Origin of the sequence: Rhodococcus sp. ARP2 (assembly GCF_001029585.1) — a bacterium.
Taxonomy (GTDB): domain Bacteria; phylum Actinomycetota; class Actinomycetes; order Mycobacteriales; family Mycobacteriaceae; genus Rhodococcus_F; species Rhodococcus_F erythropolis.
The window spans coordinates 173,015-229,480 of record NZ_LEKE01000024.1; the positions used below are offsets into that span (position 1 = coordinate 173,015).

Genomic DNA, 56,466 nt, shown 5'->3' on the forward strand with positions numbered 1-56,466 from the left:
GCAGATCACTGTTCCGATTCCGCCGGCCCGGTATGCGTCGAACGCGGTCGACGGGTGTTCCAGATAGTCATCGGATTGGGCGCTCGCGCAGGGCGCCATGGTCGGCGGTAGGTACCGCAGCCATTGCGGCGCGACCGCGAATCGGCTCATCACTTCCAAGGCGCCGGCAGCGTTGTCGGTGCGAACGGACACTCGACCGCGTAGTTCGGTGTCGACGCCTGTCGTTTCGAGGACGTCGGCGAGATCGAGCACATCCGGATCACGAGTCGGCGGTGCCAGCGGTACCACCGGCTCGTACCAAACCTGCTCCGCCGGAACCGACACGATCTCTCGTTCCGGGTATCGAAGAGCGGTGAGGGATCCACCGAAGACGCACCCGGTGTCGAGGCACGCGGTGTTGTTGATCCATTCCACCTCGTGCACCGGAGTGTGACCGTAGAGGACCATGGCTGATCCTCGGTAGTCCTGCGCCCACGGGTATCGAACGGGCAGGCCGAATTCGTCCGTCTCACCGGTTGTTTCACCGTAGAGCGCAAAGCTTCGCACTCGGCCGGACGCCCTGTTGTGGTAGTCCTCCTTGAGACCGGCGTGCGCGACAACGAGTTTGCCGTCGTCCAGGACGAGGTGCGCGACGAGACCGTCACAGAAGTCGACGACGCTTTCGCGGAACTCCGCCGACTCGGTGGCCATCTGCTCGAGGGTCTCGGCGAGTCCGTGACTCGGCGTGACCTTCTTACCGCGCAGCGCCTTGACGAGTTTGTTCTCGTGGTTACCCGGAACCGCTATCGCATGTCCCGCCGCGACCATCCCCATGACCAGACGCAGCACACCGACCGAATCCGGACCTCGATCCACGTAGTCACCGAGGAAGACGGCAGTTCGCCCGTCCGGCGGCACCGCATCGACAGCTCTGCCATCCGTCCCGAAGTCGACGGTGTAGCCGAGTTTCACGAGGAGCGTCTCGAGCTCACTTCGACATCCGTGGATGTCACCGATGACGTCGAACGGACCACGCTCGACACGCAGATCGCTGCGGAGCGGGTGGCGCAAGAATGTGGCTTCGGAAACCGCGTCCTCACCTCTGAGGATGTGAACCGAACGGAAACCTTCCTTACCCAACCCGCGGAGCGAGCGAGTCAACTGTTGGTGCTGGCGGCGAATCACGTCGCGTCCGAACGTCCGGTCAGAGCGAGCGTCGTTTCGTGCAGAGCAGACCGATTCCGGAACATCGAGCACGACTGCCACCGGCAGTATGTCGTGCTCGCGAGCCAACGCAACGAGTCGCTTGCGCGCAGCGGGCTGGACGTTGGTCGCGTCGACCACCGTGAGGCGTCCGCGTCGCAAACGCTTGGCCGCGACGAACTCCAGCACTTCGAAAGCATCGGACGTCGACTCCTGTGAGTTCGGATCGTCACTGACCCACCCTCTGAATGTGTCACTCGAGAGGGTTTCGTACTCACCGAAGTGGCGCGCCGCAAAGGTCGACTTTCCCGAGCCACTGACGCCGATGAGTACTACCAGGGCGAGATCTGGAATCTCGTACACCGTCATGACGTTCGTGCCTCCTTCGTGAAGATTGCCATCTGTGTCGGCCCGCCGAGGACCGGATCAATTGCTCCGATAAATTCGAACTCCACGCAATAGCCGTGGACTCGGGCGGTTTCGGTTGCCCAGTCGTCGAATTGGGTCCGGGAGAACTCGAACCTGTGATCGGGGTGCCTGAACTCTCCCGCGGCCAATGCCGGATACAGCACGTTGTAGTCGGCATTCGGAGTAGTCAGCAGCACATACTGCGGTGCTGCGTCCACGAAGACCGATCTGACCAGCGCCGGCAGGCGCGCCGTGTCTACGTGCTCGACCACCTCCATCAGCACGGCTGCGTCGAAGCCTTTCAAGCGTGCGTCGCGGTACGTCGCGGACGACTGCATCAAAGACACACGTTCACGCTGGACGTCGGACATTTCGGTGAACTTCAATCTGCGTTGCGCCCGGGTCAGTTCGCGCGCGCTCACATCGACGCCGACAAGTTTGTCGAATCGAGCGTGCGGCATCAGCGCCTCGAGCAATTTACCTTCGCCACAACCGATGTCGACAATTGTTCTCACGTGCAGTCGCTGAAGCGTCGCCAAAACTGCGTCGACGCGAAGGCGTGCCAGCGGCGGATCCGGTCTCGGTGCTTCGATCTGCGCCTCAGCTTGTTCGGGAATCAGTCGATCGACCACCGATTCGACCAGGTCGCGTCGACGAGCCAGGTAGCGGCACATGATCAGCGCGGAATCCGGATGCGACGCCAACCACTCTCCAGCGACGCGGATCAATTTGTCTGCCTCGTCAGGTCCCACCCAGTAGTGCTTCACATCGTCGAGGACGGGCAACAGCACGTAGAGGTGCCGTAGGGCACTCTGCACCGTGTGTTCCCCGGTCAGTGTCAGCGACACGAAGTCGGAGTTTCCCCACGTCGGTAGGTGCGGATCAAGCTGCACCGGTATCGCGGTCACGTCCCAGCCCAGCGGCTCGAACAGCCGACGAGGCAATTCCGCATCGCCGCCACACGGAACCACCGGAATCGAGACGGTCAACGCGAGTTCGGCTCCGACGAGTTCCGGGTGCGACTTGCACGTTCCCGTCAACGCGGTGCGAAACAGCTTCGATAGAGCAACCGAGAGTATGGACGACGCCGCATACGGCCGATCGTTGACGTACTCCCCCAGCGAAAAGTTGTCGCCACTCTTGCCGCGTCGATACCTACTCTGCACAAGTTCGATGGGGTCGACGTCCACAATCACTGCCACCGTGGTCTTTTCGGCCGTGGCCTCCGGGTACAGAACCGTGGCGGTGCCGATCGCCAAGTCGAAGCTTTGCACGCGGTCGGGATGTTTGTGCAGCAGGTAGCTCAACGCGGTCGCATCAGGAGTCTGCGGGGTCGGGGTGGACGTCAGTGTGAGTAGCACCAGGCGAATGTAGCCCGGCAAACGTCCGGGGCGCCTCTGATTTACGCGCCCGCGGCCGTCAGAACAAAGTGAGAGCTGCTCCCGCACCCACCAGTTCCCGAGGCGCCTCACGCGGTTCACTGCCAGCCGCACTGACGTCTCGATGCTCCGAACGACCACCCAACCCATGACGCTCGACCAATGGCTCGACACGGCTTGCGAGCCAACGCTTGTATTCGGGAGTGACATACGCACCCCGCCCGTACAGCTCGCGGTAGCGACGGATGAGTGCCGGATGTTCCTGAGCAAGCCAATTCATGAACCAACCCCGAGTACTCCCCCGTAGGTGCATCGGGAAGACCGTCACACTCGTCGCACCGGCTTCGGACAGTGCCTCGAACAGACCGTCGAGGTGACTGGTGGAATCGGTGAGGAACGGAATGACCGGCGCCACCATGACATTGCACGAGAATCCCGCGTCGGTGATGGCCCGGATCATCTCGAGACGCGCCCGCGGTGACGGGGTACCAGGCTCGATCTGCTTCTGAAGTGCAGCGTCGTTGATCGCCAATGACACTCCGATTCCGACGTCGACCTGCGCCGCCGCCATTTTCAACAGCGGCAGGTCCCGTCGGAGCAGAGTTCCCTTCGTCAAGATCGAGAAAGGAGTTCCGGATTCGGTCAACGCGCGAATAATGCCGGGCATCAAGCGGTATCGGCCCTCCGCTCGCTGATAAGGATCAGTGTTGGTACCCAGTGCCACTGCCTCCCGTTTCCAGGACTTTCGCGCCAATTCCTTGCGGAGCACCGCGGCAATGTTCGTCTTCACGACCACTTGGGAATCGAAATCCGCGCCGGCGTCGAGGTCGAGGTACTCGTGACTCGGTCTCGCGAAGCAATATCGGCATGCGTGCGAGCAACCACGAAAAGCGTTGACGGTGAAGCTGAACGGCAACGTCGACTCTTCGGGCATCTTGTTGAGCGCGCTCTTGCAGAGCACCTCGTGAAACGTGATTCCCTCGAACTCGGGAGTCTGCACGGAGCGAACCAACCCGGCCCGTTCGAGTCCGGGTAGCGCTCCGTCATCTGCATCCAATGCCTGACCCGACCACCTCATGGCCCCAAGTCGAACACTTGTTCTAAGGTATGTCAAGATGGAGCGAATACCCGACCGTGCCTCACCACGGCCGGGAAGTTGTTGGCAGAATTCGGGGCATGTCGAACAGAATCAACATTTCGTCCGGTTCCGAATGGGAACCCAAGATCGGTTACTCACGCGCTGTGCGCATCGGTAACCAGGTCGCAGTCTCTGGTACTACCGCTCCTGGTGAGACCCTCACAGATCAGACCCGCGCAGCGCTCGAAACAATCAAGGCAGCACTTGCCGAGGCCGGCGCCTCGCTCGACGACGTCATCCGCACTCGCATGTACCTGCGCGACATGACGCAGTGGGAGCAGGCCGCTCTCGCGCACGGTGAAGTGTTCGGCGAGATTCGTCCCGCCACGACCATCCTCGAGGTCAGCTCGCTGATCGACCCCGCTCTGCTCATCGAGATCGAGGCCGACGCGGTTCTCAGCTGATCGTCAATCCGGACATTTGTGAAAGTGGCGCCTAGTCTGAGCCGATGAAACCGATGCGGCTGTATCCGTTGACGCTCGCGCTCGGCATCACCGCCGCTTTCCTCTCGCCCGGTTCTGCACTCGCAGATCCGGGCGAGAGTCTTTCGACGGCTTGCGGTAGCCCTCTGAGCAATGCCGAGGTGGGCCGGATTGCCGAACTCAGCGACGTCACGACGCTGACCGGCACTGGACTACCTCGGCTCGAGACCGCTGTAGAACGTCATCGTGAGATCACGTCGATCCTCGTCTCACACCACGATTGGCGAGGCTTGTTCTCCATCGGCCTCGACGCTGTCGAACACGAGGCGGTGATGCCGCTGCAGCGAGACCCTGCAGCCTTCGCCGATGACGAGTGGGCCCATTCCGTCAGCTTCGAATTGCTGCGCAGGTACCTGGTGAACGTCCATGCGGAGTTCACCGGTACTCCCACCGATCCGGCGTGGAGCAACTACTTCGCCCTGACACGTCAGTGCGACGCCAGTCCAGCACGGGTCGCCATGGCCGGCTACAACGCGCATCTCACCGTCGACCTCGCTCACGCCGTCGCCACGTCCGGAACCACTGCGGAGGATGTCACCGATTTTTACAAGATCGTCGATTCCATTGCCGTCAAGGGTGGTTCGATCGTGACCCTCACCAAGGCCGAGTACGACGCCGATCTGGGGCCGCTCTGGCGGTTCTACTTCGTCGGCGAAGGACTCGACCGATTGGCCGGAAACTCGCAGCCCTCGGAACTGTTGCTCCGCGCCGCCGACAGCGGATACAACACCATCACACTGGCCAACGGATTCGCCCTCCAGAATCCGCAGACACGTCCCGGCGCAGAACAGGAGATCGACGCACTCTGGCGTACTACAGATTCCGCTCTCGACGTACTCTCGCGACTCGGCGGTCTCTGACATCTCACCCTCCGCTGCCTGAAACGGACACACCTGCGACAATGACCCCATGACGGGGCACTCGGCGGGGCAAGGCATCCAGAGTCCCGCCATGCGCCGGGTGCGAGACCTGTTGCGCGGGCCCGCAATTGTCTGCGACGGCCAGGCAACCATCCGCGAGGCCGCGAAGTTGATGACCGATGCGGGCCGCCGTGCTGTTGTGATCCCGACGGAGACAAGCGGTTTCGGAATCTTCACCGAAGGTGACCTACGCGCTCGCGTGGTAGTCGGTGGTATCGACAGCAATCAGCCGGTATCAACAGTGATGACGCCGTCAGCAGTGACAGTCGATCCGGATCGATTGGGCGCCGACGCCGTGACCGACATGCTCGAGTACGGATTGCGCCATCTCCCGGTCGTGACCGAGGCAGGCGCACTGATGGGTGTGCTCGAACTCAGCGACCTCCTGACTTCGGCCACCAATCAGGGTTTCGAACTGCGCGCAGCGCTCGCCACAGCACAGGACGACGCCCACCTCGTCGAAACAGCCCGCGCGGTCCCTGTTCTGGTGACGGAATTGGTGGCGTCACGGGTCTCACCGCTCGACATCGGCGCGACGCTGGCCGTGCTGATCGACGTGACGGTCAGGCGAGCCATCGAATTGGTGGTGGGCGGAGACGAGCGACCGGATTTCGCGTGGCTGTCACTCGGCAGCGTCGCCAGACGTGAAGCGCTCCCCTCTTCGGATATCGACAGTGCGCTGGTGTGGGGCGGCGAATCTCATCACGAGGGAGCCGACGCCGCGAAGACCATCCACGACATCCTCGATCTCTGCGGGTTCCCTCGCGACACCAAGAACGCCGTCGCGACCCAGGCCAGGTTTGCTCGGACGCTCCCACAATGGCGCACTGCGCTGCGGAAATGGGTATCCAATCCGTACCAGGACCAAGCCCTGGTCATGTTGTCGATGCTGGCGGATGCCCGCGTCGTCGCAGGCGATCCGGCGTTGGATCCTCGCCCTGCGGCGTTGGATCAACTGCGACTGCACCCGGCCGTCATGCGACTGCTCCTTCGCGAAGCGGTCGGCGACAAGGCAAAGCTCCATTCGTTCAAGGACGTGATGACGCGTCGGACCGGAACCGTCGACCTCAAAGCCAGCGCCGTCCAACCGATCGTGAACATCGCTCGATGGGCGGGGATTTCCGTGGGCGCCCGCACGAGTTCGACACTCGAACGCCTCAAGGCTGCGGCGGGAAGCGGTTTCCTACTCGACGACGACGCCCAGGTACTGATCGAATCTTTCGAGGTGTTGCAGCAGATTCGTGTCCGCCACCAGACCGATCAGTTCGCGGCAGGTCGGCCACCGACCGACGAAGTCGTGATCTCCGAACTCACTCCGCTCTCGCGGAGCTTGCTGAGCAATGCAGTGCGCGAGGTCGCAGGTGTGCAACGACGACTCGAATATGCCGCGTCCGCGTCGGCGCTACCCGACATCGACCCGTGAATCGCACTGCGCTCGAACAGGTTCTGGCGGCGGAGCGCCTCGAAGGCTGGGATCCGAGTAACGAGCAGATCGCGGAACTCGAGGCCGTCATGATCGGGATGCTTTCTCGGCGTGAGTATTTCGAGCAGGAATTAGCGCGAGCCGTCGGCCTGTCGTCAGCAATTCCCCCGCGGATCCGCTGGCGAAGATCAGCGCCGTACGTCTATCGCGGTACATCGGTGCTCGAGAACAATTTCGACGTGCGAGATCCCGCCGCACTGCAATCACTCGAGTTCGCGGCGACCGCGCTTCGTCTGGGTGAGGCGCATCTCGGCAGCGACCTCGTACCGCACACGCGAGACACAGCCGAACTTCTCCTACTTCACCAGCACGTTTTCCAAGATCTGTACCAGTGGGCCGGACACATCAGAACCGTCGACATCAGGAAAGGTGCGGCAACGTTTGCTCCGGTCTCGGCGATTCGGAACTACCTGTCCGAGGTGGAAGAGATCATCGCCGCCGTCGATTGGGTAGCGCTCGATCACGGCGCTGCGTCGTTCGCGCTCGCATCGGTGTACTCGACGCTCAATCATGCCCACCCGTTTCGGGAAGGAAACGGGCGAACCGGAACACTCTTCCTGCACCGACTCGCCGCCGACACCCGATATCAGCTCGACTTGTCGCGGGTGAGCAGAACCGAGTGGGTATCCGCGTCGAGGGATTCTGCGCCTTTCCGGCCCACCGGGACCCCGTCGCCTCGCCCGTTCATCGATCTGTTCAATCGCGCGCTGACTCGCTGACGCAAACATCTGCTGCCCGTTCCAGGCGGACTGAACACCGTTACTGCTGAGTGAGCACCACTTCCGACACTCTGGAAGCGGTGCTCACTCTAAGACGACTGTGCTCACTCGACCATCAACCGGGCAGCGCGAACTCTCCTGCGTCGGACCAGCGCTGACGCTCGGCTCCGAAAGCGACGGACTGCATCGCGCGGAACTCCTCGATCGAGCGCGAGTTCGACGCAAGGAACTCCTGATGCTCGGCCAGCGAGAAGCTGCCGTCCTCGATCTCGACTCCCCCGCCGCGGCCGGCCGCAGTGTCCGCGCGCAGATCCATCAGCTCTTCCGGCTCGACGAGGTACCAGGAGATCCGGTCGAAGAATCGCAGCAACCACGGAGTGCCCTCCTCGAACGGGCCCGACTTCGCGGGGTGACGGTGATTCCACACCTGCGTCGTACGTCCGACGAACTGGTACCCACCTGGGCCTTCCATGCCGTAGATGCAGAGGTAAGCCCCACCGATCCCGACGGCGTTTTCGGGGGTCCAGGTGCGGGCGGGGTTGTACTTGGTCGTGACAAGGCGATGACGTGGGTCGAGCGGCGTCGCGACCGGAGCTCCGAGGTAGACGTCGCCGAGCCCGAGCACCATGTATTCGGCGCCGAAAACGGTGTCGAACACGTCGTTCACGGATTCGAGACCGTTCATCCGGCGGATGAACTCGATATTCCACGGGCACCACGGCGCGTCCGCACGCACTCCGTGCATGTACCGCTGGATCGCTTCGCGCGTAGCCGGGTCGTCCCACGACAGTGGCATCCGCACAGTGCGACTGGGCACCACGAGTTCGTTGGCCGCAGGCAAGGTGTCCTCCGCCTCGGCGAGCATTCCCATCAGTTTGCCGACGGGCAGCACGTCTGGGTCGACGCAGACCTGCAGGCTACGGATTCCCGGGGTGAGATCGAGTAGTCCGGCCGGCTTCTCGGCTTCGAGTCGCTGATGCAGTGCATGTGCACGCGCACGTAACGCCAGGTCGAGATTCATGTCGCCGTATTCGACCAACACATTGTCATCGCCTGAGCGCCGGTACGTGACCGCGGTGTCGCCGTCACGGCGAGCTATGACGCCGTCGTCGCCGTCACCACCGGAGGAATGAACAACCGAATTGGACGCTCGACGCGATACTCCGAGGTCACGCCGGGAGGCTGCCCGTTCGGCGCGGACCGGCACGAAGCGAATCTTGTTCCCGGGAGCCAACTGTCCAAGCTTCCAGCGATCAGCAGACACCACCGTGATCGGGCAGACGAAGCCGCCGAGGCTCGGTCCGTCGGGCCCGAGGAGGATGGGCGTGTCGCCGGTGAAGTCGAGTGCACCGATCGAATACGCGTTGTCGTGGATGTTCGAAGGGTGAAGTCCCGCTTCGCCGCCGGTGGTTCTGGCCCAGTCAGGTTTCGGACCGATCAACCGGACTCCGGTGCGGTCGGAGTTGAAGTGGACCTCGTACTCGGTCGCGTACAGCGTGTCGATGTCGGAGCGGGTGAAGAACTCCGGCGCCCCGTGCGGGCCCTCGGTCACCGCAAGTTCCCAGCACGTGTGTATCGCCGGAACATGCTCGGCGGGAACACCTCCCGCTGCGCCGGTCGCCTGTCCGAGTTTGAGAACGTCCCCCGCCCGCAAAGTCCTACCTTCGTGTCCACCGAACCTGCCCAGGGTGAAGGTCGACGCACTGCCGAGATAGTCGTCGGTCTCGATTCCGCCCTGTATGAGTACGTAGATGCGCAGTCCTGGGCCGCTGAGCGTCCCGACGTCGAGCACCGCTCCAGCGGGGACGAAAACAGGACGCCACTGACCGTGGGCGATGCCGTCGACGGTCACAGACACCGGAGCGCCCGTGACGCACACCGTGGTGTCCTCGTCGAACGTCATCGCAGGTCCGGCCATCGCGCATTCGATGCCGGGTGCGCCTTCGGGATTTCCGAGTGCGGTGTTTCCCAACCGAAACGACAGGTCGTCCATCGGGCCCGACGGTGGGACACCGATCTGCCAGTACCCGACGCGCCCTGGATAGTCCTGAACCGTCGTCAACATCCCGGGACGCACGATGGTCAGTTTTGCGTTCATTCGTCTGCCTCCGGCCGTGTGACGATCATGCGGACGGCCGTCGGATCGAAGCCGTTGCACGGGTTGTTGATCTGCGGGCAGTTGGACACGAGGACGATCGCGTCGCGTTCGGCACGCAACGCGAGCCGCTTGCCTGGCGCAGACAGTCCGTCGACGATTCCGAGTGTGCCGTCGGGGTCGACCGGGACGTTCATGAAGAAGTTGATGTTGGACACCAGGTCCCGCTTACCGAGCCCCCATTTTGCGCCCTCGACGAGGAAGTTCTCGACGCACGCGTGCTGATGCTTGGTGTGGTGGCCGTATCGCAGGGTGTTCGATTCCTGTGAGCACGCTCCGCCGACGGTGTCGTGGTTTCCGACCTCGTCCGCGACCAGGGTCATGAGTGGAGTTCCGTCGTCACTGCGGAGCACGGATCCTGTGGTCAGAAACAGATTCTGCTGCGCTGTGACCGTCGCTGCTGCCGAGTACCGAACGCTGTGATCGTCACTGGCGTAGACGAGTGTGTCGACGGCTTGATTTCCGTGCAGATCGACGATGGTCAGGACGTCGCCGGCGCGTACAACTGCGGACCACGGCCCGAACGCTTCAGTAATCTCGTCGAGGATCACCGTTCCGGGAACGAGGGCGGGGACATCCAAGGTGGTGGTCATGCGATCTCCTCCAGGTTCGAAGCCGTCCAGGCGTCTTCGGTATTGAGCACTGCGCGTTGGTATTCCGGCCCGAGATCGTCAAGGCTGCCGAGTTCGTCGGCCGCGTTCCACGCGAGCACTTCGAGGGACGTGGTGGGAAACTCCAGCGCCGGATCGAGTGGGTGCGCGGTGTTGGCGATCATCACGATGACCGGCAGGTGGATCAGAAGGTCGACCGTCGCGCCGGCGCCGGCGGAACCCGTACTGGTGAGAGCGCCGTCCGCCTCGACGCGGACACCATGGAAGAAGGACAACGGTGGCGCTATGTCCTGCGGCCCGAGTCCGTTCTTCGCGGCAGCGACGGTGAACAGTTCACGACCGGCGGGTGAGGCACTGTGCAGCGAACCCTGCCCGTACTTCGCCTCGTTGGTAGCGCGTGACGTCGTTCCACAGAACGCGTCGTGGTGCCCCGACGTGTCGGCGACCACCGTCGCGAGGACTCGCCCCTGATCGGAGAGCAACGGGTGCCCGACACCGAGATAGGCCTGCCATGGCACCTTGACGGTATCGGCGACGTTGAGACGCTCCCAGGGGGCGTCGGCGCGGTATAGCAAGATGTTTGCACAGGCGCTGCCGACGATGTCGCGAAGTCGCAATCGGGTTCCTCGGGCGAGAACCTTGGTCGTGTATCGCCCACCCGGCACTGTTTCAGCCCAGGTCAGACGTTCGGGAGCGACGTCGTCGGGCGGGTTCGGCCAGCGGGTGGCCGGCAACACCGGCATGGAGTCTGTGATTGTTCCGGCCTGGGACCGGGCATGCTCGCGCGCTCCGGCGGTGGTCTGAGTACTCATGGTCAGGCTCCGATCGTGACGGGATTCGGGGTGGCGCGGCCACGTGGGAAGCAAGCGACTCCCAGCCCCACGACCAGCGCTACCGTGATGGGCGCGGCCCACTGCAGAATGGGGTACTCCCCGGTGGGGTTGAAGATCTCGGCTCGTGGCCAGGACAGGTTGATCACCATCAGCGCGCCGTACACAACCGCGGCGATGTTGACCGGAACTCCCCAGATGCCCAGGGAGAAAAGCTTTTTGCCTTCGGCGTCGAACTTGGGGCCGACTGCCGTGCGAGGCCATCCCTTGAGACGCTGAACCAGCAGCGGCACGGTCACCATGAGGTAGGCCAAGTAGATCAAGATGATGCATACGCTGGACAGGGTTGCGAAAATTGCCGAGTTGCCTACGTTGACGGCCAGGACGGCAATGCAGACCAGACCGATGAGGACGGACGGCGCGATAGGTGTTCCGGTGCGGGGGTTGACCTTTGCCAGTACCTGCGAGGCAGGAAGCCGCCCGTCGCGGGCCATGGAGAACATCAGCCGTGAAGCAGCAGTCTGAATGGCCAAGGTGCACACGAACACTGCGATCGAGACGTCGATCAACAAGACCGTGCCCCACGGCGAACTCAGAATAGAGGTCAGTACGTATGGCAAACCTTCCGTGGCCAGGCGTCCGTCGGTGAGTGAGGGCGCTGCCATCAACGCGCCGAGGATCATCAAGCCGCCGCCGAGTGCGGAAGCGGAGAGTGCAAGACGGATCGTACGAGGTGCGACGCGTCGGGGGTTGCGGGTCTCCTCGGCCAGTTCGCCTGCCGAACCGAAGCCGACCATGACGTAGGCAGCCATCAGTCCGGACATGATCCACGCCCAGGCGTATCCCGGCTGACCGCCGGCACTGCCGGTGTCGAAGACGACGTCCGGTCCGCGCTGAGCGTGGGTGAAGAACATCCCGATCACCGCGATGACACCGACGATTTCGCAGGTCACGCCTATGTTGTTGATACGCGACATCCAGTTGACGCCCATGCAGTTGATGAAGGTGGTCAGAACCAGAAGTACCGATCCGAGCAGCACGGCATTGGCAGCACCGCTCGAGGAGGTGAGTGCACTGTCCTCACCGATGATCTGGAACCCGCTCCACACATTCGGGAGCACGACCTGCAAGGCGATCGCGGCGGCCGACGCGGTGACGATCTGAGCGAGAATCATGAACCAACCCGCGAACCAGCCGACGATTTCACCACCCATCCGCCGCGACCACTGGTAGATGGCACCCGAAATCGGATATCTGGCAGCAAGTTCCGCAAAGTTGAGGGCCACCATGAACTGACCGATGAATACGACGGGCCAGGTCCAGAAGAACGCCGGACCCGCGAAACCGAAACCGAGGCCGAACAATTGAAAGATCGTGGTCAGGATGGAAACGAAGGAGAAGCCCGCGGCGAACGACGCGAACTTTCCCAGCGATCGATGCAGCTGCTGCTCGTAGCCGAACTCCGCGAGGTCACCGTCGTCGTGAGGCGAAGAGGCGAGTGCGGATGCGGTGGTGGGCTGCGCAGCCGGGGTGGTTGCACTCAACGGCGTACTCCTTCGGCGAAGCGATTCAGAGGCGAATAACTGTCGATTGATAGTTTTCGCGAAATCCACTCGCCGCAGGTGACGCCCGCGTATACGATTCGCCTGATTCTGTAACAGGCTCGTTGAGTACGTTTCGAGCACGTGACCGAATGCTCACAGCGACGGCCACCCCGCATGTAAGGCCAGAGCCTGCCACTATGGAAGGCGTGACCAACGCCGGCCCCGGACGACCCCGCCTGACCGCTCGCCGACGCCCGGGTGGGACTGCCCGGGCGGAGATCTTGGATGCAGCCGCTGAACTGTTCACCACCCGAGGCTTCGCCGCGACGTCGACACGCCACATCGCCGAAGCAGTCGGAATGCGTCAGGCGTCGCTGTACAACCATTTCGCCACCAAGGACGACATCCTGGTTGCACTGCTCGCCGACACCGTGACTCCGGCGCTCGACTTCGCGGAGAATCTCAGGCCACTCGGCACCTCACCCGAGGTGAAGCTGTACGCGCTTTCGTACATCGACGCGGCCCAACTGATCACCGGACGGTGGAACCTCGGTGTCCTCTATCTCTTGCCGGAACTGAGAAGCGACAGGTTCATGTCGTTCCGAGCCGATCGCGATCGGCTTCGCGAGCAATACCGGGCCCTCGCCCAGACAGTGCTCGACGCGATTGACGATCCAGCATCAACTCACCTGGCCGAGCTTCCGTTTCGCCTGGTGGAAAGCGTGATCAGCGCGCGAGCCGACGCACTCGAAGGCACCCCGATCCCCGACGCCGCCGTCATCGCCGGGTCGGCACTGCACATTCTGGGGTGGCGCCAGGATCTTGATCCCATCCACACGGAAGCAGCAGAGCTCATTGCGAACGCAGAAACGTCGAAATTGTCCGGGGCTGCATCAGCTCCGGACAATTTCGACGCAATGAGGACCTAAACGGCCACGAGACTAGACCGAGAGGGACTGTCCCGGGAAGATCAGGTTGATGTTCGGGACCTGGCTGGCGAGGTTCTCGAGCGAGATGCCGTGTGCAGCAGCGATCTTCGACAGGGTGTCGCCTGCCTTGACCACGTAGTTGCCGCTTCCGGTGCTTGCTGCCGGAGCCGACTCGACGGAAGCCTCAGCGGTGACGGGGGCTGCTGCGGCCTCGTAGTTGCCTGCGGTGGTGCCGGTGGTCAGGTACTGACCGCAGACGGGCCATGCGCCGACGCCCTGGCCTGCGAGAACGTTCTCGGCGACACGGATCTGCTCAGACTGGCTGGCGTTGGCAGCGTTGCCCGATCCACCGAATGCGTTCCAGGTGCTCTGCGTGAACTGCAGTCCGCCGTAGAAGCCGTTTCCGGTGTTGGCGGCCCAGTTACCGGAGGACTCGCAGTTTGCGACTCCGGACCAGTCGTGGCCGGCTGCCGAAGCGGTGCCGGTGCTCATGGCGAGCGGGATTGCGACGACTGCGCCTGCGGTTGCAACTGCGCCGAGGGCGCGCTTGAAGGTGATGCTGGTCATTGGGTAAATCCTCTCCGCTACCGCGGACGAGGTCGGCCCGGACGCTTTCACGTCTCGTCGATCGACTCGTCTTTTTCACTCCTGCCCCGCGAAGGTTTCGGGAGTACCGGACCCGCGGGGCAGAAGCACGCAGTTGCGGGTCGGTGTTTGCCCGGTAGTTTCGGGCTGTCAACGACCGTAGGCGATGGTCACGGATTGGTCACGGGGCAGTTTTCCGGCACTGCCGTACCAGATTCAGTCGAGATTCAAGAAATAACCACAGGTCAACTAGTTGATTCGAGCTTCAACCATACCGATCGTTATCCGTCCGTTATGTGGCAACCGTCACTGCAATTTTGTGACCCACCGCACCGAAACAGGCCGTGTCGGAACGCAAAACAGCCCCATTCAGATGTTAAGAGAGTCCTGGCAACGAGCAAAAACCAACCGCCCCAATCATTATGGAGAATGAACTGGTGATCGTCGCAGTAGAAGGACCCAGCGCCGCCGGCAAGACCACCTGGTGCCGAACCCAACTCGGTGGACAAACGGCAGCGGAAGGATTCGTCGCCGAGTATCAGCCCACGGGGCGCGAGCCGGACGGCACGGATCTCGACGTCCAGGCAAGTTACTGGGCAACCGTCAATTCGAAGCGATGGTCGCAAGCGGAAGAACTCGAATCGAGAACCGGGATCGCGCTCTGCGACAGCGACCCGCTGAAACTGCACTACAGCTGGTGTCTCGCCGCGGTGGGCGCCGCACCTCGGGAGCGATTCGAGTACGAGCTCGAGGCAGTCGAGACGGCTTTTACGCGCCTCGAACTGGGTCTCGCGGATCTGACCGTCATCTCGATACCGTCACCGAAGCAACTTCGACTGCAGCGCGAAGGAGACCCCAGCCGCCGACGACGGCATTTCGAGCTTCACGCGGCGCTCGCCGAGCCGCTCACCCACTGGTACTCGGCGGTGGACAGGGTGGATCCAGGTCGCGTTCTGTGGGGCTTCCCGACACTGCTCGATCTTTCGCGCTGTCCCCCACCTCGATCGGATCGCAGCGATCCGGGCCTCCTGCGCGCGATGATCAACGAGTTGCCGCCACTCCCCAGGTAGCAAGCGGCTGCTCGATCTCAGCGCGCTCGTTCGACCCTGGCCTCGTCCCACACCGGAGACTCGCTCTCGTACACGTTCCCGTCCGATCCGAATACCAGGAACCTGTCGAACCCGCGCGCGAACCAACGATCGTGGGTTACCGAGATGACGGTGCCGGCAAACTGTGCGATGCCCTGTTCGAGCGCGTCAGCCGAATGAAGGTCGAGGTTGTCGGTCGGCTCGTCGAGCAGCAACATCGTGGCGCCGGAAAGCTCGAGGAGCAGAATCTGCAGGCGCGCCTGCTGTCCGCCGGACAGGTCGTCGTACTTCTGTTCGGCTGCTTGGGACAATCCGTATCGGTCGAGCGCGCGGCTCGCCGCTTCACGCCCCATTCCGTTTCGGTGTTCGTCGCCCATGTGCAGGATCTCGAGCAGCGTGTTCCCGGTCAGATCAGGCCTGGAATGGGTCTGCGCAAACAATCCGGGACGTACCCGGGCACCCAGCGTCGCAGTACCCCCGTGCTCGACCGGGGCGATGTCGAGCGCCTCGACGGGCAGATGCTCGGTCCCCGGATCGGTCCCACCACCCGCCAAGAGACGAAGGAAATGTGACTTCCCGGATCCATTGGAGCCCAGCACGGCAACCCGATCTCCGTACCAGATCTCGGTGTCGAAAGGCTTCATCAATCCGGTCAGCTCGAGATCCTGACATACCAACGCGCGCTTGGCGGTTCGCCCGCCCGCCAGCCGAACTGTCACCTTCTGCTGAAGTGGAATCGCTTCGGGTGGCCCTGCCTCCTCGAACTTCGCCAACCTGGTTTGCGAGGCGTGATACCGCGCAGCGACGCCGTCGTTGAACTTGGCCTTTTCACGCAATCGCAGAACCAGGGCACGCAGTTTCGCGTGCTCCTCGTCCCAGCGTCGACGCAGTTCTTCGAATCGAGCGTTGCGATCCTCGCGGGCCTGGTGGTAGCTGGCCAGCCCAGCGCCGTGGGTCCACGACGTTGCGCCGCTGATTCCGGGCTCGAGCGTCACGATGTGGGTGGCCGCGTTGGCGATCAGTTCGCGGTCGTGGCTGACGAACAAAACCACTTTCGACGATTCCGAGATCGTCTTTTCCAGCCATCGCTTGCCCGGAACATCGAGGTAGTTGTCCGGCTCGTCCAGCAGGAGTGCGTCGTCGGGCCCAGCGAACAGTGCTTCGAGAACCAACCGTTTCTGCTCGCCACCGCTGAGCGAGTTGGCCGCGCGCCACTTCGCACGGTCATAAGGAACACCGAGAGCCGCAGTAGTGACCTTGTCCCAGAAGTCTTCGGTCTCGTAGCCGCCCACATCGGCCCAATCGGCCAGCGCGTGCGAATATTTCATTTGAGTTGATTCCTCGTCGCGCTCGATCATCGCGTTTTCTGCCGTATCGAGCGCCAGTGCTGCATCCCGGATCCTCGCCGGAGAGACGGACAACAAAAGATCGCGCACGGTGGACTCGTCGCGAACCTGGCCGACGAATTGCCGCATCACGCCCAGTGTTCCGGATCGAGTGACAGCTCCCTCGTCAGCGACGGCGTCTCCGGCGACAATGCGAAGCAATGTCGTCTTACCAGTCCCGTTGGGCCCGATCAGTGCAGTTTTTGCACCGTTTCCGACCCGAAAGCTGACACCGCTGAGCAGTTGTCGACCATCAGGAAGGAAGTAATCGACGTCGGCGATGTTGAGGTGGGTCACGCTCTCAAGGGAACCCTACCCACGGCGATCTGCCAAACCATTATTCCTGCCTTCGGTGTCGAGTTCACGACCGTCATGGGATCGTCCGACCGCATCGAGCGCGGCCAGATATCCGAAAACCATTGCGGGACCGATAGTTGCACCTGGACCGGCATAGGTATGACCCATGACCGGCGAGCTGGTATTACCTGCTGCGTAGAGCCCGTCGATGACCGAAGCGTCGGCGCGCAACGCTCGCGCGCGAGCGTCCGTGTTGATGCCGCCCTTGGTCCCCAGGTCTCCGGGCACCATCTTCGCGGCATAGAACGGACCCTTCGTGAGTTCTCCGAGGCTGGGGTTGGGCTTGTTGGTGCAGTCGCCGTAGTAGTGGTCGTATCTGCTTGTCCCACGGCCGAAGTCGCGATCGACTCCGTCGCGCGCGTGACTGTTGAATCGTGTGATGGTCGCGGACAGCGCATCGCCCGGCACTCCGATCTCGGCAGCGAGTTCGGCAATCGATCCAGCTCGCACGATCGCACCCGATTCGATCCACGACCGAGGTATCGGCCTGCGCGCCGGCACTCCCGCGAACAGATAACGGTCACGGTACGTCTGATCGAAGATCAGCCAAGCCGGGATGTTTTCAGCGGGTCCTTCACCTCGGCCGTACTTTCCGCCGAACATGGCGTGCGCGGCTTCGACGTAGGGAAGCGACTCGTTCATGAAGCGCTGACCGCTGGCGTTGACCATCAGGCTTCGAGGCAACGAGCGTTCCGCCAAGGCGAACCACGGGCCTTTGGGCAGCGGAATCGACGGGGCCCACCACGCGTCGTCCATGTACGAAATTGCCGCGTCGACGCGTAGAGCTGCACGGATACCGTCTCCGGTATTGGTCGGTGCCCCGAGAGTCCACTGCGCACTACTCGGCCGGCGCTGGTACTCGCCTCGCATGTCGTCGTTGTTGTCGAACCCGCCGCACGCGAGGATTACACCGCATCGAGCGTGCATGGTTCTCTGCACTCCCCCGGACTCGAGTCGCGCACCCACGACACGATCATTGTCGGTAACCAAATCCACAAGCCTCGTCCCGAGCTCGACCGTCACTCCGGCGTCCCGAACTCCGAGCATCAGTTCCGCCATGAGCGCCGGCCCGAGCCCGATCAGCTTCTTCTTCCGAGCCTTCGCGACCAGGGATCTCATTCCCACCCGAAGCATTCGCACCGGCCCCCGCCAATGCCGAACCCCCGTGCTCAGCCAACGGTAATCAGATTGTTGGACAACCATGTTGAGCGGCACCTTCATGTACGGCGGATGAAGGGTCGCGAGATCGTCGCCCAGAGCTCGCGCGTCGAACGGGCGCGGCTCGCACGAGCGGCCGCTTGCAAGTCCGCCAGGTGCCTCGGGAAAGTAGTCGGAGTAACCCTTCACCCATTCGAGCTCGAGTGCAGAGTGCCGAATCAGGAAATCGAGGGCTTCCGGGCCTCGATCGATATACGTGTCGATACGGTCGCTGTCTGCATCCTCTCCGACAATGCTCTTCAGATATGTTCGCGCAGAGTCGATATCATCCGCCGGCGCCTCGCGGCGAAGTATCGAGTTTCCCGGAATCCACACTCCGCCCCCGGACCGGGACGACGAACCGCCCCAGTACTCCGACTTCTCCACGAGAATTGTCGAGAGTCCGTTGCGGGCTGCAGTGATGGCTGCGGACATGCCGGCAGCCCCCGATCCCACAACGATCACATCCACCGCTGGTACATCCACTACCGAGAGCTCGGAGTTTCGAGAGTTCTCGTTCATCACTGGTCACGACCTTTCGTGTCATCGACATCCTGCGTGCGCCACCGGGATCCCTGAACCGCGTCGAGTGCCCCCTCGACGCACACGGGAAGTGATGCCCCACGCTTCTGGGGGTTACGTATCCATTGCCGATAGCCGAACTCCGCCGCCGCCAACATCAAGTGAACGAGTAGTCCTGGTCGGCTGTCATTTTCAGGATCGAGTTGCATTCGTTGTGCCACCAACTCCACCAACCGATCACGATGCTCGGGCGCGATCAGCGCGACTCGATCCATCAGGTGCGGCGCGGTGCGGAACGCTGCTCGCCACTGATCGATCTCCGCGGACTCGAAAGCATTGGAACGCTCGAGGATTGCCCGCGAGATCGCAAGATCAGCCGACTCAGATGCCGGGCGATCCTCGAGCAGTGTCACGATTCCGGCACCGCCCTGCCTGACCGGGTCCAACAGCAGATCCTCTTTGTTACGAACGTGCCGGAAGTACGTACTCGCCGACACCCCCGCTGCTGCCGCAATCTGCTCGGTGGTCACATCCTCGAAACCGTCACGCGCGAACAGATCGAATGCCGCACGTTGAATGTCTGCTCGCACCTGCAACCGTTGTCTCTCCCGTAGTGACATCAGCAACGTCCTCCCGCCTCGGCCGAGATCCGGCCATTCTCGATAATGCGAGTCTCACCTATTGTGACAGTCACTGTCAATATCCAATTCTCTGTCAGATATCAGCGGACCCCGGCATTTCGTTGACAGGGCATTCGATGCCACGACAAGCTTCGAAGATGAAACGATGGTTCGCGGCGGGCTTCGGAACGGCGATCGTCTCGCGATCACTTCTGCGCAAAGCACTCATCTTCAAGTTCCGACGCGACGTCCGTGCACTCAATTCCGGCAACTACCGGCCGCTGTTGAATTCCTATCACCACCACGCGGTGCTCAGATTCGCCGAGGGTGATCATCGGTGGGCAGGAGTGCATGCCGGACGGGACCAAATCGAGACGTTTCTCCAGGAATTTGTCGACGCGGGGCTTCAAGGCGCGGTGACCGAAGCGTATTTCGGTGGTCCGCTCTGGCGCATGACACTGCTCGTCCGATTCGACGACCGAGCCCTAGGCCCGGACGGCGCCGTCATCTATCAAAATCGAACAGTGCTTCTCGTTCGAACCAAGTGGGGAAGAATCGTCGAGCAGGAGGACTACTACGAGGACACCGCCAGAATCGGTGACTTCGACAGACGGCTCCGCGAAATCGAAGCCGGACGAGCCTGTGGCACAGTCGCGGAATGACGGACGTCAGGATTGACCGCCACCGGAAACTATCAGCATTCCTGTCTTCCCAGAACGATGTCGAACTGGCCCGACTGGTCGACACCGCTCGAGTCTCGAGCGTAGGCGTGGGCGGCGCCGCAGGACTCGTCGGTGTCTGCGAAAACGGGTTCGACAGCGTTCCGGTATTCACCAAACGCATCCCACTGACCGAACAGGAACTCGCCGACGTGGGCTCTACTTCCAACCATTTCGACTTGCCGACGTTCTGCCAGTACGGCATTGGGGGCCCGAGCTTCAACGCCTGGCGAGAGCTGGCCGCGAACGTCATGGTCACCGAGGCCGTTCTGGCCGGCGAAACACAGTCGTTCCCAATGCTTTACCACTGGCGGGTGCTGCCCGGTCGATCGCCGGTTGCACCCGAACACGCCGACATCGCTTCCGTTCCCACCGCCTGCGCCAGTAGTGAAGCGCGGGTCCGCCTCGAAGCACTCGCCACTGCGCCGTGCAGCCTCGTACTGTTCTGCGAGTACGTCGCACACCCGATCTCGGATTGGCTGCATGACAACCCGGCCGCCAAAGCTGCCGAAGTCGAGCGACAGTTTTCGGAGATCGTGGCGTTCTTACGCGATCGACAGTTGCTGCACATGGACGGACATTTCGGCAACATGCGCACAGATATGGAGCGGATCTATCTCACCGACTTCGGACTAGCCACATCCCCACACTTCGACCTGTCGACTACCGAACATGACTTCGTCCGGCGCCATGCCACCCATGACGCCGACTACGCCGCCATGCTTCTGGTCAACTGGCTGGTCACCGAGGTCTGCGGAGTGCCGAGACCGAAACACGGCGGACCAGTCGCCCGCAACCAGTACGTACGACGATGCGCCACAGGTCATGTCCCAGGTGATGTGGCACCGGAGGTGGCCGCGATCTTGACCCGGCACGCGCCCGCCGCTGCGAGAATGAACGACTTCTACTGGCGATTGTTCGACGGCGACTTCGACGCGCCCTACCCTCATGCCGCGGCAGTTCCGACTTCCGGTCGAGGACAGGGTTTTCCCTGAACTGCCGTCTCCACATCTCAGGGTCCATGTCATCCTCCGGACCGATGTGCTGGTCAGCGCCGTAGGGCACAGTTCTCCTCATGATTGAACTGAGGGGATTGACCAAGGTTTACGGACCGACGAAAGCGGTGGACGATTTGTCGTTCACCGTCAAGCCGGGCATCGTGACGGGCTTTCTGGGCCCCAACGGTGCGGGTAAGTCGACGACGATGCGGATGATCCTGGGTTTGGATCAGCCGACGTCGGGTGCGGCGTTGATCGACGGCAAGCCGTACCGCGAGCTCAAGACGCCATTGCGGACTGTCGGCGCGTTGTTGGATGCGAAGTGGGTACACCCCAATCGCAGTGCGCGGGCGCATCTGCAGTGGATGGCCGCTTCGAACGGGATCCCGAAGTCCCGCGTCGACGAGGTACTCGGGTTGGTCGGATTGTCCGAGGTGGCGGGCAAGAAGGCAGGCGGGTTCTCGCTCGGTATGTCGCAGCGTCTCGGGTTGGCGGGTGCGTTGTTGGGTGATCCGAAGGTGCTGTTGTTCGACGAGCCGGTCAACGGTCTCGATCCGGAGGGCATCGTCTGGATTCGTAAGTTCATGCAGCGGTTGGCGGCCGAGGGCCGCACGGTGTTGGTGTCGAGTCACCTTCTCTCGGAGATGGCGTTGACGGCGGAGCAGTTGGTGGTGATCGGTCGGGGTCGGTTGATTTCGGATTCGACGGTGGCGGAGTTCGTGGATCGTTCGTCGGAGTCGACGGTGCGCGTGCGCAGCCCACAATTGGACGCTCTCCATGCCGCATTGACTGCCCACGGACTGACTGTCCGCGAGGAGCATTCAGGATCGGAGCCGGTGTTGGTGGTGGTGGATTCGACCACTGATGTGATCGGTGGTTTGGCTGGTTCGCAGGGAATCGTGTTGTACGAGTTGGCGTCTGTGCAGGGATCGCTCGAGGATGCGTTCATGAAGTTGACCGGAGACGATGTCCAGTACCACGCGTCCGGTATCGATCCGGGTGCCGGAGCCCACCACACAAACACACAGCACGCTATGGGAGGTGCACTGTAATGGCTGTTCTCAGTGCAGAACGTATCAAGATCACCACGACCAAGTCGCCGCTGTGGTGCACGATCACAATCATCGTCCTAGGGTTGGGCGTCGCCTGGATGATCGGGCGTTCGTCGAGTTCGAGCATTCAGGCGTACAACGACGAAGCCGCATCAGGAACTCCTGATTTCGAGAAGTTCCTCCCCACGTTCAATGAAGCGGGACTGGGAGTTTCCGGCTTCGGCGTCATGGTCCTGATGATCATGGCGGCCCTCGCGATTACCAGCGAATACCGCTTCGGCATCATCCGCACCACCTTCCAGGCCATCCCGAGCCGGGCTTCGGTCCTGATCGCCAAAGCCGGCCTGATCGGCGCCTTCGGCGCGGCGCTGTCCTTCGTTCTCATGCTCGGCGCGGTATTCATCACCAAAGCTGCTGCAGGCTCTGAAGGTTCCACCAATCTGGCACTCGACAACGCCGATGCCTGGCGCGCCGTCTACGGCGTACCGATCTTCGCCTTCCTCTGCGTTGTCCTTGCCATCGCCGTCGGAGCACTCCTCCGGCAATCTGCCGGCGCTATTGCATTGCTCCTGCTCTGGCCGCTGCTCATCGAGAGCCTGTTCGGCATGTTCGGATCCTTCGGTAGAAACGTCACACCGTTCCTCCCGTTCGCCAACGCCGACCACTTCCTCTCTTCGGGTTCGAGCACCAATTTCCATTGGGGCCCTTGGGGAAGCCTGTTCTACTTCGCAGCATTTGTGCTGGTGGTTTTCGGAATCAGCATCGCCGTCGTCAACAAGCGCGACGCCTGACCTAACACCAAGACTGGTCGTACCGGAGATGTTCCGGTGCGGCCAGTTTCTTGTTGCCACAACCGCGGTCCACAAAAGTTAGGATAGGCTCACTTCCATCTGATTCGGCAACGAACTGAGGCAACGGACAGCGATGCAGACTCTGACAACCCAGACTATTTCCACTCCGGGCACCGAAATGCGTGTGTGGCGCACGCCGGCGCTCGATCGGAAATGCGTGGTCTTCCTGCATGGCGCCGGAGTTGATCATCGAATGTTCGACGACCAGGTCGCGGAACTCGCGGGCGCATATTCCCTGGTGCTGCCCGATCTACGCGGTCAAGGGCTGTCGATTCTCAAGGAAGGCCACCGCGCCACTCTCGACACTGTGATCGACGACGTGAAGGTCATGCTCGACTCGCTCGGAATCGATCGCGCAAGCATCGTCGGACACTCGTTCGGCGGAAACATCGCGCAGGAGTTCACCCATCGTCATGCGGATCGAGTAGACAAGCTCGTCATGATCGGCAGCCCTGGCCAGCACCGGGATATGAGTGGAGCCGCTGCCTCGGCGATCAAAATCGGCACGCATTTGTACCGACGGATCCCGTGGGGTCCCTTTGCCTTTTACAGTGGCCGGTGGTCGAGTCGAAATCCCGCAACTCGAAGATACGTTGCCGACTGCATGCTGGCCGCCGGACGGCAGACCTGGCTGGATCTGGGAACAAGCGGGTTCGCGTCACTCTGCCCGGTGGAGACGGCACCCCGAAAGGAGACCCTCCTGATGCGGGGAGAGGTCGACATGCCGCGCCAACTCGATCGAATCTACGACGCCCTGAGCGACCAACTACCGGACCTGACTCGCCGGGTGGTGATCACCGGCGTCGGACATCAATGCACACAGGACAATCCGGAAGAGGTCAACCGCGCACTGGTCGAGTTCTTGGCAGACTGACCTCACGTGTCAGCGTTCCAGGTGCGCGGCAAGCTCTTTCATCCAATCGAGGAATGCCGGCGGGCCGTCGAACTGGACGCCGTCGACAGCAGCCACTTCCGGTGCAATGTCATCGCCCTTGACCACCAACGCTTCTCCACCCGAGGCAAGGACAGCAGCAAAGGCAGGTAGGTCACCCCGGTCGTCGCCCGCGTACGCGACGACGTCGACGCCTGCGGTGGCGATCGCGCGAAGGAGGCCTGTCCCCTTGTCCTCCTCAACGGGTGGACGCAATTCTTCGACCAACTTGCCGGGCTCACGCCGCAACCCGGTCCGGCTCGCGATTTCTGTCGTCGCTGCTTCCACCAGGCGCTGCGCGACCGCTCGATCCGCGGCCCGACGCCAATGCACAGCCACCGCAAGGCCTTTGCTCTCGACGTGGATGCCAGGAACTGCCTGAGAGTCGAACAGGCGACGCAGTTCGGCTTCTGCTTCGGCGACGGCATCACTGAACGCAGCGACGGACGGAAGCACTTCGATTCCTTTATCCGTCCAGGTCTCGACGCCGTAGGAACCCATGAGAACAACCGAATCCAGACTCAGTCGTTCTCGCAAGAACGACGCCGGCCGTCCCGAGAGCAAGCCCACCACGCCGAAGTGCCTCGACAAAGTCGCGAGCACCTCCTCGGCACCGGGCAGGAGCGCACTGGCCGACGGATCGTCGACGATAGGTGCAAGCACACCGTCGAAATCCATCACCAGCCCACAGCGAGCTGGATCGGACGTGAGTCGGAGGATGACGTCCGAAGCGGTTCGCATGGTTCGAGTGTGCCAAATCGATCGCACCCGCAATACCAACACCGGATCAGAATGTAATCTCTGCCACTTCGTCCAGGTTGTCCGGAAAGCGCAGGGTGAGCCGTGTCCACTCCCCTCCGGCGCCGATTCCGTCCGTTACAGTTCTCACGACGCTTACCAACTGGGGGGTAACGATGAGCGAATTGACTGTCGTCACTGACGACATCCGAAGGTACGGCTCGACGTCGGCCGAAGCTGCAGGACACGTCGCGCAGGCCGCCGCCGTCGATCTGGGCGCCAACATCGCGGCAGTCGCACCAGCCGTCGGTCCTGTCGGCATCGAGTTTCTCGCGGCATTCGCGCGCGCCCAGGCAACTCACACCAAAGATGTTGCAGCACTGGCGACCTTCTACGCCGGCAACGCAGCAACGGCGAGTGCAGCCGCTCAGGCCTACGACACCACAGATCTTTCAACCGCGTCAGATCTGGCCGGCATCGCTGGATCGACGGACGTGACCGCGTGAACAGCGATCGCATCGACACCGATCGCATGAACACCGAAGACGACTCGACGACGGTCCTCGAATTCCTTCAAGGTGGTGCTCCGGCCCCGGCATTGCCGAACAACACGGTCGAATCGATGGTCGCCGGCATACCGGTTCCGGCATTACCCGGAATCGAAGATCTGTTCGCGCCGTTGATCGAACTCGGGAAGAGCCTCGGCACCGGCACTTTTGCCGGCGTCGATCCCGTCGGCATCTTCAACCAGGCGTCCACTCTCATCGACCAAGCCATGGGACTGTCCCAAAGCGCGGTCGCCGAGGTGGGCCAGACCTGGAACAGCACCGGCAGTGAAGCCGCGACCGAACTGTCGCGATCCGCCCAGAACAGCGGCGCAGAATTGAGCGAACGCGGAACCGCGATATCGAAAACCGCTGCTGCCGCCGCGGAATCGGTGCAGCGAGGCAACGCGAATCTCGCGGCGATCGCGCAGTCCTTCGCGACCACGGTTGCAGCTGCTGCACCGATCGCGTGGACACCACCAGGACAGGCGATGCTGATTGCCTCCGCAGCCGAACACATGCAGGCAGCCGTCGCGGCGGTGACACAGACTCGCGGGGAAATGCTCGGGCACACCGCTGCCATGAACGCCCTTGCCGGGTCGATCCCCGTGCCGACTCCACCGATCGGTGAGGCTCTCGCCAACCTTGCCACTCCGGAGGCGCTCGTCGACGCCGCCCGTCAGATCGCCCAACCTCTGGCGGCATCAGCCGTGTCGGCATCGCCGCTGTCTGGATCGCCGCTGTCTGGATCGACCGATGCCGGCGACGCACCGTTCTCCACCCACTCAGGCGCCGACGCCGTTCGGACCTCGGCAGCGCAGGCAGGCGCCGGACTTCCGACCGGCGTCGACAAGCTGTGGGGCGCAGGCAATTCGTCGACGTCACTCGCAGCCGGCGGGTCGCCGTCGCCCAGTGCGACAGCGAGCTCCGGCGGAGCATGGGTGGGTGGAAGCGGCACTACCGGTGGAACGATGAGAGGCGCAGCGGGAGTTGCTGCAGTTCAACCGGTTCCAGTGGGAACACCGGCGATGGGTGCACCATCTTCGGCGGTCGGCAGTAGTGGCATATCGCAGGGCGGCATGATGGGCGGCGGTCCTCGCGGAACGCGGGACGACGAGTCGTCACGCACTACTCCGGGGTATCTCGTCAACGCCGGTGACGAAAACTCGATGGTCGACGATCTACCGATGGTGTCACCGCCCGTGCTCGGTGCCGAGAATCCCGATCAGTACCTGTTCCGAGATCTCTGATCGGGACTCCCCGGCCGGGGCGGCATTACAACCTCAAACGAAGCCCAACTCCCGTACCGCCGCACGCTCCTGCTCCAACTCGCTGACGGACAGGTCAATCCGTTCGCGTGAGAAGTCGTCGATCGCGAGATCCGGAACGATAGCGAATTCACCATCGGCACAGGTCACCGGGAAGGACGAGATCAATCCTTCGGGCACCCCGTAGGAACCGTCCGAACAGACGGCCATGGATACCCAGTCGTCTTCGGCCGTTCCGATCACCCAGTCACGGACGTGGTCGATCGACGCGCTGGCCGCACTTGCCGCAGAGGACGATCCACGCGCAGCAATGATGGCGGTGCCTCGTACCTGCACAGTCGGGATGAAATCGTTCTCCACCCAGTCTCGGTCGTTGATCACCGCGAGCGCAGGCTCACCCGCGACGGTCGCGTGGGACAGGTCCGGGTACTGCGTCGCCGAATGGTTTCCCCAGACGGACACCTTGCGCACCGACGACGCACGATCGCCGGTCTTCTTCACCACCTGCGCAATCGCTCGGTTGTGGTCGAGGCGCGTCAGCGCACTGAACCGAGTATCGGGTACATCCGGCGCGTTGTTCATCGCGATGAGAGCGTTGGTGTTGGCCGGGTTTCCGACGACCAGCACCTTGACGTCCGAGGCTGCGTTGTTGATCGCCTTCCCATGCGCTGTGAAAATAGCGCCGTTCGCGCTCAGCAAGTCGGCGCGCTCCATCCCCTTGCTCCGCGGACGTGCACCGACCAGCATCCCGACGTTCGCGCCGGAGAAGGCGACATCGGGATCGTCGGTGATGTCGATGGAGCTCAGCAAGGGAAATGCGCCGTCTTCGAGCTCCATCGCGACGCCTTCGGCAGCGGACACGGCGGCGGGAATCTCGAGCAGTCGAAGTTTGATCGGTACGTCAGCGCCGAGCATCTCCCCCGCAGCTATGCGGAAAAGCATGCCGTAGGCGATCTGACCCGACGCTCCGGTCACCGTGACGGTTACGGGCGCAATACTCATTGCCGACTCCTCACCTGCCGTTTTCACGACTGTCCGTTCTACAACGCTGTAAGAACGGTTTCCACGCTAGTCGAGTAATCCGGCCACTTCGTGGTCTGTCAGTGTGGTTCTCGGCACTCGTCCCTCCGCCGTCACGAGTTCGACGGCGCGGTAGAGCGGACGCTCGGCCAGTCCGGCGCCGCGGGCTTCGGCACGCAACTGTTCGATCAGCACCGAGGACAACGCGGCAGCCGGTACCAACTCACTGGCCGCCAGGGCGTCGGCGAGCTTGCGGAGTGCAAGGATCTCCAATTCGCGCCCGCCCCCTGCCGTGTAGAGCGCGAGCGGTATTCGCACGGTGGACCGACCGTCACCGAGTGTCAGGCTGACCTCGCTGATCCGGCCGGATCGCACCGTCAACGCCGCCGTGAGCACCTCGGCCACATCGACGTCGTTGGTGCGAAAACCAGCTTGTGCTCGAATCCTGTTGCCATACAAGGTGATATGCCGGCGCAGCGTCATCAGAATCGCCAGTGACGTCGGAACCGCGATGACGGCACCGACGATCACTCCGACCGTCATCGTCGAGAACACACTGACGATCAACCCGACGACCACACCGAAGACCACAACAACAACGGCGAACTTCTTCAGCCGCGGCGCGATCAACGCCACGGGAACCAGATCGAGCGAAACCGGTTCAGCCTCAGTGCTCAACGAGATCCCCGAGCTTGTCGACAACTTGGTCGAGCGGCACCGTCTCCTGCTCACCTGTCGCCAATTGTTTGACAACGACAACGCCCTCTTCGAGCTCGCGCTCGCCGAGAACCAACGCGACTGCGGCGCCCGAGCGATCGGCCGCTTTCATCGAGCCCTTGACGCCACGATTTCCGTACGCCAGGTCGACGCGAATCCCATTGGCACGCAACTGGTGTGCGATCTTCACCAGTGCCGCCTTCGCCTCGGCTCCCATCGGTACACAGAAGACGTCGACACGTGCCGGTGGCGCAACCGACTTACCCTCGGCCTCGAGCGCGAGAACCGTGCGGTCGACGCCGATTCCGAACCCGATCCCCGAGAGCGGCTGTCCGCCCAGCTGTTCCATCAGTCCGTCGTAACGACCACCACCACCGATTCCGGACTGCGCGCCCAGTCCGTCGTGCACGAATTCGAAGGTCGTCTTGGTGTAGTAGTCGAGGCCGCGGACCATGCGCGGGTTGACGACGTAGGGAACTCCCAAGGCGTCGAGGTGCGCTAGTACCTCGTCGAAGTGCGCCTTGCAGCTCTCCGAGAGGTGATCGAGCATGAGCGGTGCGCCGGCCGTCATCTCGCGTACATCTGGGCGCTTGTCGTCGAGCACCCGAAGCGGGTTGATCTCGGCGCGTCGACGTGTGTCTTCGTCGAGCGGAAGTGCAAAGAGAAACTCCTGCAGCAGTTCGCGGTACTGCGGTCGGCAGGTGTCATCGCCGAGAGAGGTGATTTCGAGGCGGAAGCCGTCGAGCCCCAACGACCGGAATCCGGCGTCGGCGATCGCGATGACCTCAGCGTCGAGCGCGGGGTCGTCGATCCCGATGGCCTCGACGCCGACCTGCTGCAACTGGCGGTAGCGGCCGGCCTGCGGGCGCTCGTAGCGGAAGAACGGGCCCGCGTAGCTGACCTTGACCGGCAACTGTCCACGATCGAGGCTGTGCTCGATGACGGCACGCATGACACCGGCGGTTCCCTCGGGACGCAACGTCACCGAACGGTCACCGCGATCGGCGAACGTGTACATCTCTTTGCTGACGACGTCGGTCGACTCGCCGACACCGCGCGCGAACAGGCCGGTGTCCTCGAAGATCGGCAATTCGATGTGGCCGTACCCGGCCAACCTGGCGGCGCGCGTCAAACCGTCACGAACGGCGACGAATTCGGCTGACTGCGGCGGAACGTAGTCCGGAATTCCCTTGGGTGCAGAGAAGGTGCTGGCTTTACTCACGAGAGGTACTTTTCCTTATTTCTGTGCGCTGAGTCCAACGAGAAACGGGTTCGAGCTTCGCTCGGCGCCGATCGAACTGTTGCCACCGTGCCCGGGCAGGACCACGGTCTCGTCACCGAGTACCAGTAGCTTGCGGGCGATCGAAGCGAGCAACTGCTCGTGATTTCCGCCTGGCAGGTCGCTGCGCCCGATGGAACCCTGGAACAGGGTGTCACCTGTGAACGCCAAGTCCACGGGCCCGCTCTCGGTGTTCGCCTGGGTGCGGAACACCACCGATCCCTGCGTGTGCCCGGGCGTGTGGTCCACGACGAACGTCATTCCGGCCTCGGTGATCTTGTCTCCGTCGCTCAGTTCGATCACCTCGTCCGGCTCCACGAACGTCATGCCCTGAATGAATTCCTTCATCGTCGGGCCGATCCCCCGTGCCGGATCGCTGAGCATGTAGCGATCCTCGGGATGGATGTAGGCGGGCACGGAGTACCGCTCACAGACCTCGCGGGCCGACCACACATGATCGAGGTGACCGTGGGTCAGAAGTACTGCATTGACCGACATGTCCTTGGAGTCGAGATATTCGAAGAGCGGCTCGGCTGCATCCTGACCCGGATCGACGACTACGCATTCGCACGCGTCGTCCTGAGCGAGTATGTAGCAGTTGGTTTGGAACATCCCGGCCGGAAAACCAGTGACGAGCACGGGGGCAACTCCTCTTCGAAGGGTGGAAACGAACAACACGCTGTCGGTTACAGCCTAAGCTGCTGCCCCGCCAGTAAGTTCTCAGGTTGCAATGGGAGACTCTGACGACGAGTAGAGCCGCTTGCCGAAGCCGACCCCAGGGTGTCGCTCGGCGGGCCGACCACGATCCACCCGCGATACGGAGGACTACAGCAGTGCCGAGTAACGAGCAACGCCGCGAGGCGGCGAAACGCAAGCTCGAGCGTCAGCTCGAACGTCGCGCAGAACGTGCCCGCAAGCGCAAGCAGATGACGATAGCCGGAACTGCGCTCGGCGTGGTCGTCGTAGTCGGTGTCGTCGGTGGACTCATCTGGTTCAGCAATCGCAGTGACGACGACGCGAACACCACCAACACTGCTGCCGACGATTCGAGCCTCACGCCACAGACTGCGGGTGCAATGCCGGCCGGTCTGTCGACGCCGCTGGCCGACACGGTTTCCTGCTCGTACCCGGCTGACGGCGCTACCGCGTCCAAGGCCAACAACCCTCCTCGTACCGACGGGATTCCCACCACCGCGCCGGACGCGACGCCGAGCATCAGCGTCGAGACCTCGCAGGGAAACATCGGGCTCACGCTCGACGGAACGAAGTCTCCGTGCACGGTCAACAGCTTCGTGAGCTTGGCGCAGCAGGATTACTTCAACGACACCACCTGCCACCGCATGACGACGAGCCCCTCGCTCCAGGTTCTGCAGTGCGGTGACCCGTCGGGCACCGGCACCGGCGGACCGGGCTACGGATTCGACAACGAGTTCCCCACCACGGCGTACGCCACCACCGACCCGGCAGCGCAAGAGCCAGTCACCTACGCGCGCGGCACGGTTGCGATGGCCAACACCGGGGCACCCGGTAGCAACGGCAGCCAGTTCTTCCTCGTCTACGGCGACTCACAACTCCCGCCGCAGTACACGGTTTTCGGCACGATCGACGAGACCGGTCTCGCCACTTTGGACAAGGTCGCGGCCGGCGGATCGACACCAGAGGGCGACGGCAAGCCGAATCTGACCACCGACATCAAGACAGTAAGGCTCGACTGATGCGACGTAATCCTGTGATGCGCTTTCCTGTAGTTATTGCCGCCGCAAGCGCCGCAGCGCTGCTTCTGGCTGGTTGTTCCAGTGATTCCGGTAGCTCGGACTCGCCGTCCAGTACCTCCAAGGCGAAGACGACAACGGCTGCCATGCCGCCGCTCGACATGTCACAGTTCGACGCACTCCCGCCTGTCCCGACTCCGGCGTCGGCGACCGTCGACTGCTCGTACCCGAGCGCAGCGGGCGCTGCAAAGACCGTCAATCCGCCGAACTCCACGGGCGTGTCCACCGAGGGAACCGTCAACGTCGCGCTCACGACTACGGCCGGCCCGATCGGGATGGAACTGAACCGGGCAGAAGCCCCATGCACGGTCAACAGCATCGTGAGCTTGACCGAGCAGAAGTATTTCGACGACACCCCGTGCCATCGACTGGTCACCACACCCGGTCTTCAGATCCTGCAGTGCGGCGATCCCTCGGGCAAGGGCACGGGCGGACCGGGCTACGGATTCGACAACGAGTACCCGACCACTGCGTACTCCGCTAACGATCCGGCGCTCTCCTTGCCTGCCGTCTACCCTCGCGGCACGCTCGCAATGGCCAACTCGGGTGCACCGGGCAGCAACGGCAGCCAGTTCTTCCTCGTCTACGAGGATTCGGTCTTGCCGCCCAACTACACGGTCTTCGGAAAGATCGACGACGCCGGCCTGGCGACGATCGAGAAGATCGCAGCCGACGGCGACGACGGAGGCATGGGCGCAACCGGTGGCGGCGCACCCAACACCCCGATCACCATCGAGACTGCAGTAGTCGCCTAACCCTGCTGTGCGCCTTTATTAACCGCCCGCGGTTAATAAAGGCGCACAGCAGTTTACGAAGCAGAGGTCACGCGGTAGACGTCGTAGACGCCTTCCACATTGCGAACCACGTTGAGCACATGACCCAAGTGCTTCGGGTCGCCCATCTCGAAGGTGAACTTGCTGATCGCCACTCGGTCACCTGAGGTGGTGACCGAGGCCGACAGGATGTTCACCTTCTCGTCGGCCAACGCCTTGGTGACGTCGGAAAGCAACCGATGACGATCGAGCGCCTCGATCTGGATCGCGACCAGGAACACCGACGTCGCTGAGGGCGCCCATTCGACGTCGATGATTCGCTCGGACTGATCGTGGAGCGAGTTGGCGTTGGTGCAGTCGGTACGGTGCACGCTCACCGCCCCACCGCGCGTGACGAAGCCCAGAATCGAATCGCCCGGAACCGGCGTGCAACACTTTGCGAGTTTTGCCACCGTGCCGGGTGCTCCGGGAACCAGAATTCCGGAGTCACCCGTACTGCGGGTGCGCACCGGCATGGTCGACGGCGTCGAACGCTCGGCCAGTTCCTCCTCGACGGCGCCGACGCCGCCCAGATGAGCAACCAGTCGCTGCACGACGTGGTGCGCAGACACCTGGCTCTCGCCTACCGCCGTGTACAACGCCGAGACGTCGGGATAGCGAAGTTCATGCGCGATCGTGCTCATCGATTCGGCATTCATCAACCGCTGCAACGGAAGTCCCACGCGGCGGACTTCCTTCGCGATCTGATCCTTGCCGGACTCGAGCGCCTCCTCGCGGCGTTCCTTCGCGAACCACTGCCGGATCTTCGCCTTGGCACGCGGCGAGACGACAAACGTCTGCCAATCTCGGCTCGGCCCGGCGGTGGCAGCCTTCGACGTGAAGACCTCCACCACTTCGCCGTTTTCGAGAGTTCGTTCCAGCGCGACCAACCGACCGTTGACCCTGGCACCGATGCATCGGTGCCCGACCTCGGTGTGCACCGCATACGCGAAATCGACGGGAGTCGATCCGGCAGGCAACGTGATCACGTCACCCTTCGGCGTGAAGACGAAGATCTCCTTGACCGCGAGGTCGTAACGCAACGATTCGAGGAACTCCCCCGGATCGGCCGCTTCACGTTGCCAGTCGAGTAGCTGACGCATCCACGCCATGTCGTCGACCTCGGCGATGTCGCCCGCGTGCTTGCCCTTGGTCTCCTTGTACCGCCAGTGCGCGGCGATACCGAACTCCGCGGTCCGGTGCATGTCCTGGGTCCGGATCTGGACCTCCAGGGGCTTGCCTTCCGGTCCCACGACGGTGGTGTGCAGTGACTGGTAGACGCCGTAGCGCGGCTGTGCGATGTAGTCCTTGAAGCGTCCGGCCATCGGCTGCCACAGTGAGTGGACAACGCCGACCGCGGCGTAACAGTCACGCACTTCTTCACACAGGATGCGGACGCCGACCAGATCATGGATGTCGTCGAAATCGCGGCCCTTGACGATCATCTTCTGATAGATCGACCAGTAATGCTTGGGCCGGCCTTCGACGATGGCGTTGATCCGCGAGGCGGACAGAGTCGAGTTGATCTCGGCGCGAACCTTGGCCAGATAGGTGTCACGAGAAGGCGCGCGATCGGCGACCAGTCGAACGATCTCGTCATACTTCTTCGGGTGCAGGATAGCGAACGAGAGATCCTCGAGTTCCCACTTGACGGTCGCCATTCCAAGTCGATGTGCAAGTGGCGCAATGACTTCGAGAGTCTCTCGCGCCTTACGTGCTTGCTTTTCGGGCGGCAGGAATCGCATCGTGCGCATGTTGTGCAGACGATCCGCAACCTTGATCACGAGCACGCGCGGGTCCCGCGCCATCGCGATGATCATCTTGCGGATGGTTTCGCCCTCGGCGGCGGTGCCCAGAACGACCTTGTCGAGTTTGGTGACTCCGTCGACGAGGTGAGCGACCTCGTCACCGAAGTCCTTGGTCAACTCTTCGAGTGAGTACCCGGTGTCCTCGACGGTGTCGTGCAGCAGGGCTGCGACGAGGGTGGTGGTGTCCATACCCAACTCGGCCAGAATGCTTGCGACGGCCAACGGATGCGTGATGTACGGATCGCCGGACTTGCGACGCTGGCTCGAATGTCTGTCCTCGGCGACGTCGTACGCACGCTGGAGCAGCGCGAGGTCGGCCTTCGGATACAGCTCACGGTGGAGGCTGACCAACGGCTCGAGCACCGGGCGGATGGTGGCGTTGCGCTGACCGGTGATGCGCCGAGCAAGCCGAGCGCGCACCCTACGGGAGGCGGAAGCGGGCACGGCCAGGTTCTGCCCACCCCGATTGCCGGCAGTTTGCGCAGATCCCGAATCGTCGGGCACCGCGGACTTCGATGGTGTCGTCTCCGGAGCCGGATCTGCACCCGTCTCCTGCGACACTGCACCCGAGTTCTGTGATCGATCAAGATTCGACGTCATGTCGCCACCTCCTACCACCGAGTTGGTTGAGGCAACCGCCCTGCATCGGGTAATTGCCCTGGAGGTCTAACTCGACCCCCAGGAGACAACTTTAATACTCAGACCTTCACCAGGGATGTCAGTGGGTACTTCAAGAAGCGATCTCGACCGCGCAGTTCCTCGATCTCGAGCACCACTGCCACGCCGACGACGTTCGCTCCACCCAACTCAACCAACTGTACAGCCGCCTCGAGTGTCCCTCCGGTAGCCAGAACGTCGTCGATCACCAGAACATTCCGCCCGGTGAGATCGAAGCCGTTTGCGGGAATCTCGAGCGTCGAAGATCCGTACTCGAGGCTGTACGAACGAGAGAGTACCGGCGGCGGCAGTTTGCCGACCTTCCGCACGGCCACCACCCCAGCACCCATCTTCGCAGCCGCGCCGGCACCGAGCAGGAACCCGCGAGCATCGACGGCGGCAATCGTGTCGGCGTCCGGAGCACAGGCGACAAGGGCGTCGAGCACGGCCCCGAACCCCTCGGCGTCGGCGAACACCGGAGTCAGATCGGCGAACCGAACCCCGGGCCCGGGAAAGTTGTCCGCCCAACGGGTCAGCCGAACAACGGCGTCTCCGGCAGCCCGGTGGATTGCGATCAATTCTTCAGGCGTGTGCAAGGCAACACCATTCGAGACGCTCATCTGCGTAATACCCATCTGTCCATGTTCCAGCCGGTAGCGGCCCGAGTCGGATTGACCAACACTGCCGACATGCCTGGAGCTACAGCGACAGTTCGTAGTTGATTGAACAGTGGAATCGTAGGCACCTGGGTCCACAGGATGTTCTCCGCCTCCACCGAGAGTCCCAATTGCGCACTGGTGCTCGCATCCACGTTCAACTGATCGATGATCTGATCGATCCGTGCATTTCCGTACGTACCGAGGTTTGCGCCGTTGCCCGATCGCAACGCTCCGCGCGCGTCGATCATGCTCGCTGTTCCGCCTGCCCCGACTTTGCCTGCCATGCCGGAAAGCACAGCGTCGACTCCCCCGGACTGCAGACGCGCAGGATCGAAGCTGTCGGTACTCGCGTCCTCGATCGTAATTCCCGCCGGAGCACACGCGGCTTTAGCTTCAGAGACGATCTGCGCCCGCACCGGGTCCGGTGCGAGGTACCCGACCCGGACGGTCAACTGGTCGAGATCGGCTTCCGACAACGACGTCTTCGCGGCATCGACGTCGGCATTGGCGTACCGGTCACCGTCGACCGCAGCGGCGTCGCTGTAAACGAGTGAATCCGGCGCCATCAGTCGCGAATCGACCACGCCGGAACCCAGACCAGCCTGCGGCGCGTTATCCGTCTGCCCGAACTTCTCGAACAGAGTTGTCCGCGGAACACAATGCGCGAACGCTCGACGGGCGGCTTCGTCGCCCAGCGAACCAGACGTCGCGAGAACGAACTGCTCGATCGACCGCGACGGAATCTGTTGGACGTCGAACCCGGACGGAGTACCGAGCTCGCCGGCCGACCCGGAAGCGACGTCGACGACCTCGATCGAGTTCTTGTCGAGATCCTCGGTCAGATTCACACCACGTGGCCAGACGACGATGCGATCGGTCGCGGGCTTGTTGCCCCACCACCGCTCGTTCGCGACCAGCACCAGGCCGTCGTCGGCGCTGTACGAGTCGATTCGATACGGACCAGCGGAAGGCAGTACGGAGGTGTCCACCTGACCTGGAGTCAGGTTCCACCCGGTGTTCCAGAAGTCGGCGATCTTCGACAACGCTTCGGTGTCACCGGCATTCACCGCGCTCACCACGTCGCCGACTCCGGCGCGCTGCGTCACGATGTGTGAAGGCATCAATGCAGTCGCACCGAACAACGATCGCCAATCGGTGAACGATCGTCCGGGTTTGAAGAAGACAGTCGCGTCCTTCGACCCGCTCTGGCAGTCGATCCGGTCGATGTCCGCGTAACCGAGATTGTTCGCCGTGTCGAACATGGGCTTCGCAGCACCATCGACGTCTTTGGTGAACTTGCCACTCGACGCCGCCCAGGTGAGAACCAGATCGTCACAGGACATCGGAATCCCGTCGGAGTACACCGACGCCGGATTGAGCTTGTACGAGACCGTGAGCACGTCACCGGGCAACTCCGACGCCGTTCCGATGTCGGTGTCCGACACAGGTGCTCCGGCCGGGCCGGTGAACGTGAAGCCGGGAAGCACCCGGCCGAACGCAGCCATCGCCCCGGACACCGATCCAGCTGTCGTGTTGGCGTTGTACGTGGAGATGGAGTTGTCGATGGCATATCCGATGGACGGAACCTGCTCGGCGCTTTCCGAGCAGGCCGCCAACGAACCGGCAGCCACAGCGGTGGCCGCAACGAACGTCATCGATCGAACCAGTGTGCGTGTTCTTGGGAGCATGTTCAGTGCCCCTTCTTGTTTCGCTTTCCGGTCGGCCGCACACCCGGCTGCGGAGCAACCGGCGCACGGCGTGCAACTGGTGCGCCGACGGCAACCGTCTGCGTACCCTTCTCGGCCAGCGTAGCCCGGCGCGAGAGCACCTTACGAGTGTGCGCGGCAACGGGTCCCCAGCGTTCCTTCATCGACACCAGGAGCGGCGTCGCAAAGAAGATCGAGGAGTACGCACCCACGATGATGCCGACGAGCTGAACCAGCGCAAGGTCCTTGAGCGTGCCGACGCCGAGCATCCAGACCGCGACAACCATCAGAGCGATCACCGGGAGCACACTGATGACGGTCGTGTTGATCGATCGCATCAAAGTCTGATTCACCGCGAGGTTGGCCTGCTCGCCGTACGTCCGGCGCGTCAGATGCAGAACACCGCGTGTGTTCTCTTCGACCTTGTCGAACACCACCACTGTGTCGTACAGCGAGAAACCGAGAATGGTGAGCAAACCGATCACCGTCGCGGGCGTCACCTCGAAACCGACGAGCGAGTAGACGCCGGCAGTGACGATGATGTCGAAGAACAACGCGACAATCGCGGCTACCGCCATGTCCCGCTCGAAGCGGATGGCGATGTAGATACTCACGATCACCAGGAACACAATCAGCGCGATCAGCGCCTTCTTGGTGATCTGGCCGCCCCAGGTTTCACTCACGTCCGCAAAACTGATGGCCTGCGCCGACGGGTTCCCGTTCTTGTCCTTGGGCTGGAACTCGTCGAAGAGCGCAGACTGCAGATCGTTGATCTGCGTCGCATTCAACGTCTCCGACCGAATCTGCACGGTGGCGCTGGCACCCGAGCCGACCGTCTGCACGCTGACCGGCTCGAACCCGAGTGTGTCGGAGTAGACGGTTTCCACCTCCGACGTCTCGACTCCACCCTCGGCCGGGAACTGAATGCGCGATCCGCCCTCGAAATCGATACCGAAGGTGAAGCCGCGCAGGATGATGCTGAGCAGCGCAATGGCGACCAGAGCGCCGGTCAGTCCGTAGTAGAAACGACGCCTGCCGACGACCTCGAACGCACCCGTTCCCGTGTACAGCCGCGAGAGCCAACTGTGCTTGGGCATCGCGCCCTGATCGACGCCGGAGTCGGTGATCTCCGACCGGGCTGCGGCATCGGCGGACTCGGCCGAGGAACTGTTGTTGGACCCCACCGGGGAGTTGTTGGACTCGCTCATGCTCGTGTCTCCTTAGCCGACGCAGCGGCGGCAACCTTACGTTCGCGGGCAACCTCTTGCACTGCGCCGAGACCGTTGACGCTGGGCTTGGACCAGAACGCCGAACGGGACGCCATACTGACCAGTGGCCACGTCACGAGGAACACGACAATCACGTCGAGGATGGTGGTCAGACCCAAGGTGAAGGCGAAGCCTCGCACCTGTCCGACCGCCAGCACGTACAGAACTGCAGCGGCGATGAAGCTCACCGCGTTGCCGGAAAGAATTGTTCGGCGCGCTCGCGCCCAACCGCGTGGCACCGCGGAGCGGAAGCTACGGCCCTCACGCATTTCGTCCTTGATGCGTTCGAAGAACACGACGAACGAGTCGGCGGTCATACCGATACCGATGATCAGACCAGCCATGCCGGCCAAGTCGAGTGTGAAGCCGATGTATCTGCCGAGCAGAACCATGATCGCGTAGACCATGACTCCGGAGAGGATCAGCGACAACGCCGTCAGGACGCCGAGCATCCGGTAGTAGACGAGGCAGTACAGCAGAACGAGAACGAGACCGACCGCGCCGGCAATCAATGCCGCCTGCAGTGAGGCCAGGCCGAGCGTTGCCGAGACCGTCTCGGCCTCGGAGGCTGCGAACGACAGCGGAAGCGAACCGTACTTCAGAGTGTTGGCAAGTTCTTTGGCGCTCTCCGCAGTGAAACTGCCCGTGATCGAGGTGGCGCTACCCGCAGGCGTTGCACCTTGAATCGTGGGGGCGCTGACGACCTTCGAGTCGAGCGTGAACGCTGCCTGCTTGCCGATGTTGGCTGAGGTGAACTCGGCCCAGGTGTTGCTGCCGGTCGTCTTGAACGAGAGGCTGATCTCGTGGCGCGACTGCTGCGAGTTGAAGACCGAAGACGCGTCGGCAATCTCCTGGCCGTCGATGATCGAAGGACCGAGAAGATAGATGTTCAGTCCGTCTTGCGAGCACGCGACCAGCGGAAGAGTCGGGTCGTCGTTTCCACGGAGCGGATCCGCGACGGAGCAGTCGAGGTTCGCCACTGCTTGCTGCTGCACCGTCGGATCGCTGCTCTGTCGGAGGGCGCGCGCTGCGGCGATTTCCGCTGCTGCTGCGTCGCCTTCGTCGGTGCCGTCACTCGATGCGTCCGCGGGGGGAGCCGGTGTTGTCGTCTCCGGCGTCGGGGTTGCCTCCGGAGTGGTCGGGTCCTGAGCCAGGAACGGGCGGTTCTGCGGCGTCTGGGTCCCGTCGGCCGGCGCCTCGGGAGCCGGGGCATCAGTGGCCGGAGTTTCGGCCGCCGGCGCCTCAGGGGTAGCTGTCCGGTTCGCGTCACGGGTGGCGACATCGATCGAACCCGTCACCGGGCGGATGTACAGACGGGCGGTCTGGCCGAGCGAGCGAGCCTGCGCACTGTCGTCGCCGGGAACGGTGATGACGAGGTTGTCACCGTCGACGACGACCTCGGAGCCGGAAACGCCGAGACCGTTGACGCGGGTCTCGATGATTTCCTGAGCCTGCTTGAGACTGTCCTGACTGGGAGCGCTGCCGTCCGGGGTACGAGCGGTCAACGTGACGCGCGTTCCACCCTGCAGGTCGATGCCGAGTTTCGGCGTGGCCGACTTGTCTCCAGTGAAGAACACCAGGGCATACAGTGCCACCACCAGGACCCCGAAAAGGGCCAGGTAGCGGACCGGATGCACCGTTCCGGTGGAAGGTGCCACGATCTTTAAGTCTCCTCAGTAGGTGCAGAGCTTCAGTAAATGCAGGGCTCGGGCGGTCGACGACCACCCGAGCTGCGGCGTTCGAACTGCAACGATTGATCAACGGGATGAACTGAGCTGCTGGTGAAAGAACTACTCCGATGAAAGAACTACTACAGACCAACCGATCTGGACGTGTGTCCGAGTTCACAACTCTAGAACACGTGCCAGATCGACGAAGTCAGGACTCCTTGGTGAGCCGGATTTCGGTGTCAGCAGCTGATTCTTCGATCTCGGAAACCGAGTCGTCGTCGTACTCGTCGGTTTCGGCCGTCTCGACAACGCGCTCACGGATGACCAGACGCGACCAGGTGGTGATGACACCGTCGGCGATCTCGAGGTCCACGGTGTCGTCGTCCAGAGAAGCAATCGTGGCATAGAGCCCGGCCGTGGTCTGCACTCGATCGCCGACCTGCAGCGAGTCCTGCATCTCGGAAGTGGCAGCCAAAGCCTTCTTCTGCTTGCGCATGCCCAGGAACATGGGCACCAGCAGTGCGAGGATCAAGAGTGGGAAAAGCAAACTCGACATGTGTTGATCAACCTCGGTTGTGTTGCACGTTTTACGCCGCGATGGTCCCGGATGGACCTACGCAATACACCAGTGTGCCATTAGTTGCTGAGGATTCCTGACAGATCGGCCGTTCAAGTAGGCCTTTCCAGTCGAAATTCACTCTCCGTTCGGATCGAACAACGTGGCCTGCGGTTCGTTGACACGAACCTCGATACCGCCCGCTGCGGCATCCGGCGGCGGTGTCATTCCGAGTTGAGTCCAGGCAGCGGCGGTAGCCACGCGTCCTCGCGGCGTCCGGGCGATCATCCCGGCCCGAACCAGGAACGGCTCGCACACTTCTTCCACCGTCGACGGTTCCTCGCCGACGGCCACCGCAAGCGTCGACACGCCGACGGGCCCGCCGCCGAACGACCGCACCAATGCACTCAGTACGGATCGGTCGAGACGGTCCAAGCCCAACTGGTCCACGTCGTAGACAGCCAAGGCCGCCTGAGCGACGTCCATGGTGACGATTCCGTCGGCGCGCACCTCGGCGAAGTCGCGAACCCGGCGCAGCAATCGGTTCGCGATACGCGGTGTCCCCCGCGAGCGTCGTGCGATTTCGGCCCCGGCGTCAACTTCGAGATTGACTCCCAAAATTCCGGCCGAACGCATCAGAATCTGTTGCAGCTCTTCGGGTTCGTAGAAATCCATGTGAGCGGTGAACCCGAAGCGGTCGCGCAACGGACCGGTCAGCGCACCTGACCGTGTAGTCGCACCGACCAGCGTGAACGGTGCAACCTCCAGAGGAATCGACGTGGCACCCGGCCCCTTACCGACGACGACGTCGACACGGAAGTCTTCCATCGCCAGGTACAACATCTCCTCGGCCGGACGAGCGATTCGGTGAATCTCGTCGATGAACAACACGTCACCCTCGACGAGATTGCTCAGCATCGCGGCCAGGTCTCCGGCGCGTTCGAGCGCCGGTCCGGACGTCAACCGCAGAGAAGAGCCCAACTCCCCCGCGATGATCATCGCCATCGACGTCTTGCCGAGTCCGGGGGGACCGGACATCAGGATGTGATCAGGTGTGCTGCCGCGAAGTTTTGCTCCGGTGAGCACGAGCTGCAGTTGTTCGCGAACACGGGGTTGCCCGATGAAGTCGTCGAGACTCTTGGGGCGCAAACTCGCTTCGACATCGCCGTCTCCCGCCACCAATTCGGCAGAGACCTGCGACTCGTCGTCGAAATCGTCGATCGGGTCGAAGTTCATCGAGTCTTACCGAGCAGCGACAGAGCAGAACGCAGTGCTACCGACGTAGTGGCCTCGGGCGATTCCGCCAGGACCGAATCCGTGGCCTGCTCGGCCTGCTTGATCGGGAAGCCCAGACCTTCGAGAGCCTCGACGATCTGATCACGGATCGAACTGCCGACGACGACACCGGACGCCGCGCCGGCCGTCGTCGCGACGGCGTCGACCTTGTCGCGCAGTTCGACGACCATGCGCTCGGCGCCGCGTTTCCCGATACCGGGGACCCTCGTCAACGCCGTCAGGTTGCCTTCCGAGAGTGCCCGCCGCAATGCGTCCGGTTCGAGCACTGCAAGAGTTGCCATCGCCAGGCGCGGTCCGACTCCGGAAACCGTCTGCAAGAGGCTGAACAGGTCCTTCGACTCGGTATCGGAAAAACCGTAGAGCGTCATCGAGTCTTCGCGAACGATCATCGTCGTGAACAGTCGCGCTTCGCTTCCCCGATGCAGTGCACCGAGAGTCACCGGGGTGGCATTGACCCGATAGCCGACACCTGACGCTTCGATGACCGCATGGTCGAGTGCAATATCGAGTACCTCGCCGCGTACCGACGCGATCATCGTGAACCTGCCTTCTTCATCTCGGCCAATTTTGCCTGATACTTACGCATTTGTTCAGCGGCCATCGCCTCGGCGCGGGCCATTCGCTCGATCATCGGTGCTCGCCAGCAGTGACAGATCGCGAGCGCCAGAGCGTCAGCGGCGTCAGCCGGTTTCGGCGCCGTCTTCAAGTTCAGGATTCGCGTCACCATCGCGGTGACCTGCGCCTTGTCGGCGTTACCGCTGCCGGTAACGGCGGCCTTCACCTCGCTGGGCGTGTGGAAACACACCGGGATGCCGCGTCTGGCGGCAGCGAGCGCGACAACTCCGCCTGCTTGCGCCGTGCCCATCGCGGTACTGACGTTGTGCTGCGCGAATACACGCTCGATCGCGACGACCTCCGGCTTGTACTGCTCGATCCACAGTTCCGCCGCATCGGAGATCCGCAGTAGCCGAGACCCGAGGTCCATCTCGGGCGGGGTCCGCACCACGTCGACGGCAATGGGGCGCACTTTCCTGCCGTTGCTCCCGTCGACCACACCCAACCCGCAGCGAGTCAAGCCTGGGTCCACTCCGAGCACGCGCACTTTGTCACACCTCTCCATACCGAACAGCTGTTCGATAGCTTAGCGGTGCGCGGGCGTACTGCCCCGCATCAACACGCAACCCGGCCGAGACGCGGACGTCAGGGCCGGGTTGAGTTGAAAAGCAATCAGTCTTCGAGAGCCGCGAGAACTTCGTCGGACAGATCGATGTTGGTGTAGACGTTCTGCACGTCGTCAGAGTCTTCGAGCGCGTCGACGAGCTTGAAGATCTTGCGTGCGCCGTCGACATCCAAGGGAACCTCGACGGAAGCGCGGAAATCGGCTTCAGCGGAGTCGTAGTCGATGCCGGCTTCCTGAAGTGCCGAACGGACGGCAACCAGATCCTGTGGCTCACTGACGATTTCGAAGGTTTCACCGAGATCGGTGACCTCCTCGGCACCGGCGTCGAGCACAGCCATCAGGACGTCGTCCTCCGACTGGCCGTTCTTCTCGAGCGTGACGACACCCTTGCGAGCAAACAGGTAGGAGACAGAACCCGGGTCAGCGAGGTTGCCACCGTTACGGGTCATCGCGGTGCGAACTTCACCGGCTGCACGGTTGCGGTTGTCGGTGAGGCACTCGATCAGAACGGCGACGCCGTTGGGTCCGTAGCCCTCGTACATGATGGTCTGCCAGTCTGCGCCGCCCGCTTCTTCACCGGCGCCGCGCTTGCGCGCACGCTCGATGTTGTCATTGGGAACAGACGTCTTCTTCGCCTTCTGGATGGCGTCGTACAAGGTGGGGTTGCCCGTGGGATCGCCACCGCCGGTTCGTGCCGCCACCTCGATGTTCTTGATCAGCTTCGCGAAGGATTTGCCACGACGTGCGTCGATCACAGCCTTCTTGTGCTTGGTGGTGGCCCATTTTGAGTGGCCGCTCATGCGATTCAAGCCCCTTTCCTGCTGCGTTGCGCACGCCGAATGCGCGTCTTTCAGCTCTGCCGATGTTACCCGTCCCACGTCACAACTCGCTGCATCCCCCGACACGAATTAGTCAAACCGCGCATTGTTTGCATAGAATGCAAACATGTTGGTCCGAATAGATCACGCCTCCACAACTCCACTCGCGGAGCAGATCGCAGCCGGGGTTCGTGGCTCGGTCATCCGCGGTGAGATCGGTCCAGGTGACCGCCTGCCGTCCGCTCGCGCTCTCGCCGAGTCGATCGACGTCAATCTCCACACGGTTCTTCGTGCGTACGCAACACTCCGCGACGAAGGCCTGATCGACCTCCGACGCGGACGTGGCGCCGTCATTCGCGCCGAATTCGACTCGGGAATAACAGCTCTCAACGAATCTGCGCGCGAGTTCGTACGGCAGGCCCGCAATCTCGGACTCGACACTGCGCACATGCTCGACCTCATCAAGGAGACCAGCACACAATGACGACCAGCAAGATCCGACTCTGGACAGCAGCTTCGCTGACTCTGATCCCGACCCTGATTCTGGTTCTCGCACGCTTCGCGTGGGGTGACCGCCTTCCCGAAACCGTCGCGAGCCATTGGTCCGGATCGACCCCGGACGGGTTCAGCACCACGACGACGTTTTTCGCCATCGCGCTGGTGATTTCACTGGTAGCAGTCGTTTGCGCGTGTGTCGTCGCGGCCCGTTCGAGCGACAACGCGCCCTTGTTTCTCGCCGTAACCTCGATCTCGAGTGCGACACTGGCGACGATCTGGATTCTGAGCGTCGCCCTGACGATCGACGCCGGATCGCCGGAAGACGCGCGTATCGGCTGGTGGATTCTTGCGCCGATCGCGGCGGTACTCGTAGGGGTTCTGGCATACGCGCTGCCTGACCAGCAACGAAGCGGCCCGGAGTCGCCACTGCCGACCCCGACGCTCGACACTCCGCTGACGGCCTCCGAACGTGCAGTGTGGGTCGGGCAGGTCCGCAGCGTCTGGCCGTGGATCGTTACCGCCGGCCTCGTAGTTCTCGTGATCGCGACTGCCGCGTACTCGGATTGGTGGGTTGCCGTGATCCTGGGTGTGTCCACCCTCGCCGTCACAGCATTCGCGTCGGTCACCGTGCGCGTCGACCGTCATGGTGTCGGCATCAGTTCCTGGGGCGTTCGATGGAAGAAGATCCCCATCTCGAAGGTGAAGTCCGCATCAGTCGACGCGATACGTCCGGCCGAATGGGGTGGATGGGGTTACCGAATGACACCGCGCGGAACAGCCGTCACTCTCCGCTCGGGTGAGGCCATCGTGGTCACTCTCGAGAACGGACGACTGTTCGCCGTAACCGTCGATCACCCGGAAGACGGTGTGAAGCTGATCAATTCGTTGGTTCAGGCTGGTTGATTCACGAACAACGTCAATTTACGAACAACGTCAATTCACGAACAACACGGCAGCGGCATTGCCGGCGAGGTAGAAGCCGGCAATGCCGAACACCCAACCCATCGCGCTGTCGCCGTGGCGTGAGATGAACGAGTCCACCCCGCTCAGCGGCTTGTCCAGTCGGTCGCCGGCCACGATCCGCCCGCATAACAGAAGCACTGCCGGAGTGGCCATGATCAGGCAGTATCCGGCAAGTACCGACGCAGACGTGACTGCGGACAGCCCAGCAGCGGTGATCATCGCGATCGCCGCCAAGTAGGGCAGCATCGTCACCAATTCGGCGGTCCCGGCAGCAATTGCCAGAAGTACAACACTTCTCGCGGAACTGGCCGAGCCGAGCACCCGCTCTCGCCAAACATGGGTTCGATCGGCTTGACCGGATGTGCGCCTCTTCTCGGAATCGAATCGAAAGCTCCACGCGAACAACGCGATACCGAGTATCAACTGCGCACCGCGGGCGGCGGGGGTTTCGAGCAGCGGGGCGACGACAGGCATACCTGCCCGTGCCGTCGTCCAGACTGCCACCCCGACAACAAAATAGAACGTCGTGATGACCACCAGATACGTCAGCAGCCTGCGAACCTGCGGTCGTCCCGGCATCAACAACATCCAGACCGGGACGACCAATGTTCCGATGCTCGTACTGTCCAGCAGGGCGAGCCCGCCCAGCGTGGTGAGCAGGACGAGTTCCACGTCAGTCGTTTCGGCGCTCGGGTATCGCTGTCTCCCTCGTTCGGACTGCATTCACGATGTCGAAGGCACCGATGATCGCGAGGATCACGCCGAGTGGTCCGCCGCGAAACCAGAAGAACTCGGCGTCACGCGCGAACAGCCACAGACAGCCGCCACCGACGACCAAGAGAATGCCGATCATCAACTCGAAGCGAATTTTCATACGTCGAGCCTGTCTTCTCTATCGAATCCGCACATCAGCCATCGGAACAACGCCGACCTCATCATTTGGTATGACAAGTCAGGCGCCCCGATGTGCTCTGATAAGTCTGTGGTGACCAGAAGTCGGAGTGTCGGCAAGTGGAACGATCCGCTCATCGCCTTCGGCCTGTTCGCGATCGGGGTACTCCTCTACCTGGTCGGCCTGTACCAAATGTGGACCGATGTCGGAGGTGTCGCCGACGTTCCCGCCGGGGTTCGGATCGGGATGCTGGCTCTGCTGTGTGCGATCGACTCGTTCCGACGGGTGCGTCCGGCAACGGCCTTGGCAGCGGGGGCCGTCATCGTCGCGGTCGACGCCGCCCTGGGACCCACTCTGCCGATGTGGCTGGTCCTCTCGGATCTCACCTACGCCGCAGTTCTGTACGGGACGGCGCGGCTGGGCCGAGTGGTGTGTTCTCTGACCGCGGTGACGGTTGCCGCGCTCACCGCACTCGTCTACCTGTCCACCCAGGACGTCCGCGCTGCGGCTGGGGCAGGCGTGGTGACGGCACTGTTCTTCGGTACGCCGGTGTGGTGGGCACTGGTCATCCGTCGACAAGTCGAACTGACCGAGGCCGAACGCGAGCGTTCCAGAGTCCACGAAGCACTCGCCGCTCTAGACCGCGAGGCCGCAGTCGCTCACGAACGAGCAACCATGGCGCGCGATCTGCACGACGTCATCGCAAGCCACCTCTCCGCCATCGCAATCCATTCGGAGGCGGCACTGTCCACCACAGCTCTCTCCGGTGAACGGGGCGAACCAGACGACGGCTTGCGGGAGATGATCGGGGCGATCAGATCGAGCAGTCTCGCGGGCCTTTCCGAGATGCGGTCGATGATCGAACTGCTCCACGCCGGGGACGACGAGACCCCGGACCCGCGTTCCTCTCCCCCGCGGCTGACCGAGTTGCCCGTCGTCCTGGACGCAGTTCGGGCAGCCGGCGGCACTGTGCACGTTGCGATCGACGTCGATGCTGCCGCCTTGCCGAGCGTGGTCGATCACACGGCGTATCGGATCACCCAGGAAGCCTTGACCAACGCACTCAAACATGCGCCCGGTGCGCCGATCTCGATGTCGATCTCTCTCCAGCACAATGCATTACAGATCGAGATCCGAAACCCCGTCGGTCCCGACACATCCCATCCGCGAGCAGGAACGCGCGGACTTGCAAACATGCGTCACCGCGCCGAGCTGCTGGGCGGTTCACTCGACGCACTTCCGGTCGACGGAGAATGGACGGTATGCGCACAGCTACCGGTCCCCGCACCGAACGGAACGGATCGGTGATCACCGTCGCCCTGGTCGACGACCACGCCGCGATCCGCTCCGGCCTGGCGATGATCCTGCGGCAGCACGACGACATCGATGTCGTTGCAGAAGCCGGTGACGGAGCGTCGGCGATCACCGTCACCCGCACGCATCAACCCGACGTCGTACTCATGGACGTCCGGATGCCAGGCACCGACGGCATCGAGGCGACGCGTCAGATCATCGGGACGACCCGCAGCCGGGTTCTGGTGTTGACCACCTTCGACCTCGACGAATACGTCTTCGCGGCCTTGCGCGCCGGCGCGTCGGGATTTCTGCTCAAGACTGCGACCGCGGACGAGCTGACCAGCGCTATCCGCAACGTCGCGGCTGGAGATGCAGTGCTCGCTCCTCGCGCGGCGCGTGCACTGATCGGCGAGTTCGTTCAGCGTGCACCCAAACCCACCGAACCGCTGGGATTGAGCGAGCTCACCGATCGTGAACGCGAGGTGCTCGCGCTGCTTGGGACGGGTATGTCCAATGCCGAACTGTCGCGTGAACTCGGTGTCGGTGCTCCGACGGTGAAGTCTCATGTGTCACGAGTTCTGTCGAAGTTGCACCTCACCTCACGCGTCCAGGCGGCGATCCTTGCCCGCGAACTGGAGCTGTAGGTTCGGCCGAGGCTGACTACTCGAGTTATCCGCGAACCAGATCGACGAACATCTCGTGCACTCGACGGTCCCCGGTGACCTCGGGATGGAAAGAAGTGGCGATCACCGAGCCCTGCCGAACCGCGACGATCCGGCCCGCGGCCTCCCCCGCGGCGGCGGGAACCTGTGCAAGGACCTCCACGCCCGGTCCAACTCGCTCCACCCACGGCGCGCGGATGAAGACGGCGCGGATGGGATCTCCGATGATGCCCTCGAACTCCAGGTCGGACTCGAAAGAATCGACCTGTCTGCCGAAAGCGTTGCGGCGCACCGTCATGTCGATGGCGCCGAGATGTTCGGCGTCCGGCCGGGTGTCGAGTACCTCGCTCGCCAGCAGAATCATGCCGGCACACGAACCGTAGGCCGGCAGCCCGCCGCGAAGACGCTCACGCAGCGGATCCAACAGTTCGAACACCTGCAGAAGCCGGCTCATGGTGGTGGATTCGCCACCCGGAATCACGATTCCGTCTACCTTGTCCATCTCCTCCGGCCGTCGGACACCCACGGCATCCGCACCCGAATCATCAAGTGCAGCAAGGTGCTCGCGAACATCACCCTGGAGGGCGAGTACACCGATCAGCGGACGCGTCATCACACAGTTCCTGTCTTGTTCTCACGGCTGTCGGGTTCGCGTTCCAGACGCGTCAAACCCTCCTGAACCACCGCTGCCACCATGTTGCCATCGCGATCGTAGATACGCCCCTGAGTGAGCGCGCGACCGAAACCTGCCGACGGCGATGTCTGGTCGTAGAGCAACCACTCGTCGGCCCGGAACGGACGCAGGAACCACATCGCGTGATCGAGCGAAGCAGTCTGCGTCTTCACGCCCCGGTGCGGGACTTTCGAAGTTCCGAGCAGGGTCATGTCACTGAGGTACGCAAGCGTGCAGATGTGCAGCAGCGGACGATCCGGCAGAGGCTCGCGGTAGCGCATCCACACGCGCTGTTGTGCGGCGAGATCCGGCGCTGACGCACTCTGCTCGGCCGGCACAATTCTGATGTCCCAGTTCTTCCACTCTTGGTAGAACTGCGATTCCGCCAACTTGGGAACGGTCTGCGCGTCCTGCAAGTCCTCCGGCGCCGGAACGGAAGGCATCCGATCCTGATGCTCGATACCTTCGTCCTCGACGTGGAACGAGGCCGACATCGTGAAGATCGTCTTGCCGTCCTGGACTGCGTTCACCCGGCGGGTGCAGAACGAGCGCCCGTCGCGGATGCGGTCCACCAGGTAGACCGTCGGAATCTTCGGGTTGCCCGGGCGCAGGAAGTATCCGTGCAACGAGTGCACGTGGTAGCTCTCGTCGACGGTACTCACGGCAGAAACCAGAGACTGCCCGGCAACCTGCCCGCCGAACGTCCGTTGAAGTGCGGTGGGATGGACCGCACCACGGAAGATGTCCTTCTCCAGGTGTTCGAGCGCGAGGATCTCCTCGATACCAACCATGAGTCCTCCGGAAATAGACCGCCGCAGTGGGCGCGATGACGGTTCACAATATCGCCTCGGCGAGCGGGCACGGCACCATGGTGGGCGTGAGCACATTCATCCCGTCCACTCCCCTCGCCCTGGCCGAGCAGATCGCAACGCTGAGCGGATCATTTCCGTCGGTGGCAGTAGTAGCGATCGACGGACCTGATTGTGCGCAGCCGTCTCGGCTCGCGGAACTGGTCCGGGCCGCCGTCGAGTCGCACAGCAAGCCGAGTGCTGTTGTGTCACTGCACGACTACGTGCGGCCGGCTTCGCTGCGATACGAGTTCGGTCACGAGGATGCGCTGAGTTACCGCACCATCTGGTTCGACTATCCGGCACTCGATCGTGAAGTGATCACCGCTGCCCGCACCAAACGAGCGTTCTTGCCGAAACTCTGGGACGAACCCACCGATCGATCGGCTCGCTCGACCCGCGTCCCCGTCCATGAGCGCGCGGTCATCGTGATCGCCGGTCCGATGTTGCTCGGGCGTGGGCTGGAGTTCGACGTCAGCGTCCGCCTGGACATGAGCGAACCTGCCATGCGACGGCACACTCCGGAGGCGGATCTGTGGACCGTCGACGCACTCCTCGAACACCGCTCAGAGGTGTCCGAGGAGGTCGATTTCGAGGTCAGGTACGACCATCCGGCCCGGCCTGCGGTGCGGTCTCGCCCGTGAAGGTCTCACTGCGATTGATCTCACTTCAGGCGACCTCAATCGGCCTACCTCACTTCGGGCGATACAGCCTGGTCAGGCCTTCCTGGACGACTGCAGCAACCATGTTTCCTCGGCTGTCGAAGATTCGTCCCTGCGTCAATGCGCGACCGAAGCCCGCTGACGGCGACGTCTGGTCGTACAACAGCCACTCGTCGGCCCGGAACGGCCGCAGGAACCACATGGCGTGATCGAGCGAGGCGCTTTGCATGGCGACGTCCATGTGAGGGCCTCGGGAAGATCCGAGCAGCGTCATGTCGCTCATGTACGCAAGCGTGCACACGTGAAATACCGGGTCGTCCGGGAGAGCCTCGCGGGAACGGAACCATACTTGCTGCTGTGCGGCAGCGCCTGGACGTTTGTTGATGTCGGCCTTCGGCACCATCCGGAGGTCCCAATCGGACCACTCGCGAGCCAACCACGCAGTCTCGGGATCTTCCGAATCCTGGGCGATGGCCAAGGTCTCGGGGTCAGGGACCGGTGGCATCTCGTCCTGGTGCTCGATGCCTTCGTCTTGGACGTGGAAGGATGCCGACATCGTGAAAATGGCTTGCCCGTCTTGAATTCCGGTGACCAAGCGGGTCGCGAACGATCGACCGTCCCGAACACGATCGACCAGAAAAACGGTCGGCTCCATCGGATTGCCCGGACGCAGGAAGTATCCGTGCAACGAATGAACTGAATAGGCCGGATCGACCGTGCGTACCGCCGACACCAATGCCTGGCCGGCGACCTGGCCGCCGAAAGTGCGGGTCAGGGTGGTCTCCGCGATGATTCCTCGAAAGATGTCACGCTCGAGGCGTTCCAACTCCAGAATTTCTTCGATCCTCGCCATCGATGCTCCACATCTTCCCGTGTACCGACGTCTACCGACCTTCACACAATGCCTGACGCACCCCCGGCCACCAAAGTGGGCATCCGAAAACACTGAGCGACGGGGCGCATCGACTCAGAATGGCGGTGGATCGTCTCCGCCGTCGAAGGTCCTCCTCTGTGCCTTCTTCATCCGCCGGTGCATCCGTATCCGCTGACGCCGGCGTTCACCCCGCACACGAGAGGCCTTGTTCTCCAGACGTGTGCGCCGACGCCGACCACCCTCGGGCAGTACAGGCTCGAGCATTCCCGCCAGCAGACCTGACGGCCTGGTTCGGTAGCAATGTCCGGTCGGCGAGGTCAGCATGACACTCCGGTCCGGGTTCGAGGTGTGCAACCACTGACCGGAATGCTTGAGGCGGTGATGGTTTCGACAATACGCACTCATATTCGACGCCACGGTCTTTCCGCCACGAGTGGGATCGCGATGATCAAAGGGCTCAGTGTGATCAAGATCTGAATTCCATGCAGCGACATCGCAGTGCAACCACTGGCAGCTTCCTGCGATCACCCGCACCCAGGTGTCGAGGACAGCGCCGGGGCGGTAGACCGACGCCGAAGGAACAACGGGCGGAGGTACTGGCTCGCACTCACCGGAAGACTCGAGCGCGGCATCGACTGGTACTTTCACCTTCCGAATCAGCGCACCCGCGGCGATGTCACGCGCATGCTCTGCACTGATCACTCCATAACCGTCAAGGTGAGCGGGTTCGTCTGCACCTGGTGCGTCACCGCCCTGAAGCGTTGATTCCAGCATGACCACGTGAACCAACGGCCGACGCACCACGACAATCCCGCTTCGATCTTGTGGGCAATCGTCCCGGCCGCAATCGCACGGCAGAATCGTCGACCCGGATACCAACGCTCCTAATGCGTCAGCTCGTCGTTGCTCGTACTTACGGGAATCGTGTCGACACACCGACATTGCCAACTCCCGCAACCGACGGTCGAAAGCCCGTGCTTCCTCCGCCGGAATACTCCCCAATATCCGCGCCATTCCGTCCTCGGCAGCGCTCACACCCACGAACCGATCAGCCAGGGCGCGGCGTCGACGTTCGCGTATCCCCTCGGGATCCACCACGGCGACGATCCGGTCGATAGCCGCTGTCAATCGGCGACCGGTCAAGCCGGTACCGCCAGGCATCGGTGGCGCCGAGATCTTTTCGAGGAGTTGCCGTTCCACCTCGTCGATCAAATCGTCGGCTACGTTGGCCGTAGCGGAGTCGATCAATCCGACTCGATACAGTTCTCCGCGCGCCATGGCGGCACGCGTGCGATGGAGGCGAGTCTTGAGAGAAAAGCCGAGACCGATCAACTTTCCCGCTGCGGCACGGCCCATGGTCAATGCCGCGCCGAGCTCGGCCTCAGCCAGTTCGTGAGCGGTAGACGACCAAGCACCGTTATCAGTGTGGTCAGCGCTGCGACGCTCGAAAAACTCGGCAATGGCAGCCAGTTTCCGTTCCACGAGCATCGATTCGCGCGCATGCAGATCGGCGATGAGATCGATGAGGGCGCAGTCGGATTCGGCACCAGGCAGCTGCGCTGCGGTACCCGAACTTCCTACTCCGTCATCGAACATTCCTCAACATTATTCGAATATACGTTCGATAGCCATGATTTCCAGGAATCAGTCCGAACAATCCCGATTGACCGAAAATTGTTGCGGAGCAACCTTTGCGGCCACTCGTGTTCCGGCAACGGATTCCCCTACTGAACCAGGGCGTTGATAATGCGGGCAGCTTCGGCCGGGTAGATAGGGCGGTCGGACCCACCACTCAATACCCAGTGGACTGGACTACCTTCGTCGAGGACTCGGAGTTGCACGTCGAGCGGAAACGCATCGATGTCAGCTGAGTCGACTGCAAAGACATGGACAATCTCATGCCCAGGTCGCCCCTCGAACTCGAAGATGTTCTCGACGACCTCGAGCAACTCGACGCTTCCCAACCTGACACCGAGTTCCTCCGCGAACTCGCGTCGCAGCGCTGCCTCGGCCGTCTCACCGAACTCGATACCGCCACCGATCAATCGATGAAAGTTCTCCCCCGTGACAGAGTCCGTGCCGTCGAGCATGAGTACATGACCGGAACGGACAGGTATCCCCAGTGAGATGTTACGAATTGACGACATACGACACAGTTTAGGTGGCCAACTCGAACACCATTTGAATCCGACGACGGCGAATATCACCAAAAGTGATGGGGTGGGCGCAAATACGACTTGGACTTGCCGAGACTCCCGATGACAGACTCGAACACCATTCCCGGACAAAAGAACCCATTGAGGAACCGATGAACGACGCAAGTACCTGGACCGCACGACTCGCCGCACTCGACCTGACCCTCCCGCCTGTTGCCACCCCCGCAGGCTCATACCTTCCCGCCGTTCAGACGGGGTCATACGTCTACACGTCGGGGCAATTGCCGCTCGTCGAGGGCACTACGACGTGCATCGGCAAGTTGGGCGAGGGCGTCTCCGTCGAAGACGCCGCCCAGGCGGCGCGGTTGTGCACTCTCAACGGACTCGCGGCCGTTGATGCCTTGGTCGGTCTCGACCGCATCGTTCGGGTCGTCAAGGTCGTTGGATTTGTTGCTTCGGGATCCGGATTCTCGCAGCAACCCCAGGTGATCAACGGTGCGTCCGACCTGCTGGCCGAGATCTTCGGTACCGCTGGACAGCACGCCCGCTCTGCGATCGGCGTGGCCGAACTCCCCCGAAACAGTGCCGTCGAGGTCGAGTTCGTGTTCGAGGTATCGGACAGCATCTGACGGTCCGCCACACCCCGAAGGGGCGACGGTTGCCAATGCAACCGCCGCCCCTTCTTGTGTAAAGACTTTCAGGCACTGAGCCCGGTCGTCGGACCTGCTGTCACCAACCGCGCTCTGCGAGGCGGTGTCCGACGGGCAGGTCGTCGACGTTGATGCCGACCATTGCCTCGCCGAGTCCGCGCGAGACCTTGGCGAGCACGTCCGGGTCGTCGTAGAACGTGGTGGCCTTGACGATGGCCTCAGCGCGCTGCTTCGGGTTGCCGGACTTGAAGATACCTGATCCGACGAAGACGCCCTCGGCGCCGAGCTGCATCATCATCGCAGCGTCTGCCGGGGTGGCGATGCCGCCGGCGGTGAACATGGTGACAGGCAGCTTGCCGGCCTTGGCGACCTCGACGACCAGTTCGTACGGGGCCTGCAGTTCCTTGGCGGCTACGTACAGTTCGTCCTCGCTCAGCGAGGTCAACCGGCGGATCTCGCCGCGGATGGTGCGCATGTGTGTGGTGGCGTTGGAGACGTCTCCGGTGCCGGCTTCACCCTTCGAGCGGATCATGGCCGCGCCTTCGTTGATGCGACGGAGCGCTTCACCGAGGTTGGTGGCGCCACACACGAAGGGAGCGGTGAACTTCCACTTGTCGATGTGGTTGGCGTAGTCGGCCGGGGTCAGGACCTCGGACTCGTCGATGTAGTCGACGCCGAGGCTCTGCAGGATCTGCGCTTCGACGAAGTGACCGATGCGTGCCTTCGCCATGACGGGGATGCTGACGGTGGAGATGATGCTGTCGATCATGTCCGGGTCACTCATGCGCGAGACGCCGCCCTGTGCGCGAATGTCTGCGGGGACCCGCTCGAGTGCCATGACGGCGACGGCGCCTGCGTCTTCGGCGATCTTGGCCTGCTCAGCGGTGACCACGTCCATGATCACACCGCCCTTGAGCATTTCAGCCATGCCGCGCTTGACGCGGGCGGTGCCGATGGCGGTGGTGGGGGCAGAGTCGGGGGTGCTCACAGCAAACTCCTGCAGTAGTGGCGTGACGAAAGAAACAAGGCACGGCGAACACACGGGTTCATTCGCTCGGAGGCCTCTGGCCAGAACTCTAGGACGAACCGGCCTTCGATTCCGTATCCAATTTGCCATTGCTGGCCTTAAACGGCCGCGAGCACTGAACGACCGAACGATCAGCGGATGGAACGCACTTCCGGATCCTCGGAACCGTCCGCAATCGTCACGGCCTCCACCAGGAGGTTTGCCAGATCCAACGGGTAGACGGGCTCACCGGACTTGGCCAGTCGGCGGATCTCGTCGGCGCTGCACCAGCGATGGCCGGTGATGGCACGCTGTTCCAATTCCGTGTGGCCTTGGAAGACCGGCTCGAAGCCGTGAGTGCGCGTAGCGAAGAACAGCTCTTCCGAACGGATCAGCTCACCGTCGAACGGGAAGATCGCCACCCGACGCCAAAGCGGACCTCGCAGATTCTCCGGCGCTACCTTGAACCCCGTTTCCTCCTCGATCTCACGAACCGCGGCCGCTCGCAGATGTTCGCCGCGTTCGAGCCCGCCACCGACGGTGAACCAGAAGTAAGTGTTCGGGATTTTGGGATCGTGGCCGCGCAACAGCAGCACCCGATCCTCCTCGTCCAGCATCACCACGCGGGCGGAGGTCCGCGACGTGTCGACGGTGATGCCCTCGGGCACCGCCGCCGCGGTCGTGCGCTCCGATATCTCGAAGTACTGAGGTAGCGGTGCCGTTCCCCCGAGGTGCAGCCAGCGAACAAGTCGACGCGTACGCAACGCGAGAGTGTCGCGCACCGCGTCGTTGTGGAACCGCCGAGCGATCAGGACCCTCGCCTCGGCATCGGCCAACTCGGCCACCAGTTGAGGTCGCAGCGACGTCGTGCCGTAGGCAGCGAGAGCATTGGACAGCCGGTTCTCGGCAAGCTCGCGATCCTGACGATCCGCACGTTCGGCGGCGTCCGCCAAGGTGACGAATCTGCGGGCGTCGTCGGCGCTCATGTCCACAGCCGCCGCGCGGACAACCGCGGCACGACGGGACAGAGCCGCATCGAGCGCCAACCACGACTGATCCGAACGCACATGCAGTCGATCGAGTCGGTTCGCCGTCCCGTACGCCCACAGTCCGACGACCAGGACGACGGCAGCGACGAGCCCGAGAATGAAGATCGTCAGAGCGGAGAAGGTCATGACCCCACCACGCGTACGCCGGTGCCGCCAACCGTGACGGTCTCGTAGACACGCAGGATCTGTTCGGCCACCACCGGCCAGTCGTATTCGGCAACAACACTTGTCGCGGTGTTGACCAGCGCGCGTCGTCGATCCGGGTCACCGAGAACGGAATCGATTGCCTCGGCCAAGGCATCGGAGTTCCCGATGGGGACCAGCAAGCCGGCCTGACCGTCGCGAAGAACACGGCGGAAAGCGTCCAACTCACTGGCCACGAC

At 62.7% G+C, this 56,466-nt stretch carries 57 protein-coding genes (2 of these 57 only partly in view); 21 read left to right on the forward strand and 36 right to left on the reverse strand.

What is annotated here, in order from left to right; all coding sequences use genetic code 11:
• The 3 genes in view from ABX74_RS05195 to ABX74_RS05205 are tightly spaced (at most 37 nt apart) and all read right to left on the reverse strand, a layout consistent with a single transcriptional unit that may run on beyond the window.
• On the reverse strand, window positions 1–1,551 hold the 5' portion of the coding sequence (locus ABX74_RS05195) for a polynucleotide kinase-phosphatase (RefSeq protein WP_047888365.1). The gene continues 993 nt to the left of window position 1, outside the view; only the first 1,551 of its 2,544 coding nucleotides appear in the window; its start codon is at window positions 1,549–1,551; its stop codon lies off the left edge, out of view.
• Entirely contained in the window at window positions 1,548–2,972 is a 1,425-nt protein-coding gene (locus ABX74_RS05200) for a 3' terminal RNA ribose 2'-O-methyltransferase Hen1 (RefSeq protein WP_047888366.1), read from the reverse strand. Before ABX74_RS05200 ends, ABX74_RS05195 begins: the two co-directional genes overlap by 4 nt.
• A 37-nt stretch (window positions 2,973–3,009) precedes the next feature.
• Window positions 3,010–4,047 (reverse strand): Rv2578c family radical SAM protein, encoded by a 1,038-nt coding sequence (locus tag ABX74_RS05205; protein ID WP_003944842.1) that lies wholly within the window; start codon window positions 4,045–4,047, stop codon window positions 3,010–3,012.
• Between the two features lie 98 nt (window positions 4,048–4,145).
• Here ABX74_RS05205 and ABX74_RS05210 point away from each other — a divergent pair, with 98 nt between their 5' ends.
• The 4 genes from ABX74_RS05210 to ABX74_RS05225 are packed head-to-tail and all read left to right on the forward strand — an operon-like array spanning window position 4,146 to window position 7,711.
• Window positions 4,146–4,511 carry a RidA family protein gene (locus tag ABX74_RS05210; protein ID WP_047888367.1) on the forward strand — a complete coding sequence of 122 codons (366 nt, stop codon included), beginning with the start codon at window positions 4,146–4,148 and terminating at the stop codon, window positions 4,509–4,511.
• Between the two features lie 53 nt (window positions 4,512–4,564).
• Complete coding sequence (locus ABX74_RS05215) at window positions 4,565–5,449, forward strand: DUF5995 family protein (protein ID WP_082148459.1); 885 nt, start codon at window positions 4,565–4,567, stop codon at window positions 5,447–5,449.
• A 49-nt stretch (window positions 5,450–5,498) separates the two neighbouring features.
• Window positions 5,499–6,932, forward strand: coding sequence for a putative nucleotidyltransferase substrate binding domain-containing protein (locus ABX74_RS05220; protein WP_223257836.1), 1,434 nt, complete (start codon window positions 5,499–5,501; stop codon window positions 6,930–6,932).
• Window positions 6,929–7,711 (forward strand): Fic/DOC family protein, encoded by a 783-nt coding sequence (locus ABX74_RS05225; RefSeq protein WP_047888369.1) that lies wholly within the window; start codon window positions 6,929–6,931, stop codon window positions 7,709–7,711. The genes ABX74_RS05220 and ABX74_RS05225 overlap by 4 nt, the downstream gene beginning before the upstream one ends.
• 115 nt (window positions 7,712–7,826) lie before the next feature.
• Here ABX74_RS05225 and ABX74_RS05230 read toward each other — a convergent pair whose 3' ends face one another.
• The 4 genes from ABX74_RS05230 to ABX74_RS05245 are packed head-to-tail and all read right to left on the reverse strand — an operon-like array spanning window position 7,827 to window position 12,851.
• Window positions 7,827–9,809 carry a 5-oxoprolinase/urea amidolyase family protein gene (locus tag ABX74_RS05230; protein WP_047888370.1) on the reverse strand — a complete coding sequence of 661 codons (1,983 nt, stop codon included), beginning with the start codon at window positions 9,807–9,809 and terminating at the stop codon, window positions 7,827–7,829.
• Complete coding sequence (locus ABX74_RS05235; RefSeq protein ID WP_047888371.1) at window positions 9,806–10,459, reverse strand: urea amidolyase associated protein UAAP2; 654 nt, start codon at window positions 10,457–10,459, stop codon at window positions 9,806–9,808. The genes ABX74_RS05230 and ABX74_RS05235 overlap by 4 nt, the downstream gene beginning before the upstream one ends.
• On the reverse strand, window positions 10,456–11,289 hold the full coding sequence (locus ABX74_RS05240; RefSeq protein WP_047888372.1) for an urea amidolyase associated protein UAAP1: 834 nt from the start codon (window positions 11,287–11,289) through the stop codon (window positions 10,456–10,458). The genes ABX74_RS05235 and ABX74_RS05240 overlap by 4 nt, the downstream gene beginning before the upstream one ends.
• Before the next feature lie 2 nt (window positions 11,290–11,291).
• Window positions 11,292–12,851, reverse strand: a complete 1,560-nt coding sequence (locus ABX74_RS05245) for an amino acid permease (protein WP_047888373.1) — start codon at window positions 12,849–12,851, stop codon at window positions 11,292–11,294.
• A 197-nt stretch (window positions 12,852–13,048) separates the two neighbouring features.
• Between ABX74_RS05245 and ABX74_RS05250 the strand changes: the two genes are divergently transcribed.
• Window positions 13,049–13,780 (forward strand): TetR/AcrR family transcriptional regulator, encoded by a 732-nt coding sequence (locus ABX74_RS05250; RefSeq protein ID WP_047888374.1) that lies wholly within the window; start codon window positions 13,049–13,051, stop codon window positions 13,778–13,780.
• 12 nt (window positions 13,781–13,792) lie between these two features.
• Here the strand turns inward: ABX74_RS05250 and ABX74_RS05255 are convergent, their stop codons facing one another.
• Window positions 13,793–14,347, reverse strand: a complete 555-nt coding sequence (locus ABX74_RS05255; protein ID WP_019748325.1) for a transglycosylase family protein — start codon at window positions 14,345–14,347, stop codon at window positions 13,793–13,795.
• A 440-nt stretch (window positions 14,348–14,787) separates the two neighbouring features.
• Between ABX74_RS05255 and ABX74_RS05260 the strand changes: the two genes are divergently transcribed.
• The gene (locus ABX74_RS05260; protein WP_030245609.1) at window positions 14,788–15,435 is read left to right on the forward strand and encodes a hypothetical protein; all 648 of its coding nucleotides are present in this window, start codon (window positions 14,788–14,790) and stop codon (window positions 15,433–15,435) included.
• A 17-nt stretch (window positions 15,436–15,452) separates the two neighbouring features.
• Here the strand turns inward: ABX74_RS05260 and ABX74_RS05265 are convergent, their stop codons facing one another.
• From ABX74_RS05265 to ABX74_RS05275, 3 genes are read right to left on the reverse strand one after another with little or no spacing between them, the layout of a single operon-like run.
• The gene (locus ABX74_RS05265) at window positions 15,453–17,135 is read right to left on the reverse strand and encodes an ATP-binding cassette domain-containing protein (RefSeq protein WP_020969548.1); all 1,683 of its coding nucleotides are present in this window, start codon (window positions 17,133–17,135) and stop codon (window positions 15,453–15,455) included.
• A 15-nt stretch (window positions 17,136–17,150) separates the two neighbouring features.
• Window positions 17,151–18,914 (reverse strand): 3-oxosteroid 1-dehydrogenase, encoded by a 1,764-nt coding sequence (kstD, locus tag ABX74_RS05270; RefSeq protein WP_019748322.1) that lies wholly within the window; start codon window positions 18,912–18,914, stop codon window positions 17,151–17,153.
• Complete coding sequence (locus ABX74_RS05275) at window positions 18,914–19,534, reverse strand: TetR/AcrR family transcriptional regulator (RefSeq protein WP_047888415.1); 621 nt, start codon at window positions 19,532–19,534, stop codon at window positions 18,914–18,916. The genes kstD and ABX74_RS05275 overlap by 1 nt, the downstream gene beginning before the upstream one ends.
• A 158-nt stretch (window positions 19,535–19,692) precedes the next feature.
• Here ABX74_RS05275 and ABX74_RS30565 point away from each other — a divergent pair, with 158 nt between their 5' ends.
• From ABX74_RS30565 to ABX74_RS29645, 5 genes are all read left to right on the forward strand, one after another.
• Window positions 19,693–20,196 carry a hypothetical protein gene (locus ABX74_RS30565; protein WP_223257837.1) on the forward strand — a complete coding sequence of 168 codons (504 nt, stop codon included), beginning with the start codon at window positions 19,693–19,695 and terminating at the stop codon, window positions 20,194–20,196.
• Window positions 20,193–21,248, forward strand: coding sequence for a serine/threonine protein kinase (locus ABX74_RS05285; RefSeq protein WP_019748319.1), 1,056 nt, complete (start codon window positions 20,193–20,195; stop codon window positions 21,246–21,248). The genes ABX74_RS30565 and ABX74_RS05285 overlap by 4 nt, the downstream gene beginning before the upstream one ends.
• 80 nt (window positions 21,249–21,328) lie before the next feature.
• Window positions 21,329–22,303 carry an ABC transporter ATP-binding protein gene (locus ABX74_RS05290; RefSeq protein WP_019748318.1) on the forward strand — a complete coding sequence of 325 codons (975 nt, stop codon included), beginning with the start codon at window positions 21,329–21,331 and terminating at the stop codon, window positions 22,301–22,303.
• Window positions 22,303–23,094, forward strand: coding sequence for an ABC transporter permease (locus ABX74_RS05295; RefSeq protein WP_019748317.1), 792 nt, complete (start codon window positions 22,303–22,305; stop codon window positions 23,092–23,094). The genes ABX74_RS05290 and ABX74_RS05295 overlap by 1 nt, the downstream gene beginning before the upstream one ends.
• Before the next feature lie 133 nt (window positions 23,095–23,227).
• The gene (locus ABX74_RS29645; protein WP_053061980.1) at window positions 23,228–24,028 is read left to right on the forward strand and encodes an alpha/beta fold hydrolase; all 801 of its coding nucleotides are present in this window, start codon (window positions 23,228–23,230) and stop codon (window positions 24,026–24,028) included.
• A 9-nt stretch (window positions 24,029–24,037) separates the two neighbouring features.
• On the opposite strand, the gene otsB is transcribed toward ABX74_RS29645, so the two are convergent.
• Window positions 24,038–24,826: a trehalose-phosphatase gene (gene otsB / locus ABX74_RS05305; RefSeq protein WP_223257838.1), complete on the reverse strand. Its 789-nt coding sequence runs from the start codon at window positions 24,824–24,826 to the stop codon at window positions 24,038–24,040.
• Between the two features lie 173 nt (window positions 24,827–24,999).
• On the opposite strand from otsB, the gene ABX74_RS05310 reads away from it, so the two are divergent.
• A complete protein-coding gene (locus ABX74_RS05310; protein WP_047888376.1) occupies window positions 25,000–25,329 on the forward strand; it encodes a type VII secretion target in 330 nt (109 codons plus the stop codon).
• Window positions 25,326–26,618, forward strand: a complete 1,293-nt coding sequence (locus tag ABX74_RS05315; protein ID WP_047888377.1) for a hypothetical protein — start codon at window positions 25,326–25,328, stop codon at window positions 26,616–26,618. Before ABX74_RS05310 ends, ABX74_RS05315 begins: the two co-directional genes overlap by 4 nt.
• Window positions 26,619–26,651: 33 nt before the next feature.
• On the opposite strand, the gene ABX74_RS05320 is transcribed toward ABX74_RS05315, so the two are convergent.
• The 4 genes from ABX74_RS05320 to ABX74_RS05335 form a co-directional block, all read right to left on the reverse strand.
• Entirely contained in the window at window positions 26,652–27,638 is a 987-nt protein-coding gene (locus tag ABX74_RS05320; protein WP_047888378.1) for a malate dehydrogenase, read from the reverse strand.
• A 66-nt stretch (window positions 27,639–27,704) separates the two neighbouring features.
• Complete coding sequence (locus ABX74_RS05325) at window positions 27,705–28,334, reverse strand: hypothetical protein (protein ID WP_047888379.1); 630 nt, start codon at window positions 28,332–28,334, stop codon at window positions 27,705–27,707.
• The gene (gene hisS / locus ABX74_RS05330) at window positions 28,324–29,595 is read right to left on the reverse strand and encodes a histidine--tRNA ligase (protein WP_019748310.1); all 1,272 of its coding nucleotides are present in this window, start codon (window positions 29,593–29,595) and stop codon (window positions 28,324–28,326) included. Before hisS ends, ABX74_RS05325 begins: the two co-directional genes overlap by 11 nt.
• Window positions 29,596–29,610: 15 nt before the next feature.
• A complete protein-coding gene (locus tag ABX74_RS05335; protein WP_019748309.1) occupies window positions 29,611–30,291 on the reverse strand; it encodes an MBL fold metallo-hydrolase in 681 nt (226 codons plus the stop codon).
• Between the two features lie 194 nt (window positions 30,292–30,485).
• Here ABX74_RS05335 and ABX74_RS05340 point away from each other — a divergent pair, with 194 nt between their 5' ends.
• Both ABX74_RS05340 and ABX74_RS05345 read left to right on the forward strand, forming a co-directional pair.
• The gene (locus ABX74_RS05340; RefSeq protein ID WP_047888380.1) at window positions 30,486–31,367 is read left to right on the forward strand and encodes a peptidylprolyl isomerase; all 882 of its coding nucleotides are present in this window, start codon (window positions 30,486–30,488) and stop codon (window positions 31,365–31,367) included.
• Window positions 31,367–32,179, forward strand: coding sequence for a peptidylprolyl isomerase (locus tag ABX74_RS05345; protein ID WP_019748307.1), 813 nt, complete (start codon window positions 31,367–31,369; stop codon window positions 32,177–32,179). The genes ABX74_RS05340 and ABX74_RS05345 overlap by 1 nt, the downstream gene beginning before the upstream one ends.
• A 53-nt stretch (window positions 32,180–32,232) precedes the next feature.
• Here ABX74_RS05345 and ABX74_RS05350 read toward each other — a convergent pair whose 3' ends face one another.
• The 10 genes from ABX74_RS05350 to ABX74_RS05395 all read right to left on the reverse strand — a co-directional run bounded on the left by ABX74_RS05350 (window position 32,233) and on the right by ABX74_RS05395 (window position 43,836).
• Entirely contained in the window at window positions 32,233–34,644 is a 2,412-nt protein-coding gene (locus ABX74_RS05350; RefSeq protein ID WP_029255290.1) for a RelA/SpoT family protein, read from the reverse strand.
• 98 nt (window positions 34,645–34,742) lie between these two features.
• Entirely contained in the window at window positions 34,743–35,321 is a 579-nt protein-coding gene (locus tag ABX74_RS05355) for an adenine phosphoribosyltransferase (protein WP_019748305.1), read from the reverse strand.
• Complete coding sequence (locus ABX74_RS05360) at window positions 35,318–37,048, reverse strand: ABC transporter substrate-binding protein (protein ID WP_047888381.1); 1,731 nt, start codon at window positions 37,046–37,048, stop codon at window positions 35,318–35,320. The genes ABX74_RS05355 and ABX74_RS05360 overlap by 4 nt, the downstream gene beginning before the upstream one ends.
• Window positions 37,049–37,050: 2 nt before the next feature.
• Complete coding sequence (gene secF / locus ABX74_RS05365) at window positions 37,051–38,274, reverse strand: protein translocase subunit SecF (RefSeq protein WP_020907642.1); 1,224 nt, start codon at window positions 38,272–38,274, stop codon at window positions 37,051–37,053.
• Window positions 38,271–39,992: a protein translocase subunit SecD gene (gene secD, locus ABX74_RS05370; protein ID WP_047888382.1), complete on the reverse strand. Its 1,722-nt coding sequence runs from the start codon at window positions 39,990–39,992 to the stop codon at window positions 38,271–38,273. The genes secF and secD overlap by 4 nt, the downstream gene beginning before the upstream one ends.
• 220 nt (window positions 39,993–40,212) lie before the next feature.
• Complete coding sequence (gene yajC, locus ABX74_RS05375) at window positions 40,213–40,560, reverse strand: preprotein translocase subunit YajC (protein ID WP_047888383.1); 348 nt, start codon at window positions 40,558–40,560, stop codon at window positions 40,213–40,215.
• A gap of 138 nt (window positions 40,561–40,698) precedes the next feature.
• Complete coding sequence (ruvB, locus tag ABX74_RS05380) at window positions 40,699–41,796, reverse strand: Holliday junction branch migration DNA helicase RuvB (RefSeq protein ID WP_019748300.1); 1,098 nt, start codon at window positions 41,794–41,796, stop codon at window positions 40,699–40,701.
• Entirely contained in the window at window positions 41,793–42,392 is a 600-nt protein-coding gene (gene ruvA, locus ABX74_RS05385; RefSeq protein WP_007732953.1) for a Holliday junction branch migration protein RuvA, read from the reverse strand. Before ruvA ends, ruvB begins: the two co-directional genes overlap by 4 nt.
• Window positions 42,389–42,958, reverse strand: coding sequence for a crossover junction endodeoxyribonuclease RuvC (ruvC, locus tag ABX74_RS05390; protein ID WP_020907638.1), 570 nt, complete (start codon window positions 42,956–42,958; stop codon window positions 42,389–42,391). Before ruvC ends, ruvA begins: the two co-directional genes overlap by 4 nt.
• A 125-nt stretch (window positions 42,959–43,083) precedes the next feature.
• Window positions 43,084–43,836 (reverse strand): YebC/PmpR family DNA-binding transcriptional regulator, encoded by a 753-nt coding sequence (locus ABX74_RS05395; protein WP_007732951.1) that lies wholly within the window; start codon window positions 43,834–43,836, stop codon window positions 43,084–43,086.
• Between the two features lie 145 nt (window positions 43,837–43,981).
• Here ABX74_RS05395 and ABX74_RS05400 point away from each other — a divergent pair, with 145 nt between their 5' ends.
• Together ABX74_RS05400 and ABX74_RS05405 are read left to right on the forward strand one after the other, a co-directional pair.
• A complete protein-coding gene (locus tag ABX74_RS05400; protein WP_047888384.1) occupies window positions 43,982–44,338 on the forward strand; it encodes a GntR family transcriptional regulator in 357 nt (118 codons plus the stop codon).
• A complete protein-coding gene (locus ABX74_RS05405) occupies window positions 44,335–45,255 on the forward strand; it encodes a hypothetical protein (protein ID WP_019748298.1) in 921 nt (306 codons plus the stop codon). The genes ABX74_RS05400 and ABX74_RS05405 overlap by 4 nt, the downstream gene beginning before the upstream one ends.
• Before the next feature lie 30 nt (window positions 45,256–45,285).
• Here the strand turns inward: ABX74_RS05405 and ABX74_RS05410 are convergent, their stop codons facing one another.
• Both ABX74_RS05410 and ABX74_RS05415 read right to left on the reverse strand, forming a co-directional pair.
• The gene (locus ABX74_RS05410) at window positions 45,286–45,987 is read right to left on the reverse strand and encodes a GAP family protein (RefSeq protein ID WP_047888385.1); all 702 of its coding nucleotides are present in this window, start codon (window positions 45,985–45,987) and stop codon (window positions 45,286–45,288) included.
• Window position 45,988: 1 nt separating this feature from the next.
• Window positions 45,989–46,189, reverse strand: a complete 201-nt coding sequence (locus tag ABX74_RS05415) for a hypothetical protein (protein ID WP_003943331.1) — start codon at window positions 46,187–46,189, stop codon at window positions 45,989–45,991.
• 108 nt (window positions 46,190–46,297) lie between these two features.
• On the opposite strand from ABX74_RS05415, the gene ABX74_RS05420 reads away from it, so the two are divergent.
• Window positions 46,298–47,515, forward strand: coding sequence for a sensor histidine kinase (locus ABX74_RS05420; protein ID WP_019748296.1), 1,218 nt, complete (start codon window positions 46,298–46,300; stop codon window positions 47,513–47,515).
• On the forward strand, window positions 47,470–48,147 hold the full coding sequence (locus ABX74_RS05425) for a response regulator (RefSeq protein WP_046378508.1): 678 nt from the start codon (window positions 47,470–47,472) through the stop codon (window positions 48,145–48,147). The genes ABX74_RS05420 and ABX74_RS05425 overlap by 46 nt, the downstream gene beginning before the upstream one ends.
• Before the next feature lie 25 nt (window positions 48,148–48,172).
• Here the strand turns inward: ABX74_RS05425 and pdxT are convergent, their stop codons facing one another.
• Both pdxT and tesB read right to left on the reverse strand, forming a co-directional pair.
• A complete protein-coding gene (gene pdxT, locus ABX74_RS05430) occupies window positions 48,173–48,778 on the reverse strand; it encodes a pyridoxal 5'-phosphate synthase glutaminase subunit PdxT (RefSeq protein ID WP_047888386.1) in 606 nt (201 codons plus the stop codon).
• The gene (tesB, locus tag ABX74_RS05435; protein ID WP_019748293.1) at window positions 48,778–49,629 is read right to left on the reverse strand and encodes an acyl-CoA thioesterase II; all 852 of its coding nucleotides are present in this window, start codon (window positions 49,627–49,629) and stop codon (window positions 48,778–48,780) included. The genes pdxT and tesB overlap by 1 nt, the downstream gene beginning before the upstream one ends.
• A gap of 35 nt (window positions 49,630–49,664) precedes the next feature.
• Here tesB and ABX74_RS05440 point away from each other — a divergent pair, with 35 nt between their 5' ends.
• Complete coding sequence (locus tag ABX74_RS05440) at window positions 49,665–50,330, forward strand: hypothetical protein (protein ID WP_223257839.1); 666 nt, start codon at window positions 49,665–49,667, stop codon at window positions 50,328–50,330.
• Window positions 50,331–50,379: 49 nt separating this feature from the next.
• Here ABX74_RS05440 and ABX74_RS05445 read toward each other — a convergent pair whose 3' ends face one another.
• The 3 genes from ABX74_RS05445 to ABX74_RS05455 all read right to left on the reverse strand — a co-directional run bounded on the left by ABX74_RS05445 (window position 50,380) and on the right by ABX74_RS05455 (window position 53,369).
• The gene (locus ABX74_RS05445; RefSeq protein ID WP_019748291.1) at window positions 50,380–51,201 is read right to left on the reverse strand and encodes an acyl-CoA thioesterase; all 822 of its coding nucleotides are present in this window, start codon (window positions 51,199–51,201) and stop codon (window positions 50,380–50,382) included.
• A gap of 114 nt (window positions 51,202–51,315) precedes the next feature.
• Window positions 51,316–52,818: an HNH endonuclease signature motif containing protein gene (locus ABX74_RS05450; RefSeq protein WP_047888387.1), complete on the reverse strand. Its 1,503-nt coding sequence runs from the start codon at window positions 52,816–52,818 to the stop codon at window positions 51,316–51,318.
• Between the two features lie 128 nt (window positions 52,819–52,946).
• A complete protein-coding gene (locus ABX74_RS05455) occupies window positions 52,947–53,369 on the reverse strand; it encodes an NUDIX domain-containing protein (protein WP_021332940.1) in 423 nt (140 codons plus the stop codon).
• 161 nt (window positions 53,370–53,530) lie between these two features.
• On the opposite strand from ABX74_RS05455, the gene ABX74_RS05460 reads away from it, so the two are divergent.
• Window positions 53,531–54,007, forward strand: coding sequence for a RidA family protein (locus tag ABX74_RS05460; protein ID WP_046379901.1), 477 nt, complete (start codon window positions 53,531–53,533; stop codon window positions 54,005–54,007).
• Window positions 54,008–54,107: 100 nt separating this feature from the next.
• On the opposite strand, the gene pdxS is transcribed toward ABX74_RS05460, so the two are convergent.
• From pdxS to ABX74_RS05475, 3 genes are all read right to left on the reverse strand, one after another.
• Window positions 54,108–55,016 (reverse strand): pyridoxal 5'-phosphate synthase lyase subunit PdxS, encoded by a 909-nt coding sequence (pdxS, locus tag ABX74_RS05465; protein ID WP_003943338.1) that lies wholly within the window; start codon window positions 55,014–55,016, stop codon window positions 54,108–54,110.
• Between the two features lie 170 nt (window positions 55,017–55,186).
• Window positions 55,187–56,209, reverse strand: coding sequence for an NUDIX hydrolase (locus ABX74_RS05470; protein ID WP_047888388.1), 1,023 nt, complete (start codon window positions 56,207–56,209; stop codon window positions 55,187–55,189).
• On the reverse strand, window positions 56,206–56,466 hold the 3' portion of the coding sequence (locus ABX74_RS05475) for a glycosyltransferase family 4 protein (protein WP_003943332.1). 867 nt of this gene lie beyond the right edge of the window; the window shows 261 of its 1,128 coding nt (coding positions 868–1,128); its start codon lies off the right edge, out of view; the stop codon is at window positions 56,206–56,208. Before ABX74_RS05475 ends, ABX74_RS05470 begins: the two co-directional genes overlap by 4 nt.

Bases quoted from the DNA above. Each gene is read 5' to 3' on its own strand.
- ABX74_RS05205 (WP_003944842.1), bottom strand. From the start codon at position 4,047: ATGAGGTGGTCGGGTCAGGCATTGGATGCAGATGACGGAGCGCTACCC.
- ABX74_RS05210 (WP_047888367.1), top strand. From the start codon at position 4,146: ATGTCGAACAGAATCAACATTTCGTCCGGTTCCGAATGGGAACCCAAG.
- ABX74_RS05215 (WP_082148459.1), top strand. From the start codon at position 4,565: ATGCGGCTGTATCCGTTGACGCTCGCGCTCGGCATCACCGCCGCTTTC.
- ABX74_RS05220 (WP_223257836.1), top strand. From the start codon at position 5,499: ATGACGGGGCACTCGGCGGGGCAAGGCATCCAGAGTCCCGCCATGCGC.
- ABX74_RS05230 (WP_047888370.1), bottom strand. From the start codon at position 9,809: ATGAACGCAAAACTGACCATCGTGCGTCCCGGGATGTTGACGACGGTT.
- ABX74_RS05235 (WP_047888371.1), bottom strand. From the start codon at position 10,459: ATGACCACCACCTTGGATGTCCCCGCCCTCGTTCCCGGAACGGTGATC.
- ABX74_RS05240 (WP_047888372.1), bottom strand. From the start codon at position 11,289: ATGAGTACTCAGACCACCGCCGGAGCGCGCGAGCATGCCCGGTCCCAG.
- ABX74_RS05250 (WP_047888374.1), top strand. From the start codon at position 13,049: ATGGAAGGCGTGACCAACGCCGGCCCCGGACGACCCCGCCTGACCGCT.
- ABX74_RS05255 (WP_019748325.1), bottom strand. From the start codon at position 14,347: ATGACCAGCATCACCTTCAAGCGCGCCCTCGGCGCAGTTGCAACCGCA.
- ABX74_RS05260 (WP_030245609.1), top strand. From the start codon at position 14,788: ATGGAGAATGAACTGGTGATCGTCGCAGTAGAAGGACCCAGCGCCGCC.
- kstD (WP_019748322.1), bottom strand. From the start codon at position 18,914: ATGAACGAGAACTCTCGAAACTCCGAGCTCTCGGTAGTGGATGTACCA.
- ABX74_RS05275 (WP_047888415.1), bottom strand. From the start codon at position 19,534: ATGTCACTACGGGAGAGACAACGGTTGCAGGTGCGAGCAGACATTCAA.
- ABX74_RS30565 (WP_223257837.1), top strand. From the start codon at position 19,693: ATGAAACGATGGTTCGCGGCGGGCTTCGGAACGGCGATCGTCTCGCGA.
- ABX74_RS05285 (WP_019748319.1), top strand. From the start codon at position 20,193: ATGACGGACGTCAGGATTGACCGCCACCGGAAACTATCAGCATTCCTG.
- ABX74_RS05290 (WP_019748318.1), top strand. From the start codon at position 21,329: ATGATTGAACTGAGGGGATTGACCAAGGTTTACGGACCGACGAAAGCG.
- ABX74_RS05295 (WP_019748317.1), top strand. From the start codon at position 22,303: ATGGCTGTTCTCAGTGCAGAACGTATCAAGATCACCACGACCAAGTCG.
- ABX74_RS29645 (WP_053061980.1), top strand. From the start codon at position 23,228: ATGCAGACTCTGACAACCCAGACTATTTCCACTCCGGGCACCGAAATG.
- otsB (WP_223257838.1), bottom strand. From the start codon at position 24,826: ATGCGAACCGCTTCGGACGTCATCCTCCGACTCACGTCCGATCCAGCT.
- ABX74_RS05310 (WP_047888376.1), top strand. From the start codon at position 25,000: ATGAGCGAATTGACTGTCGTCACTGACGACATCCGAAGGTACGGCTCG.
- ABX74_RS05320 (WP_047888378.1), bottom strand. From the start codon at position 27,638: ATGAGTATTGCGCCCGTAACCGTCACGGTGACCGGAGCGTCGGGTCAG.
- ABX74_RS05345 (WP_019748307.1), top strand. From the start codon at position 31,367: ATGCGACGTAATCCTGTGATGCGCTTTCCTGTAGTTATTGCCGCCGCA.
- ABX74_RS05350 (WP_029255290.1), bottom strand. From the start codon at position 34,644: ATGACGTCGAATCTTGATCGATCACAGAACTCGGGTGCAGTGTCGCAG.
- ABX74_RS05355 (WP_019748305.1), bottom strand. From the start codon at position 35,321: ATGAGCGTCTCGAATGGTGTTGCCTTGCACACGCCTGAAGAATTGATC.
- ABX74_RS05360 (WP_047888381.1), bottom strand. From the start codon at position 37,048: ATGCTCCCAAGAACACGCACACTGGTTCGATCGATGACGTTCGTTGCG.
- secF (WP_020907642.1), bottom strand. From the start codon at position 38,274: ATGAGCGAGTCCAACAACTCCCCGGTGGGGTCCAACAACAGTTCCTCG.
- yajC (WP_047888383.1), bottom strand. From the start codon at position 40,560: ATGTCGAGTTTGCTTTTCCCACTCTTGATCCTCGCACTGCTGGTGCCC.
- ruvB (WP_019748300.1), bottom strand. From the start codon at position 41,796: ATGAACTTCGACCCGATCGACGATTTCGACGACGAGTCGCAGGTCTCT.
- ruvA (WP_007732953.1), bottom strand. From the start codon at position 42,392: ATGATCGCGTCGGTACGCGGCGAGGTACTCGATATTGCACTCGACCAT.
- ABX74_RS05395 (WP_007732951.1), bottom strand. From the start codon at position 43,836: ATGAGCGGCCACTCAAAATGGGCCACCACCAAGCACAAGAAGGCTGTG.
- ABX74_RS05400 (WP_047888384.1), top strand. From the start codon at position 43,982: ATGTTGGTCCGAATAGATCACGCCTCCACAACTCCACTCGCGGAGCAG.
- ABX74_RS05405 (WP_019748298.1), top strand. From the start codon at position 44,335: ATGACGACCAGCAAGATCCGACTCTGGACAGCAGCTTCGCTGACTCTG.
- ABX74_RS05415 (WP_003943331.1), bottom strand. From the start codon at position 46,189: ATGAAAATTCGCTTCGAGTTGATGATCGGCATTCTCTTGGTCGTCGGT.
- ABX74_RS05425 (WP_046378508.1), top strand. From the start codon at position 47,470: ATGCGCACAGCTACCGGTCCCCGCACCGAACGGAACGGATCGGTGATC.
- pdxT (WP_047888386.1), bottom strand. From the start codon at position 48,778: ATGACGCGTCCGCTGATCGGTGTACTCGCCCTCCAGGGTGATGTTCGC.
- tesB (WP_019748293.1), bottom strand. From the start codon at position 49,629: ATGGTTGGTATCGAGGAGATCCTCGCGCTCGAACACCTGGAGAAGGAC.
- ABX74_RS05440 (WP_223257839.1), top strand. From the start codon at position 49,665: ATGACGGTTCACAATATCGCCTCGGCGAGCGGGCACGGCACCATGGTG.
- ABX74_RS05445 (WP_019748291.1), bottom strand. From the start codon at position 51,201: ATGGCGAGGATCGAAGAAATTCTGGAGTTGGAACGCCTCGAGCGTGAC.
- ABX74_RS05450 (WP_047888387.1), bottom strand. From the start codon at position 52,818: ATGTTCGATGACGGAGTAGGAAGTTCGGGTACCGCAGCGCAGCTGCCT.
- ABX74_RS05455 (WP_021332940.1), bottom strand. From the start codon at position 53,369: ATGTCGTCAATTCGTAACATCTCACTGGGGATACCTGTCCGTTCCGGT.
- ABX74_RS05460 (WP_046379901.1), top strand. From the start codon at position 53,531: ATGAACGACGCAAGTACCTGGACCGCACGACTCGCCGCACTCGACCTG.
- ABX74_RS05470 (WP_047888388.1), bottom strand. From the start codon at position 56,209: ATGACCTTCTCCGCTCTGACGATCTTCATTCTCGGGCTCGTCGCTGCC.